The organism is Flavobacterium sp. HJJ, from assembly GCF_015351475.1.
Lineage (GTDB): Bacteria > Bacteroidota > Bacteroidia > Flavobacteriales > Flavobacteriaceae > Flavobacterium > Flavobacterium marginilacus.
Genome location: NZ_JADKPR010000010.1, coordinates 57672 through 115342, shown reverse-complemented (window position 1 = coordinate 115342; position 57671 = coordinate 57672). Strand labels below are relative to the sequence as shown.

General features: G+C 35.4%; 46 protein-coding genes (1 of these 46 only partly in view). 23 read left to right on the top strand and 23 right to left on the bottom strand.

The genetic code is table 11. The features are described 5' to 3' along the window. Positions 1 to 411, top strand: partial view of a S8 family peptidase gene (locus IRZ80_RS09995; RefSeq protein WP_194641423.1) — the 3' end only. The gene continues 1170 nt to the left of window position 1, outside the view; only the last 411 of its 1581 coding nucleotides appear in the window; its start codon lies off the left edge, out of view; the stop codon is at positions 409 to 411. Positions 412 to 475: 64 nt separating this feature from the next. After that, complete coding sequence (locus tag IRZ80_RS09990; RefSeq protein ID WP_194641422.1) at positions 476 to 2350, top strand: M1 family metallopeptidase; 1875 nt, start codon at positions 476 to 478, stop codon at positions 2348 to 2350. Positions 2351 to 2501: 151 nt separating this feature from the next. Here the strand turns inward: IRZ80_RS09990 and IRZ80_RS21130 are convergent, their stop codons facing one another. After that, complete coding sequence (locus tag IRZ80_RS21130; RefSeq protein WP_255549663.1) at positions 2502 to 2636, bottom strand: hypothetical protein; 135 nt, start codon at positions 2634 to 2636, stop codon at positions 2502 to 2504. Positions 2637 to 3429: 793 nt separating this feature from the next. On the opposite strand from IRZ80_RS21130, the gene IRZ80_RS09985 reads away from it, so the two are divergent. Beyond that, positions 3430 to 4800, top strand: coding sequence for a P-loop NTPase fold protein (locus tag IRZ80_RS09985; protein ID WP_194641421.1), 1371 nt, complete (start codon positions 3430 to 3432; stop codon positions 4798 to 4800). 169 nt (positions 4801 to 4969) lie between these two features. Here the strand turns inward: IRZ80_RS09985 and IRZ80_RS09980 are convergent, their stop codons facing one another. Both IRZ80_RS09980 and IRZ80_RS09975 read right to left on the bottom strand, forming a co-directional pair. Then, entirely contained in the window at positions 4970 to 7636 is a 2667-nt protein-coding gene (locus IRZ80_RS09980) for an MGH1-like glycoside hydrolase domain-containing protein (protein WP_194641420.1), read from the bottom strand. Between the two features lie 688 nt (positions 7637 to 8324). After that, positions 8325 to 9284, bottom strand: coding sequence for an L-threonine 3-dehydrogenase (locus IRZ80_RS09975; RefSeq protein ID WP_194641419.1), 960 nt, complete (start codon positions 9282 to 9284; stop codon positions 8325 to 8327). A 284-nt stretch (positions 9285 to 9568) separates the two neighbouring features. Between IRZ80_RS09975 and IRZ80_RS09970 the strand changes: the two genes are divergently transcribed. From IRZ80_RS09970 to IRZ80_RS09945, 6 genes are all read left to right on the top strand, one after another. Then, positions 9569 to 10258: a hypothetical protein gene (locus tag IRZ80_RS09970; RefSeq protein ID WP_194641418.1), complete on the top strand. Its 690-nt coding sequence runs from the start codon at positions 9569 to 9571 to the stop codon at positions 10256 to 10258. Between the two features lie 89 nt (positions 10259 to 10347). Then, positions 10348 to 13626, top strand: a complete 3279-nt coding sequence (mfd, locus tag IRZ80_RS09965) for a transcription-repair coupling factor (protein WP_410504225.1) — start codon at positions 10348 to 10350, stop codon at positions 13624 to 13626. A gap of 144 nt (positions 13627 to 13770) precedes the next feature. Continuing rightward, the gene (locus IRZ80_RS09960; protein ID WP_194641416.1) at positions 13771 to 14112 is read left to right on the top strand and encodes a type II toxin-antitoxin system MqsR family toxin; all 342 of its coding nucleotides are present in this window, start codon (positions 13771 to 13773) and stop codon (positions 14110 to 14112) included. Position 14113: 1 nt separating this feature from the next. Further along, the gene (locus tag IRZ80_RS09955; protein ID WP_194641415.1) at positions 14114 to 15124 is read left to right on the top strand and encodes a type II toxin-antitoxin system antitoxin SocA domain-containing protein; all 1011 of its coding nucleotides are present in this window, start codon (positions 14114 to 14116) and stop codon (positions 15122 to 15124) included. 169 nt (positions 15125 to 15293) lie between these two features. After that, positions 15294 to 16226: a helix-turn-helix domain-containing protein gene (locus tag IRZ80_RS09950; RefSeq protein ID WP_194641414.1), complete on the top strand. Its 933-nt coding sequence runs from the start codon at positions 15294 to 15296 to the stop codon at positions 16224 to 16226. Positions 16227 to 16328: 102 nt separating this feature from the next. After that, the gene (locus tag IRZ80_RS09945; RefSeq protein WP_194641413.1) at positions 16329 to 17087 is read left to right on the top strand and encodes an SDR family NAD(P)-dependent oxidoreductase; all 759 of its coding nucleotides are present in this window, start codon (positions 16329 to 16331) and stop codon (positions 17085 to 17087) included. 164 nt (positions 17088 to 17251) lie between these two features. Here IRZ80_RS09945 and IRZ80_RS09940 read toward each other — a convergent pair whose 3' ends face one another. From IRZ80_RS09940 to IRZ80_RS09885, 12 genes are all read right to left on the bottom strand, one after another. Further along, positions 17252 to 19411, bottom strand: a complete 2160-nt coding sequence (locus IRZ80_RS09940; RefSeq protein ID WP_194641412.1) for a glycoside hydrolase family 97 protein — start codon at positions 19409 to 19411, stop codon at positions 17252 to 17254. 255 nt (positions 19412 to 19666) lie between these two features. Further along, positions 19667 to 21046: an alpha-amylase family glycosyl hydrolase gene (locus IRZ80_RS09935; RefSeq protein ID WP_194641411.1), complete on the bottom strand. Its 1380-nt coding sequence runs from the start codon at positions 21044 to 21046 to the stop codon at positions 19667 to 19669. Between the two features lie 134 nt (positions 21047 to 21180). Next, entirely contained in the window at positions 21181 to 22257 is a 1077-nt protein-coding gene (locus IRZ80_RS09930) for a SusE domain-containing protein (RefSeq protein WP_194641410.1), read from the bottom strand. Positions 22258 to 22269: 12 nt separating this feature from the next. Continuing rightward, on the bottom strand, positions 22270 to 23763 hold the full coding sequence (locus IRZ80_RS09925; RefSeq protein ID WP_194641409.1) for a RagB/SusD family nutrient uptake outer membrane protein: 1494 nt from the start codon (positions 23761 to 23763) through the stop codon (positions 22270 to 22272). An 8-nt stretch (positions 23764 to 23771) separates the two neighbouring features. Beyond that, complete coding sequence (locus IRZ80_RS09920; RefSeq protein ID WP_194641408.1) at positions 23772 to 27059, bottom strand: SusC/RagA family TonB-linked outer membrane protein; 3288 nt, start codon at positions 27057 to 27059, stop codon at positions 23772 to 23774. Between the two features lie 128 nt (positions 27060 to 27187). Then, the gene (locus IRZ80_RS09915; RefSeq protein WP_194641407.1) at positions 27188 to 28351 is read right to left on the bottom strand and encodes a FecR family protein; all 1164 of its coding nucleotides are present in this window, start codon (positions 28349 to 28351) and stop codon (positions 27188 to 27190) included. A 214-nt stretch (positions 28352 to 28565) separates the two neighbouring features. After that, positions 28566 to 29129 (bottom strand): RNA polymerase sigma factor, encoded by a 564-nt coding sequence (locus IRZ80_RS09910; RefSeq protein ID WP_194641406.1) that lies wholly within the window; start codon positions 29127 to 29129, stop codon positions 28566 to 28568. A gap of 401 nt (positions 29130 to 29530) precedes the next feature. Next, positions 29531 to 30247 carry a (Fe-S)-binding protein gene (locus tag IRZ80_RS09905; RefSeq protein WP_194641405.1) on the bottom strand — a complete coding sequence of 239 codons (717 nt, stop codon included), beginning with the start codon at positions 30245 to 30247 and terminating at the stop codon, positions 29531 to 29533. 100 nt (positions 30248 to 30347) lie between these two features. Continuing rightward, the gene (locus IRZ80_RS09900) at positions 30348 to 32453 is read right to left on the bottom strand and encodes an FAD-binding and (Fe-S)-binding domain-containing protein (RefSeq protein WP_194641404.1); all 2106 of its coding nucleotides are present in this window, start codon (positions 32451 to 32453) and stop codon (positions 30348 to 30350) included. A 341-nt stretch (positions 32454 to 32794) separates the two neighbouring features. Continuing rightward, positions 32795 to 33451: an aspartate kinase gene (locus IRZ80_RS09895; RefSeq protein WP_194641403.1), complete on the bottom strand. Its 657-nt coding sequence runs from the start codon at positions 33449 to 33451 to the stop codon at positions 32795 to 32797. 121 nt (positions 33452 to 33572) lie between these two features. Beyond that, positions 33573 to 33932, bottom strand: a complete 360-nt coding sequence (locus IRZ80_RS09890) for a YraN family protein (RefSeq protein ID WP_194641402.1) — start codon at positions 33930 to 33932, stop codon at positions 33573 to 33575. Positions 33933 to 34064: 132 nt separating this feature from the next. Then, positions 34065 to 35066, bottom strand: coding sequence for an LD-carboxypeptidase (locus IRZ80_RS09885; RefSeq protein WP_410504223.1), 1002 nt, complete (start codon positions 35064 to 35066; stop codon positions 34065 to 34067). An 864-nt stretch (positions 35067 to 35930) separates the two neighbouring features. Between IRZ80_RS09885 and IRZ80_RS09880 the strand changes: the two genes are divergently transcribed. Further along, the gene (locus IRZ80_RS09880; protein WP_194641401.1) at positions 35931 to 37040 is read left to right on the top strand and encodes an endonuclease/exonuclease/phosphatase family protein; all 1110 of its coding nucleotides are present in this window, start codon (positions 35931 to 35933) and stop codon (positions 37038 to 37040) included. A gap of 66 nt (positions 37041 to 37106) precedes the next feature. Here the strand turns inward: IRZ80_RS09880 and IRZ80_RS09875 are convergent, their stop codons facing one another. After that, a complete protein-coding gene (locus IRZ80_RS09875; RefSeq protein ID WP_194641400.1) occupies positions 37107 to 38057 on the bottom strand; it encodes an MBL fold metallo-hydrolase in 951 nt (316 codons plus the stop codon). A gap of 261 nt (positions 38058 to 38318) precedes the next feature. On the opposite strand from IRZ80_RS09875, the gene IRZ80_RS09870 reads away from it, so the two are divergent. Next, the gene (locus IRZ80_RS09870; protein WP_194641399.1) at positions 38319 to 39872 is read left to right on the top strand and encodes an aldehyde dehydrogenase family protein; all 1554 of its coding nucleotides are present in this window, start codon (positions 38319 to 38321) and stop codon (positions 39870 to 39872) included. A 72-nt stretch (positions 39873 to 39944) separates the two neighbouring features. Here the strand turns inward: IRZ80_RS09870 and IRZ80_RS09865 are convergent, their stop codons facing one another. The 5 genes from IRZ80_RS09865 to IRZ80_RS09845 all read right to left on the bottom strand — a co-directional run bounded on the left by IRZ80_RS09865 (position 39945) and on the right by IRZ80_RS09845 (position 43799). Continuing rightward, positions 39945 to 40457 carry a DUF6646 family protein gene (locus IRZ80_RS09865; protein WP_194641398.1) on the bottom strand — a complete coding sequence of 171 codons (513 nt, stop codon included), beginning with the start codon at positions 40455 to 40457 and terminating at the stop codon, positions 39945 to 39947. Between the two features lie 45 nt (positions 40458 to 40502). Further along, on the bottom strand, positions 40503 to 41234 hold the full coding sequence (locus IRZ80_RS09860) for a metallophosphoesterase (protein WP_194641397.1): 732 nt from the start codon (positions 41232 to 41234) through the stop codon (positions 40503 to 40505). Positions 41235 to 41554: 320 nt separating this feature from the next. Next, on the bottom strand, positions 41555 to 41713 hold the full coding sequence (locus tag IRZ80_RS09855; RefSeq protein ID WP_194641396.1) for a hypothetical protein: 159 nt from the start codon (positions 41711 to 41713) through the stop codon (positions 41555 to 41557). Continuing rightward, positions 41700 to 42839: an ATP-binding protein gene (locus IRZ80_RS09850; RefSeq protein WP_194641395.1), complete on the bottom strand. Its 1140-nt coding sequence runs from the start codon at positions 42837 to 42839 to the stop codon at positions 41700 to 41702. The genes IRZ80_RS09855 and IRZ80_RS09850 overlap by 14 nt, the downstream gene beginning before the upstream one ends. 87 nt (positions 42840 to 42926) lie before the next feature. Next, positions 42927 to 43799, bottom strand: a complete 873-nt coding sequence (locus IRZ80_RS09845) for an aldo/keto reductase family oxidoreductase (protein ID WP_194641394.1) — start codon at positions 43797 to 43799, stop codon at positions 42927 to 42929. A 223-nt stretch (positions 43800 to 44022) separates the two neighbouring features. On the opposite strand from IRZ80_RS09845, the gene IRZ80_RS09840 reads away from it, so the two are divergent. The 9 genes from IRZ80_RS09840 (at position 44023) to IRZ80_RS09800 (ending at position 53764) form a co-directional block, all read left to right on the top strand. Further along, complete coding sequence (locus IRZ80_RS09840; RefSeq protein ID WP_194641393.1) at positions 44023 to 45027, top strand: AAA family ATPase; 1005 nt, start codon at positions 44023 to 44025, stop codon at positions 45025 to 45027. Between the two features lie 68 nt (positions 45028 to 45095). Continuing rightward, positions 45096 to 45959: a DUF58 domain-containing protein gene (locus tag IRZ80_RS09835; protein ID WP_194641392.1), complete on the top strand. Its 864-nt coding sequence runs from the start codon at positions 45096 to 45098 to the stop codon at positions 45957 to 45959. Between the two features lie 106 nt (positions 45960 to 46065). Continuing rightward, positions 46066 to 46425: a four helix bundle protein gene (locus IRZ80_RS09830; RefSeq protein WP_194641391.1), complete on the top strand. Its 360-nt coding sequence runs from the start codon at positions 46066 to 46068 to the stop codon at positions 46423 to 46425. 95 nt (positions 46426 to 46520) lie between these two features. Next, on the top strand, positions 46521 to 48149 hold the full coding sequence (locus IRZ80_RS09825) for a hypothetical protein (protein ID WP_194641390.1): 1629 nt from the start codon (positions 46521 to 46523) through the stop codon (positions 48147 to 48149). Continuing rightward, positions 48149 to 49150 (top strand): vWA domain-containing protein, encoded by a 1002-nt coding sequence (locus tag IRZ80_RS09820; protein ID WP_194641389.1) that lies wholly within the window; start codon positions 48149 to 48151, stop codon positions 49148 to 49150. Before IRZ80_RS09825 ends, IRZ80_RS09820 begins: the two co-directional genes overlap by 1 nt. A 91-nt stretch (positions 49151 to 49241) precedes the next feature. Next, on the top strand, positions 49242 to 50276 hold the full coding sequence (locus IRZ80_RS09815) for a VWA domain-containing protein (RefSeq protein ID WP_194641388.1): 1035 nt from the start codon (positions 49242 to 49244) through the stop codon (positions 50274 to 50276). A gap of 69 nt (positions 50277 to 50345) precedes the next feature. Continuing rightward, positions 50346 to 51110, top strand: a complete 765-nt coding sequence (locus IRZ80_RS09810) for a tetratricopeptide repeat protein (RefSeq protein ID WP_194641387.1) — start codon at positions 50346 to 50348, stop codon at positions 51108 to 51110. 88 nt (positions 51111 to 51198) lie between these two features. Next, positions 51199 to 52947 (top strand): BatD family protein, encoded by a 1749-nt coding sequence (locus IRZ80_RS09805; RefSeq protein WP_194641386.1) that lies wholly within the window; start codon positions 51199 to 51201, stop codon positions 52945 to 52947. Positions 52948 to 53020: 73 nt separating this feature from the next. Further along, positions 53021 to 53764, top strand: coding sequence for a tetratricopeptide repeat protein (locus IRZ80_RS09800; protein WP_194641385.1), 744 nt, complete (start codon positions 53021 to 53023; stop codon positions 53762 to 53764). A gap of 405 nt (positions 53765 to 54169) precedes the next feature. Here the strand turns inward: IRZ80_RS09800 and IRZ80_RS09795 are convergent, their stop codons facing one another. Both IRZ80_RS09795 and IRZ80_RS09790 read right to left on the bottom strand, forming a co-directional pair. Then, a complete protein-coding gene (locus IRZ80_RS09795; protein ID WP_194641384.1) occupies positions 54170 to 54787 on the bottom strand; it encodes a hypothetical protein in 618 nt (205 codons plus the stop codon). A 158-nt stretch (positions 54788 to 54945) separates the two neighbouring features. Further along, complete coding sequence (locus IRZ80_RS09790; protein ID WP_194641383.1) at positions 54946 to 55446, bottom strand: CvpA family protein; 501 nt, start codon at positions 55444 to 55446, stop codon at positions 54946 to 54948. A 178-nt stretch (positions 55447 to 55624) separates the two neighbouring features. Here IRZ80_RS09790 and IRZ80_RS09785 point away from each other — a divergent pair, with 178 nt between their 5' ends. The 3 genes from IRZ80_RS09785 to IRZ80_RS09775 all read left to right on the top strand — a co-directional run bounded on the left by IRZ80_RS09785 (position 55625) and on the right by IRZ80_RS09775 (position 57589). Next, entirely contained in the window at positions 55625 to 55981 is a 357-nt protein-coding gene (locus tag IRZ80_RS09785; RefSeq protein ID WP_194641382.1) for a hypothetical protein, read from the top strand. 100 nt (positions 55982 to 56081) lie between these two features. After that, positions 56082 to 57101: a phenylalanine--tRNA ligase subunit alpha gene (gene pheS, locus IRZ80_RS09780; RefSeq protein WP_194641381.1), complete on the top strand. Its 1020-nt coding sequence runs from the start codon at positions 56082 to 56084 to the stop codon at positions 57099 to 57101. An 80-nt stretch (positions 57102 to 57181) separates the two neighbouring features. Continuing rightward, entirely contained in the window at positions 57182 to 57589 is a 408-nt protein-coding gene (locus IRZ80_RS09775; protein ID WP_194641380.1) for a hypothetical protein, read from the top strand. Positions 57590 to 57671: the final 82 nt, after the last annotated feature.

Genomic DNA, 57671 nt, shown 5'->3' with positions numbered 1-57671 from the left:
ACAAAAGAGTTTGCATCCAATGTGCTTACTGTAGGTGCTTTGAACAATCAATATGGAGACAGTGTAATTGCACCGTTTTCAAATTACGGAACTTTTAATGTAGATGTTTTTGCGCCAGGTGACGAAATCTACGCTACGATTCCAAACAATAAATACAAATATTTGCAGGGGACTTCAATGGCTTCGCCAAATACTGCCGGAGTTGCTGCCTTAATTCGTTCATATTATCCAAAATTATCTGCCAAACAAGTAAAACAAATCTTGATGGATTCCGGTACACCGCTGCCGGCTGATGTTGTTGTGGGTGAAAAGCAAGATGTAAATGTTAAGTCTGATAGAACATCAAAATCGGCCAAAATGGTCAATGCTTATAACGCACTTTTGATGGCAGAAAAAATGTCAAGAAAATAATTCTTAATTACTATTAATTCAATGGAAGGGCTTTTGGTTCTTCCATTTTTTCATTTTAAATACCATGCGCAAACTCTTTTTATTCATCCTGCTTTCTGTGAGTGTCAGTAATCTGTCCGCTCAGAAACAAGGTTATTGGCAACAGCATGCTGATTACAAAATGGATGTCACTATGGATGTCAAAAGTTATCAGTACAAAGGAAAACAAGAACTGGTTTACACCAATAATTCTTCGGATACCTTAAAGAAAGTGTATTACCATTTGTATAATAATGCTTTCCAGCCGGGAAGTGAAATGGATATCAGAATTCAGACAATCAAAGATCCAGATGCCCGAATGGTCTCCAAAATTAAAGTGGATGATAAGGAAATAAAAGAAAGCCGAATCAAAAACCTGAAACCAAATGAAATTGGATATTTGAAAATTTCCAATTTTAAACAGGACGGCATTGCAGCAACTATTAAGGAAGTAAGCACTATTCTTGAAGTGACTTTGGCGAAACCAATTTTACCCAATTCAAAAACAACTTTTACTCTTGATTTTGATGGTCAGGTGCCGGTGCAGATCCGCCGTTCGGGACGAAATAATTCCGAAGGCATCGAATTGTCAATGGCGCAGTGGTACCCGAAAATTGCCGAATTCGATTTTGAAGGCTGGCATGCCGATCCTTATATTGCCAGAGAATTTCATGGTGTATGGGGAAATTTTGATGTAAATATTACCATTGATAAGGAGTATACATTAGGCGGTTCCGGTTATTTGCAAAACCCGAACGAAATAGGTCATGGTTATCAGGATGCAGGAGTAAATGTGGTTTATCCTAAAAAAGCAAAAACACTGACCTGGCATTTTGTGGCTCCAATGGTACATGATTTTACTTGGGCAGCCGATAAGAATTACCAGCACGATGTTGTAAAAGGGCCAAATAATGTTGATTTGCATTTCCTTTTCAAAAACACGCCCTCAGTAGTCGAGAACTGGCGAAAAGTAGAGCCATTATTGGTAAAAGTGATGGATTATTATAACAAAGAGGTAGGCAGTTATCCTTACAAGCAGTACTCCTTTATTCAGGGAGGTGATGGCGGTATGGAGTATGCTATGTGTACCCTTATGCTGGGCAACGGAACTCCCGACGGAATTCTAGGCACGGCTGCTCACGAACTCGGACACTCCTGGTTTCAGCATATTTTAGCTTCCAATGAGTCCAAGCACCCTTGGATGGACGAGGGATTTACTACGTATATAGAAGATTTGGCGCTGAATGAGCTAAAAGATAAAAAAGAAGAAAACCCATTCAGAGGGAATTATGGGGCTTATTATAAACTGGTTGAATCCGGCAAGGAGCAGCCACAGACTACTCATGGAGACCGTTATGACGAAAACCGTCCATATAGTATTTCTTCTTATGTAAAAGGAAGTATTTTCCTGTCACAGCTCATTTATGTAATCGGACAGGACAATTTGGACAAAACGGTAAAAAAATATTACCAGGATTTCAAATTCAAGCATCCGTCGCCAAATGATATCAAGAGAACAGCCGAGCGCGTTTCGGGAGCAAACCTTGACTGGTATCTGGTGGATTGGACGGAAACTTTAAACACTATTGATTACGGAATCAAAGACGTTAAGGAAAATGCAGATAAAACGTCAGTAACCCTTGAGAGAATCGGCCGTATGCCAATGCCTATAGATCTTCAGGTAGAATATACAGATGGCAGCAGAGAAACGTTCTACATACCACTGCGCATGATGAGTTTCGAAAAACCAAATCCCACACCCGCCATCACCAGAACTGTTCTCAGCGACTGGGCTTGGGCATTTCCAGCATATGAGTTTAGCATTTCAAAACCCAAAAGTGCGATCAAGAAAATCACCATTGACCCAAGCGGTTTAATGGCCGATGTTAAACAAAACAACAACGTTTACGAAGTGAAATAATATTTAAAAAATCATTGGGGCGTGCCTCCGTTAAGAAAAAGGTCTAACTCATCACATAGAAGAGTTAGGCCTTTTTCTTAACGGGGGTCGGACTATCCAAGCTGCGCTGGCAGCTTATTCCTATCCCTCACGCGTCATGTCCATAAGCCATCTAGACCAGCCTTCTTTCAGGGTGAGTCGAACGGCTTATGGCTGGAGTTCCCGGCGCAGACAGCATTGCAGACCAGTTCAAAAAACGCTTTGCCAGCAGTACAGGCAATAGTGCGACAGCACCAGCAGTACCCATACTGCTATAACCGGATTTCTATTTACAAAATCATCCTTTTAGATTCATAAAGGGCGATTTTTTTTGCAGTTTTTTTACGCATTAACAGCAAAAATATGCAGGACGTACCAATAGTATTAGTAGGACAAACCAATGCTATTACTGTGTCGAACCAATAAACCATCTAGGTCGTATTAATAGTATTAGTAGCTCGAACCAATACTATTACTGTGTCGAACCAATAAACCATCTAGGTCGTACTAATACTATTACTAGTACAAGCCAATACTATTAGTAGCTCGAACCAATAAACCATCTAGGTCGTACTAATACTATTACTAGTACAAGCCAATATTATTAGTAGCTCGAACCAATAAATGATCTAGCTCGTACTAATAAAACATGTAGGACATACTAATGCTATTACTACGAGCTACCACTTTTGCACCATCAAACACATAAAAAATAATATGACTATCCTTAAACTAATATCAAACAGATTGAGTTAGTTACAGATTAAAAAAAATAGTAAAGAAATCTGTGAGAATCTTTGTAATCAGTGGCAAGAAAAACACATGGTATTATTTGCGGACATAAAAAATGATACGCAACAGCACTAAAAAGCAGCTTGTCGAGAACGAGGCAATCATCCTTAAACTGGAAGGTCAGCACGAAATCCTGCGGGAATTTACAATAAAATAAAGCGGACGAAATGTGAGACAAATCATTATATTTGAAGAATAAACTACGCTTTGTAGCGCATATGAAGTAGTTACCAGAAATGGCCAAAAAAATCGTAAATTGATAAGCAAAAATGAAACACGAAATAGGAATTGAAAAAGAATCCCCGTTTGAAAATTGTAAACTAAATCGTAAAATTTATGCTGAAGTATTGACCGAAGTTGTTAAAAATAACAACCAAGGTTTTGTAATGTCTTTAAATAATAAATGGGGAACAGGAAAAACTACATTTGTAAAAATGTGGCAGTACCATTTAGAAAATCAAGACTTTCAAACAATAAATTTTAATGCTTGGGAAAATGATTTTGAAGATAACGCATTAACAGCTCTATTAGGTGAATTAAAACCTATTGTAAAACCACATACTGAATCTGTATTTAATAATGTTCTTGAAAAAGGATTAATTATTAGTAAACATATCTTACCTATATTGGTAAAATCCTTAATTGAAAAATACATTGATACTAAAAATTTAAAAGAAAGCTTAATTAATATAACTGATGAAGCAAAGGATATTTTTAAAAATGAAGTTGATGAATATTTACATAGAAAAGAAAGCATCATAGAATTTAAAACTTATTTGTCACAGTTTGTAGCAAATACAGTCAATAATGACAAACCATTAGTTTTTATAATTGATGAACTTGATAGATGTCGTCCAAATTATGCTGTTTCCCTTTTAGAACAAATAAAACATTTTTTCTCTGTTCCAAATATTGTATTTGTTTTGTCAATAGATAAAGAACAATTAGAGTATGCGATAAAAGGTGTTTATGGCAATGATAATATTGATTCGGAAGAATATCTCCGTAGATTTATTGACATTGAATATTCTTTACCTGCGCCAGATGGTAAAACGTTTTCGGAATATTTATATCAATATTATAACTTTGCTGAGTTTTTTGAAGAAAAACACTCACAGATGATTGGAAACGATAAAGACACTTTTTTAAGAATATGCTTTTACCTATTTGATAATGAGTCTGTAACTCTTCGACAACAAGAAAAAATATTTGCACACGTTTCAGCTGTATTGAAAACTTGTCGAGATAATCGGCAATTATTTCCGTTGCTTTTTGTAACGCTTATATATTTAAAAGTTCTACATCAAAAGTTTTATAATTCAATTAAATCTAAATCTTTATCAATTGATAACTTACAAGCAAATCTAACTAAAATTTTCACTTATGATAAAGATAGTTTACGTATAATAGTAGGTATTGAAGCAAATCTTATATTTTTTTACAATAATTTTATTTCCCCAAATAATAATCTTTTTGAATATAATCAAACTAATAATAAAGATGAACTGATTATTAATTTTTGTTATGATGCTAACCTATTATTGCAAAATCTTAATAATTTAGAGAATAGTCACTATGATTTACAAGTTAATTCAATTGAAAAAATAATTGCAAGAATTGATTTAATTAGCAGAGATTAGTGCTAAAGCCACTTCTGGTAACACTTGCTACAAGAGATTTGGACAATTGGCTTAGTTTAAATATGATTTTGTATTGGAATAAAAATGCTTTAAATTCATATACATTCATAAACAAAAACCACCACATAAGATACTTACAGCTTATGTGGTGGTTTTTTTTATAAAGTATTTAAAAGCTATTTTCTTCCTCATTCAGATGCCGGATAATTTCGGCAATAAGTCCAGTCCATCCCGTCTGATGATTAGCTCCTAGGCCTTTGCCGGTGTCTCCGTCAAAGTATTCAAAAAACAAATGATTTTTATTGAAAAGCGGATCTTCCTGAAACTTTATGTATTCGCCGTACATTGGAATTTTTGTATTGGCATTGGGTACAAACAGTTTTAGTAAACGTTCGGCTACACCTTTGGAGGCTTCCTGTAAATTTACTAATTCACCAGATCCGGCAGGGAATTCAACCTTGAAATCTTTTCCGTAATAGCTGTGGAATTTTTCCAATGAGTCCAAAATCAGATAGTTCATCGGGAACCAAATCGGGCCTCTCCAATTAGAATTACCGCCAAACATATCTCCAGTGGCTTCAGCCGGAGTGTAATCTACCTGAATAATACCGCCGTCATACTTGAATTTGTATGGATGCTCTTTATGGTATTTGGACAAGGAACGAACACCATAATCCGATAAAAATTCTTTTTCGTCAAACATGCGCTTGAGGATCATTTTCATACGATGTCCTCGGAGCGTAGAAAGCAGACGGGTTTCGCCCTTTCCGGGATTGTACCAGCTGGAAACCAGACTGGCCAAGTCGGGGCGGTTTTTTAAAATCCATTCAACACGGCGTTTAAATATAGGGAGTTTTTCAAGCAATTCAGGTGTTAAAACCTCGACAGCAAACAGCGGAATCAATCCAACCATCGAACGGATTTTCAGCAGCTGGGCATCACCGTTTTCTTTGTGAAGCATGTCATAATAAAACTGATCCTCTTCGTCCCAAAGGTTTACTTTATTGTCACCCAAAGCCTGCATCGCCCCCGAAATTTGAAGGAAATGTTCAAAAAACTTGGATGCCATGTCTTGATAAACAGGATTTTTTAGGGCTATTTCACAGGCTATCCGCAGCATGTTCAGGCAGTACATCGCCATCCAGCCAGTACCATCGGCTTGTTCCAGATGTCCTCCTGTAGGCAAATCGGCAGAGCGGTCAAACACTCCAATATTATCCATTCCGAGGAATCCGCCTCCAAAAATGTTGTTTCCGTTTTTATCTTTTAAGTTAACCCACCAAGTAAAATTGAGCAGCAGTTTATGAAAAATGCGTTCCAGAAAAACAGTATCTCCTGTGCCTCCATTGGCTTCTTTGTCAATTTTATAAACTTTCCAGGTAGCCCACGCGTGTACCGGCGGATTAACATCTGAGAAGGACCATTCATAAGCAGGAATCTGTCCATTAGGATGCATGTAATATTCCCGAAGAATAACCGATAACTGTCTTTTAGCAAAATCCGGATCCAGTCTGGCTAAAGGTAAGGTATGAAAAGCCAGGTCCCAGGCTGCAAACCATGGATATTCCCATTTGTCCGGCATCGAGAGAATGTTGGACGTATACATGTGTTTCCATGAACTGTTGCGGCCTTCTTTTCGGTTGGCATCAGGTCTTGGAGTAGAAGGATCGCCTTTTAACCATTCAAAAACATTATAGTAATACCATTGTTTGGTCCAGAGCATACCTGCATAAGCTTGTCGCTGAATGGATTTTAATGTTTCGTCTTTTACTCCTTTTTGCAGCGGTGCATAAAATTCATCTGCTTCTTCGATTCTTTTTCTGAAAACGGCATCAAAATCTTCAAAAGGATCATTTGGAGCTGTATTTGTAAAACGAATGCGGTATTCTTTTTTGCCAAGCGGCGGAATAAAATCATCAAAATGTACTGCGGCTTTAGTTCCAACAGCTTCGGGATTTATACCGGATTTTTCTTGGCTGATAATATAATCGTTAATACCGTCTTTGGCATAGGGTGACTGAGCAGGGGATTTGTATAGTTTTTCAAAATTGGTTTTATTGTCGCAAAACAGAAGTTCTTTTGCATTTTCGGCATACAGATTGAAACTTCCCACAAGGCGGTGCTGTACTTCAATATGTGATTTTCCTACTCCGGTCAATGTAGGTTTGTGCTTGTAATTGTCATATCCCCAGCTCCAGGTATTTCTAAACCAAATGGTAGGTAATACCGAAATAGGAGCTGCCAGCTTAGAACGGTTTTCCACCGTTACTTTAATTAAAATATCCTGTTCTTCGGCTTTGGCATATTCTATTGTGATGTCAAAATATTCGTCCTTGTCAAAAACGCCAGTGTCAAGCAGTTCATATTCGGGTTCCTGACGGCTGCGTTTTTTACTTTCTTCAATTAACTTTTCATAAGGGAAAGCTGCATGCGGATATTTATACAGCATTTTTTGATAGGAATGCGTAGGAGTTGCATCAAGGTAATAATAAATTTCTTTTACGTCTTCACCATGATTAGATTCGGCAGGCGTTAATCCAAATAGACGTTCTTTTAGGATGCGGTCTTTGTGATTCCAAAAGGCAAAAGCAATACATATATGCTGTTTATTGTCTGAAATTCCTCCAATGCCTTCTTCTCCCCAGCGGTAGGCTTTGGAGCGGGCCATGTCGTGTGTGGTGCTTCCCCAGGCATAACCGCTTTGCGAATAATCTTCTCTAACAGTTCCCCATTGTCTTTCGGATAAATAGGGACCCCATTTTTTCCAGCCTTTGTTGTCGGTTCTTAGGTGCAAACGCGTTCTTTCGGCGTTGTTTTCCGGATCTTTTTCTGGCATACCAATCTAAATTTGTTTCTAAATGCAATTTAGTCAAAACACGTATAAAAACGGGTAAATAATTGGCAAAAATCTTTGGGAATAATTAATGATAAAAAAAATATAAATTGTTTTTTTATTGTATTTACAGAATTGGAATAAACGTAGAAAATGCAGAAGCAAAAAAGTATGGATTATGTTTCTACAACAGATTTAATAGATCAAGCTAATTAAAAAAATTATAACCTCTATCTTGTTTAAGAGATTCGGCAGGGATTCGCTTTTAAAACTTTTAAATTCAATATACCCAAAGTATAAAAAAACGGTACACAGATGACACGGATTTAACGGATTTTGTAAAGACTCCAACTAAATTCTTAACCAATTTATTGGTCTCAAATAGAGTTTAAAACTATGCACTTTCAGTGCATCTCGCTTTAGTTTCTAAAAAAGTTTTTGCTACAGATTCAGAGATTTTAAAATCATTTTTTATCTGTGAATTTGTGGCAAAATTTCATCAATTTTCGCAATCCAACCTTGCAGATTCAGTCTGTCTAACCCAATCTATGGCATAGTGGTTTAGTAAAAAAATCCGTTCTAATCTGTTTTATTCGTGGCTAATTTAACTGTTTTACAAAAAGGACCAAATCATCAGTACAGTGAGTTTGGTCCCTTTTTTATAGAGATACGCTCAAAATTGTGTGTTTTATTACAAATCAATACTGTATTGCGGAGCAAGGTTTTTCAGCATTTCGGCAGTCATAGTTTCGAGATCAAATTTGTGATTCCAGCCCCAGTCTTCTCTGGCTCGGGAGTCGTCAATGCTTGCAGGCCAGCTGTCGGCAATTTTTTGACGGAAATCGGATACATAAGTGACTTCGAGTTCCGGGATGTGTTTTTTGATCTCTGCAGTAATTTCGGCTGGGGTAAAACTGATAGCAGCGAGATTGTAAGAAGAGCGGATTTTGATTTGCTCAGCCGGTGCTTTCATGATGTTAATCGTTGCGGCAATGGCATCGTCCATATACATCATCGGCATTTTGGTTTCGGAACTCAGAAAGCATTCGTATTTTTTTTCAGAAAGAGCTTTGTGGTAAATATCCACAGCATAATCGGTAGTTCCTCCGCCGGGCAGCGTAGTCCAGCTGATTAGACCCGGATAGCGTATGCTTCGGACATCGACACCAAAAAGATTATGATAATATTCGCACCATCTTTCGCCAGCCTGTTTGCTGATGCCGTATACCGTTGAAGGTTCCATAATGGTGTATTGCGGCGTATTTTCTTTTGGAGTTGTGGGCCCAAAAACAGCAATGCTCGAAGGCCAGAATATCTTTTTTATTTTTTTGGCTTTCGCCAAATTTAAGACATGAAACAGCGAATTCATGTTTAGATCCCAAGCAAAAGCAGGATTTTTTTCAGCTGTTGCCGATAGCAGGGCAGCCATCAGATATACATCGGTAATCTGGTGGATTTCGACTAAATGTTCGATTTGGTTAAAATCCAAAGCATTAATTACTTCAAAAGGACCAGAATTGACCACATCATTATTCAGTTTTCGAATATCGGAAGCAATTACATTATCGGTTCCGTAAATTGCCCGGAGCTGATGCGTTAATTCGGTGCCAATCTGTCCGCAGGCACCTATAATTAATATTTTTGGATTCATATCAAAAAGATTTGTTTTGCAAATATAATAATTTCGCAAATTATAAGATATAAATACTTTGTTTTTTGTGAATTTTTTAAAAAAATAATATAAAAATTTTAATATCGTAATTTTGACTCAATTAAGATACAGCCTGTTTACTGCAGATTTTAATATAAATATAATTATTTCCATTGATTTTGGAATTGGTTTTTATTATTGAAATTGTTATTGATTTTTGTCATTGATATTACTATTGTCATTGCCATTGATATTTGTAACTTTGCGGTTCAAAAATTTTGGAGATGAATAATAAATTAGCGCTGTTTTTTTTGGTGATTTTAATGCAGTTTTCGTGTAATAATAATAACGATAAGCGTCTTGCTGATCAATTAAGAGATGCAAAAAAGAAAGAGCTGATTTTTACCAATATAAAGAAAGGCTGGACTTTTTTTGACACTCCAATTAATGAAACTTCAGAAGCTTCAATTCTAACGTGGCCGCAATGGCGTGAGTTTATGGAGGAATTAGCAAAAAAACCAAGAAAAACAATTACTGATTATCAGAAGAAATCCAAAATATTGTCAACTAAAGTGATGGCTTTGAACAGCAGTATTCCTGCGCAGTTTGACACACCGCAGATACGAAGCAGGATTGCAGCTTTGATTACGCAGGTAAGAATGCTGGATTTGTATATAAATCTTACTGATATCTCCGATAAAAAAGTAGTAAAAATTGTTGCAGAAATTAATATTGAACTGGTTTCCCTGCAGCGACAAATGGATAAAATTGTAGAGAAAAGCAAAATCCCGATGGAAGCAGGAGAATCCGAATTGTTACAGATGATTATCGATACGACTCGGGCAATTCCGTCAGGAAATCCGATGATGCCTGGAAATCCTGGAAATAACGGAGCACCTGAAAAATATCATACAATGCCTGGTAATTCAGGAGGAGTAGCCAGTCCAAAAAATCCAAATCCATCACAGCCTTGAGTAAAGCCACTTTTATATATTCGGTTTATGATTCTTCTCCAAAAACGGCACAGATTGTAGCCGGTTTACAGGAAAATAATCAGGTAAAAATGCATTTGGGCGGTCTGCTGGGATCAGCAGTTTCTTTTGTCATTCAGTCAGTTTTCAAGAAATCGGAACTTCCTTTTTTGGTGGTTTTGAACAATAAGGAGGAAGCTGCTTATTATTTGAATGATTTGGAACAAATGATTGGCGAACAGGATGTGCTGTTTTATCCGGGTTCTTTCCGTCGTCCGTATCAGATTGAGGAAACCGATAATGCGAATGTTTTACTTCGTTCCGAAGTCCTTAACAGAATCAATTCCCGCAAAAAACCTGCAGTAATTGTTACCTATCCCGAGGCACTTTTTGAAAAAGTGGTGACCCGTCAGAATCTGGATAAAAATACTTTGAAAGTTGCGGTTGGTGATAAAATTTCGATTGATTTCCTGAATGAAGTTTTGTTTGAATATGAATTCAAACGAGTTGACTTTATTATCGAACCTGGTGAATTTTCGGTTCGTGGAGGAATTGTCGATGTATTTTCCTTTTCGAATGACAATCCATATCGAATTGAGTTTTTTGGTAACGAAGTCGAAAGCATCCGGACTTTTGACGTTGCAAGCCAATTGTCATTGGAACAAAAGAAAAAAATTACCATTATCCCGAATGTTGAGAATAAGGTTTTTCAGGAAAACAGAGAAAGTTTTTTGGATTATATAGCCGAAAGAACGGTGTTGTTTTTTCAAAATACGGAGAATCTTTTATACGAGTTGGATAAGCAATTTGCCAGAGCCGAAGAAGCTTTTGAGAAATTGTCCAAAGACATAAAACACGCCACGCCGGAACAATTGTTTTTGAATCAAAAGGCATTTGTAAAAAGAGCGTTGGATTTTTCGGTGGTGGAATTTAATTCAAAACCGGTTTTTAAAACGACTAAGAAATTTGAATTTCATATTCAGCCACAGCCGTCGTTCAACAAGCAATTTGATTTACTGCTGAATAATTTGAGCGACAACCATTTTAACGGGTATCAAAATTATCTGTTTTGTTCCAATGAAGCGCAGACAAAGCGTTTTCATGATATTTTCGAATCTTTGGATGAAGCTAATTCCGAGAATATCCGCAAGCAGTACAAGACAATTGTTTTGCCGTTGTACCAAGGTTTTATCGATCAGGAAAATCAGATTTGCTGTTATACCGATCATCAGATTTTTGAGCGTTATCATAAATTCAGCATCAAAAACGGTTATTCTAAAAAGCAGAATCTAACCTTAAAAGAACTGACTACTTTATCCGTTGGCGATTATGTAACGCATATCGACCATGGTATCGGGAAGTTTGGAGGACTGCAAAAAATACAAGTGGAAGGCAAAACGCAGGAAGCGATCAAATTGGTTTACGCCGATAATGATATTGTGTATGTGAGCATTCACTCGCTGCATAAGATTTCGAAATACAACGGAAAAGACGGAACGCCTCCTAAAATTTACAAATTGGGTTCCAGCGCGTGGAAGACTTTAAAACAAAAAACCAAAGCGAGGGTCAAACATATTGCATTCAATTTGATTCAGCTGTATGCGAAACGAAGACTGGAAAAAGGATTCCAATTTGCGCCAGACAGTTATCTTCAAAATGAATTGGAGAGTTCATTTATTTACGAAGATACTCCGGATCAAATTAAATCGACACAGGAAGTCAAAGCCGATATGGAGAGCGAACGCCCTATGGACCGTTTGGTCTGTGGCGATGTAGGATTTGGTAAAACTGAGGTTGCAATCCGTGCGGCTTTCAAAGCTGTTGATAATTCTAAACAAGTAGCAGTTTTGGTTCCTACGACTATTTTGGCATACCAGCATTATAGAACTTTTAGCGAAAGACTGAAAGACATGCCGGTTTCTATTGGTTACTTGAACCGTTTTAGAACTGCCAAACAAAAAGCGCAAACTTTAAAAGATTTAGCTGAAGGGAAATTGGATATTGTCATTGGAACACACCAATTGGTGAATAAAAATGTAGTTTTCAAAGACCTTGGTTTATTGATTGTCGATGAAGAACAGAAATTTGGCGTTAACGTAAAAGACAAACTCAAAACCATTGCGGCTAATGTCGATACGCTTACTTTGACTGCAACCCCAATTCCGAGAACTTTACAGTTTTCGCTGATGGCAGCGAGAGATTTATCGGTGATTACAACGCCTCCGCCCAATCGTTATCCTATAGAAACGAATGTGGTCGGGTTTAATGAAGAGCTGATCCGGGATGCGGTTTCGTATGAAATTCAGCGTAACGGGCAGGTTTTCTTTATCAATAACCGAATTGAAAATATCAAAGAAATTGCAGGAATGATTCAGCGTCTCGTGCCAAATGCGAGAGTTGGAATTGGCCACGGACAAATGGACGGAGCCAAACTCGAAGAATTAATGCTCGCCTTTATGAACGGCGAATTTGATGTTTTGGTAGCCACGACGATTATCGAAAGCGGATTAGACGTTCCGAATGCGAATACCATATTTATCAATAATGCCAATAATTTTGGTCTGTCCGATCTGCATCAGATGAGAGGGCGTGTGGGGCGAAGCAACAAGAAAGCATTTTGTTATTTTATCTGTCCTCCTTATTCGCACATGACCGAAGATGCAAGAAAGAGAATTCAGGCTTTGGAACAATTCAGCGAATTGGGAAGCGGTTTGAACATTGCGATGAAAGACCTTGAAATTCGCGGAGCTGGAGATTTGTTGGGAGGAGAACAAAGCGGTTTTATCAATGATATTGGTTTTGATACGTACCAAAAAATCATGAATGAGGCTATCGAGGAATTGAAGGAAAACGAATTCAAGGATTTGTACCCCGAAGAGAATAATATTGAGACCAAGGAATATGTAAAAGACCTGCAGATCGATACCGATTTTGAGCTGCTTTTTTCAGATGAATATATCAATAATGTCACGGAGCGTTTGAGTTTGTACAACGAATTGGCTGAGGTGAAAAATGAGGAAGAACTGGTTGTTTTCCAAAATAAACTAATTGATCGTTTTGGTCCAATGCCACCAAGAGCGAATGCCTTAATGAACAGTATCCGCATCAAATGGATCGCAACGCGTGTGGGAATCGAAAAACTGGTGATGAAAAAAGGAAAGATGATTGGTTATTTTGTCTCCGACCAACAATCGGATTATTACCACTCTAAACGTTTCCATAAAGTGATTCAGTTTGTACAGAATAACAGCAGTATTTGTGTTATGAAAGAAAAACAGACTCCTGCAGGCTTGCGATTATTGCTGACTTTTGATAATGCCAAAACCACGAGAAGATGTCTGGAATTGATGGAGATGTTGGGTGGGGAGTAAAATGTATATATGTTTTTTATTCTGTATTAAACAACTGTATAGTTTGTTTTTTTATTGATTAAGTCATAATTAACAACTACATGGTTGTTTTTATTGTTTTAATTCTTAACTTTGCCAAATCTTCAACGGTGAATTTTTAGCTATATGGATAAAAATGATGTCAAGAATTTTTTAGCGGAATTCAAAGCAAATATGAGTGCTTTTGGAGTCATTTATGCCAATAGAGATAAAAACACCCAAACATTAGCCGATTTAGAAATAACCGCAAAATTTAGAGATAATGTCTTGTCAAAACTAACAATTGAAGATTATTGTCAAGGACCTTTAACAAATGATCAATTTGGTACTAGCCCAATGTGGGTTTTCGGAGCCACTGTAAAGAAACAAGAGGTTTACATTAAAATTACAATACTGCCAACAAAATCATTTTGTATTTCATTCCATATTTCAGATTATCCCTTAAAATATCCTTTTAAAAACATTTAATATGAAAAGTCCGTTTACAGGTAATGAAATGACTCTAGTAAAAGAGAAGAAAAATTTAATTTTTAGGAAAGAAGAATTTACATATACCCATCATTCCTATTTTTGTGAGGACACTAAAGAAAGTTTTACAGACACACAATTAGATACATTAAATTTAACCCAAGTTTACAATCAGTATCTAGATAAGTATAACTTGCCATTTCCAGAGGAAATCATAAGCATTAGAAAAAAATATAATTTGCCCGCAAACAAAATGGGGCTTTCTTTGGGGTTCGGTGTTAATACCTATAGGAACTATGAAAGTGGTGAAGTTCCTAGCTTGGCAAATGCTAAATTGATACAATTAGCAAAAAATCCAAAATCTTTCAGATTGCTTGTTGAAGAAAGTCAAGGAGTTTTTGGAGATGTGGAGAAAGTAGAATTGTTAAAAAATATTGATGATTTAATTCAAGAAGAAAGAAAAAATCATTTTAAAGTTGGTTTACAAAACTATATTTTAGGAGATAGTAATCCTGATATTTATACAGGTTATAAGTCTCCAAATATAGAAAAGCTAACAGAAATGATTGTGTATTTTACGCAACAATTAAGTCCATTGAAAACAGTGATGAACAAGTTGCTTTTTTATGCTGATTTTTTAAACTTTAAAAAAACTTCATTTTCAATAAGCGGTACAAGATATGTTGCTATTGATTTTGGACCTGTTCCAAACAACTTTCAAACTATTTTTGAAAAACTGCAAAGAGAAAATAACTTTATAATAAACACCATAGACTATGGCAATGGCTATTGTGGTGAAGAGTTTAAACCTATTGAAAACAGAACATTTAACTCAGACTATTTTAGCGAGTCTGAAGTGAATACCTTAGAAGAAATTGTAAAAAGATTTAATAGTGTTTCCAGAAATGAAATTGTAAAATTAAGTCATGAGGAAGAAGCATGGATTAGAAATTATGAGGATGGTAAAAAATTAATCGGATACCATTACAGTTTTGAATTAAAACATGTTTAAAAAAATACACTTTGATCTATTCAACTCAAAAAGTAAGTGTAAATAATATTTAGATTATTCTGAGCTTTTTTTTAAATTAGATTTAAAATCAATTCAATTTTTTAAGACTTCTATTTGAAAATATTTTCTTTGTAAATCACTATATTTGATTTTTACAAATTTAATTCCAATGAAATCAAGATCAATAGAAAACTTTTACGAAGACATTTCTTCAGAATGTTTTATAGAAAAGAACGCATTGCTGCTGCCTAATGGGATTCAAAAAGAAATTGGACACTTTAATGTTTTTAATATCAAGGAACTTTATGAGAGGCTGAATGGGAAATCCTGCATGCCTTATGACAAGAGAGCCTATTATAAAATAAGTCTGATCAGTGGGAAGAATAGAGTGGAGTATGCCGACAAAGTAATCGAGGTTGACCAATATGCTCTTTTATTTGCAACACCCAAAATTCCATATAATTATCTTCCATTGGATATGCAGCAGTCTGGGCATTTTTGTGTTTTTACCAATCAGTTTTTGACCAAGGATAAAACGGGAATGGATCTTGATAAACTGCCTATTTTTCAAACAGATGGTTATCCGGTTTTTCAGCTGACTGAGGAAGAAGTTGCTGAAATCGATTTGATTTTCAAAAAGATACATCAGGAAATCAACTCTGATTATGTGTATAAATACGATTTGATTCGGAATTATGTGGCGGAGCTGATTCATTTTGGACAAAAACTGCAGCCCGTTACCGCTTTGTATTCCAAACATAATTCTGCAGCGAGAGTTTCTTCTTTATTTGTCGAATTACTCGAAAGACAATTTCCTATTGAATCTTCCCGTCAGCGTCTGGAATTGAAATCAGCCAAAGATTTTGCTGCCCGTTTGTCTATTCATGTCAATCATCTTAATAAAGTTTTAAAGGAAAATACAGGAAAGACTACTACTGAATTAATCAGTGAACGATTGATTCAGGAAGCCAAAACTTTGTTGAAAGAAACAGATTGGAACATTTCGGAAATTGCTTATTCGCTCGGTTTCGAAGAACTGGCACATTTCTCTAATTTTTTCAAAAAGCAGACTGCGCTGTCTCCATTGTCTTTTCGCGTTTAAATGGTTTGATTTGAATTTCGCAAATTCTGGATTGATATTTGCAACTAATGAACTTTACATCTGAATTAATTTTGTCTTAGATAATTTAAAACAAAATTTAAGATGGGAAATAAAATTGCTCTGGTTACAGGCGGGAGCCGCGGATTAGGAAAAAATATGGCTTTGAGTCTTGCCAATAAAGGACTGGACATTGTATTGACATATCACAGCAAAAAAACCGAAGCTGAAGAAGTTGTAAGCGAAATCGAAAAATTAGGCCAAAAAGCCGTGGCACTGCAGCTGAATGTCGCTGAGGTAAGCAGTTTTGATTCTTTTTTTCAAAATGCATCATCGGCTTTAAAAAACACTTTTGGTACTGATAAAATTGATTTTTTAATCAATAATGCCGGAGTCGGAACTTATGCAAGTTTTTCCGAAACCACAGAAGCGCAATTTGACGATATGGTTAACATTCATTTTAAAGGGACATTTTTCCTGACTCAAAAAGCTTTAAACATATTGAATGACGACGGTGGAATTGTGAATATTTCGTCTGGATTGGCACGCTTCTCATATCCTGGATATTCTGCTTATGCGAGCATGAAAGGGGCAATTGAAACATTGACTAGCTATCAGGCGCAGGAATTAGGCGCAAGAAAAATCAGGGTGAACATTGTTGCTCCGGGAGCGATTGAAACCGATTTTGGCGGTGGTGCAGTCCGTGATAATGAACAGCTAAATCAGCAGATTGCGTCTCAAACGGCATTGGGCCGGGTGGGGCTTCCTGATGATATTGGAAGTGTGGTTGCTTTTTTATGTACAGACGATTCAAAATGGGTAAACGGACAGCGAATAGAAGTTGCTGGAGGAATTCATTTGTAAAACTTATTAATTGAAAAAAACAAAAAAAGAAGCTTCAAAAGCTTCTTTTTTTTATTCCCAATGAACGATCCTAACCGAATCCTCAAATCTTGCAGCACTTGGGGGTATGTGGCAAGGATTTATTCATCGGAATTTGTCATTACAATTTAGCGGGACAAATGTTTTTATAATTTTTTCAATCCTTTCATATCGGCATCGTTTGCTTCTTTGATGCTGATGGCAACTCCTCCTCCCGGAGCTAAAAATTGTTTCAATACTGTTTTAGAATTTACAATTGCTTTAGTTACCGTGTATTTTTGAGGATTTTCATTCCAGTTTGCCTCTTTTGCATCGGCATACACTGTAGCAATGAATTTTTTTCCAGCAGGCAAATAGCCGAAAGTAATGTTAGCAGTTCTAGCATTTTCATCGGTAATTCCGCCAACAAACCATTCATTTTTCCCTTTTGCTTTACGGGCAATCGTGATATAATCTCCAGGTTCGGCTTCCAGTACATAACTGTTGTCCCAATCTACAGCAACATCTTTGATGAATTGAAAAGCATCTGGAAAACGCTCATAATTCCCAGGAATATCTGCAGCCATCTGTAACGGACTGTACATTGTTACATAATAAGCTAATTGTTTTACCAGAGTGGTATTGACACGCTGTTTGCTTCCCGTTCCATAATAAGAAAGGTCGGTTTGGAAAATCCCTGGTGTAAAATCCATAGGGCCTCCCATTAATCTTGTAAAAGGCAAAATAGTAGTGTGATCTGGATTTAATCCTCCCATAGATTCAAACTCAGTTCCACGGGCAGATTCCTGTGCAACCCAGTTCGGAAATGTACGGTTTAAACCTGTTGGGCGAACGGCTTCGTGGCTGTCAATCATGATTTTATAATCGGCGGCACGTTTGGCTACATTGATATAATGATTTACCATCCATTGCCCATCATGATGTTCTCCGCGCGGAATAATTTTGCCCACATAACCTGTTTTTACAGCATCGTAACCATTGTCGTTCATGAATTGAAAAGCACGATCCAATCGGCGTTCGTAGTTGGTTGCCGATCCTGAAGTTTCATGGTGCATGATAATCTTTACACCTTTTGCAGCAGCGTATTCATGTACAGCTTTGACATCAAAATCTGGGTAAGGCGTTACATAATCAAAAACTTCTTCTTTCCAATTTCCAATCCAGTCTTCCCAGCCTATATTCCAGCCTTCGATAAGGATAGCATCAAAACCGTTTTTGGCAGCGAAATCAATGTATTCTTTCGCTCTTTCTGTTGTAGCTCCGTGTTTTCCGTTTGGTGTTAATTTCGAAAAATCATCGGTCAGTTTTACGTTATTTTCTTTTCCGAATGCCCAAGTGCTTTTCCCAGCAACAAAATATTCCCACCAGATTCCGATGTATTTTACTGGTTTTATCCAAGAAACATCCTTGTAGCTCGTTGGTTCGTTAAGGTTCAATATTAATTTTGAAGCCAAAATATCAGTCGCTTTATCACTTACAATAATAGTTCTCCAAGGTGATTGTGCATCAGTCTGCATATAACCTTTATTACCAACAGCATCGGGTGCTAAATGGCTGCGCATTTTATAAGTCGCAGCATCAAGTTCCAGATACATTGCAGGATAATTGATTAGAGCCGCTTCGTGAATGTTTATATATAGACCATCAGTGGATTTCATCATTGAAGGTGTTTGTACCGCTAGTTCTTTGATTGGCCACTGGGAATTGATTTCGATAGTGGCTTTTTTCATCAACAAAGGAACTTCAGAAATTTTTGAAGTAGTGTAGGCATATTCATTGGTATCATAATCTCCTGGAATCCAGAAAATTTTATGATCACCGGCTAATTGAAATTCGGTACGTTCTTCTTTAATTACAAAATAATTCAAGTCATTCTGTTTCGGAAATTCATATCGGAACCCTAATCCATCATTAAATAATCTAAAACGGATGCGGATGTATCTGTTATTATTTTTGGCCTGAGCCAAAGTAACCAGCAGTTCGTTGTAGTTATTACGAATCGTTTTTTCCTCTCCCATAACTGGATTCCAGGATTCATCTACCGATTTTTGTTCCGTATTTGTAATAGAAAAACCATCCATAAACGAAGGAGCATCTTTGATCTCTAATCCCAATGAACTAGGCTTAATTACTGCTTTACCTTTGTATGTAAGCTGGTAGGAGGGAACTCCATTTTCTTTTAATTCAAATTTTAATGCAAGATTCTTATTAGGCGAATTTATTTCCTGTGCCTGTATTAAAAAAGGAGCAAGACAAATCAATAAAAACAATGCATTAAGCTGTATTTTTCTTAGGTTATAAATCATTTTTTATTTTTTTGGAGTAAAAAGAATAATGCAAAGGCACACAAAGACAAATAGTTTCGAAGTATTAAAAATTTAAACAAACCATACAATTAATTTAAACAAAAAGTTATATGAATTAAATTTTAGGAGTCTTTGTGGCTTTGCAATAATATGCTGTGTGTTACAAACAGTCTTAGTAACCAATAATCATCTTCTGTTACAAAGATAAGAAACAAGATTAGATATGACTATTTGAAAATTAGCTAGTTTATAATATTAATTTTTTAACACCATATACTGAAATGGCTGTAAAGTGATTTCAGATGTAAGAGTAACTGATGCACCTTCAAAAGCATTTTTCCAAGCTATTTTTGATAGTGAAGCCGGAACAATATATTTTGCTGAACCACTTGTCAAATTAGAAAGTACTAACACTTTTTCGGTATCTGTTTCCATAGTAAAGGCACTTATAGCGTCATTGCTGTATCCTTTGTAAGTTCCTCTTTTTATGGCATTACTCGTGTTTCTAAAAGCGATTATTTTTTTGTATTCGGTTAGCATACCAGCATCGGCAGTGCTCCAATCTATAGGAGTGTGTGTGAAATAATCAATTTTTTTAGCATACCCAATTTCTTGAGCATTATAAATCATAGGCACTGATTTCATATAAGCAGCAACAACAAAAGCAGCAACAGAACCTTGTTTTCCTCCAAATAATGTTACCGGCGAACCATCAGACCAGTTAACATCATGATTTGAAGTGTATCTTACAATACGCTGTGAGTTATCATAATTCGTAGCATATTCAGCAGCATTAGCATCTTGGATTGTAGTTACTGATTTTCCTTCGTTGAATACTTTTTTCAAAGAATCAAAAAAGCCGAAGCCAAAAGTATAATCAAAACCAGCTGCGAAATGATTCACTTTTGAACCTTCGGCAAGCATTAATATATTTTGATTTTTAATTTTTCTTAAAGCAGTTGTGGCTTGTGTCCAAAAATTCTGAGGCACAAAATCAGCATAATCGCAACGGAAACCATCTATGTTTGCATTGTAAACCCAATAGGACATAGCATCTACCATAGCTGCTCGCATATCCTGATTGTTAAAATCTAATTGTGCTACATCATTATAATTTGTTCCCGGAGGGATAATGATATTGCCTGAAGCATCTTTTTGGTACCAATTAGGATGAGCAGTAATCCATGCATTATCCCATGAAGTATGATTGGCAACCCAGTCTAAGATAACTGCCATGTTTTTTTTGTGAGCTTCATCAACCAGCTTACGAAGATCGTTTAGTGTTCCAAATTCGGTACTTACAGCTTTGTAATCTTTAACAGAATAAGGAGAACCTAGTCCACCAGCAGAGCGCACAATTCCAACAGGATAAATTGGCATTAAATAAATAACATTTACTCCAAGATCATGAATAGCGTCCAGTTTTTCGGTTACACCATTTAGTGTTCCCGCATTACTGAAAGCACGAATATTAACTTGATAAATAATAGCATCTTCTTTGGCCGGCATTTTATCAAATGGAGTGCCATATTGATCGTACGGAGACGGTATATTTGGAGTATCATCAGATGAGCTGCATGCGGCTATTACCAAAGTGAAGCAAACTGCAAAAACGATTTTGATGTATTTTTTCATTTGTTTTATTTTTTAATAAATAATCATTATTTTTTTGGTAATGGGTGCACCCCTCTTATTTTTTCAGCAAAGAGGGAATGCAGTTTAACTAACCAAAACCCATCGTATTGAATATAGATTATCTCTCTTTTTAGTTATATTTTTTTTACGGTGTAAGTACCTGTTGCAGGATAACCATTAAGAGCTGGATTGACATCATTTATTGTAAAAGTGATTTCATATTTCCCTGCTTCTCCCACATAATGTGCTCCTGAATTGTCTAGGTACATGATACCTTCATCATTATTTTTGGCACCGTAGTTGATTGTCCATGAATTGTTAAGTCTGAATTTTACATTTCCTGGTTTTAAATCGGCTGTAACTTTCCAAGTTTTACTTACATGATCATAATTCATTGGAGTGCTGGTATCCCAGCTTCCAGCGGTTGCATCACCAACAATTCCCCAAGAATAAGGAACAGCATTCCATTTTAGAGTTTTAAGGTTTACCGTCATTTGATAAGAACCTGCACCTGGCATTTGAAAATCGGTATCGCTCATGTTTTTTAAATCTTGATTAGAAGCTCCAGCACCATAAAATTGTGCCCAGTTTCTTTCTTGATTTAATTTAAAACCTAATCCAGCTCCAACTGGGATGGACACATACCCTTGATATATCCCTACAGATATTGGAGCAAATAATGCTGCCGTATCTACATTCCAGCCTTGGTAACTTCCTGGCATTATTATTTGGCCAGAAGGTTTAGCTTCGTAAGGAGTAACAGTCAAAATTATAGGCTCAGAATAGGCTGTATGATCCATATAAGATTCTACACGAACAGCAATTTTTCCGGCTGCATCTACTGGTAATCCAAGCAGTATTGCTATTTTATTAAGTTCTACCCCTAGTAAAGACTTACTTAAAACATCTTCACCTACTACTATACGGGTTGCTTTACTCCATGCTTTTTCGCCAGTAATGTCTGCTGGGATGTCAAATTGTAAAGCATAAGTAACAGGAGCTTCAATTGGATAAGCTACGGCTGGCCAAGAAAGAGCAACTACAGGTTCTGATGAATTGTCATCTGATATAACGATCGTTTTTGTTGAAGCTTCAACAGTCGATGTAAAACTAACCTCTTGCAAGGTGGTTAATTCGGCTGTTTCTTCACAAGATACAGCAAGCAGCGCTACAGCGCAAAGTACGAGTAACTTATATATATATGTTTTCATATGAGTTCTTTTTTAGTAACCTGGATTTTGTTTTAAACCTGGATTTGCATTAAGTGCAGGAGTAGGAATTGGGAACAATTTTCTAAAGGGTTGTGAAGCACCTCTAAATTCATTTGGCAATAAAAAAGTATCAAAACGGATCATGTCTTGTCTTCTGTGTCCTTCCCAGTTTAATTCAAATCCTCTTTCGTTATAAATATCAGTAAGAGTTGGATTAGCTGCCAATGCATTTAGTCCAGCGCGTTGTCTTACGGCATCGATAAATGGTTTTGCTGTTGCAGCATTTCCTAGTCTAACATGACATTCAGCGGTCATCAGCAAGACATCGGCATATCTAAAAATTGGAAAATCATTCGAAGCTCCTCCTCCAGTAGTTACTCCTGCTGGATAAAATTTAGTATTACGAACTCCTGATTGTGCTGGTGCACCAGGATTATCTAATGAACCTATTTCAATAGTATAATTAACACCTCCAGGCTGTTCTCCTACTAAAAATTGTTTTTTACGGATATCTGCATTATCATATTTTAAATAAAAGTCTTTTGGAATAACAGTTCCATTCCAGCCATTGTATCCAAATAAGGTAAAAGCATTGGATCCAGCCATACTGCGTACTGTAAAAATATTACGCGAAACAACATCAACAGTCGTGTAAATAGCTAATATTGTTTCGTCTTCTGGAAGTACGTCTCCAAACAATTCAAAATATTTATTTCCTAATGGGCTTGATGCATTTGCACTTCCTGAGTGAAGAGAAAATCCACCTTCATTTAATTTGTTACAAACTGCAAGACATTCATTCCATTTTGGAGTTCCTGTATAAACTCCCGCATTCAAATATACTTTAGCTAATAACATATAACCAGCCCATTTGTTGAAACGGCCATAGTATTCACCACCTTTGGTTCCCGAAAGTAATTCTACATTATCATTTAATTCTTTTACAATAAAATCATAAACAACTTTGCGATCAGCTTGAGGAATTTTATCTACAGTGATATTATTTGATGTATAAAAAGGTACATTGCCATAATCATCAATTAATAGATAATAGAAAAAAGCTCTTAATACTTTAGCTTCAGCAATTTTTGAAGGATCAGCCTTTGCTTTTTCTAATTGTTCTACAGCTAAGTTGGCACTAAATACAGATTTGTATAACCATTTCCAAGTATTGTTTACCATTAAGCTTGATGGCAGCCATTCGTGTTTGTACTGCTGAGCAAAATCCAATTGCCAGTCTCCTGTATTTCTATGAGGGATTACCTGTTCGTCACTCGACATTGCATTTAGGTCATACCAGCCATTATCGGCACCTGCATATCCAACACCATCCCAGTTTCCTCCTACTTGTGCATAAACAGCAGCTAGGGCTATATTTGCACCTTCTGGAGAATTATAAAAAGTATCAGTTTGGTATTTATCATAGACATTTTCATCTAAATCGGTGCAGCTTGCGAATGATAAAAGACTTAAACCTCCTATCAATACTATATTTTTGATTTTCATTTTCTTTACTATTTAAATTTAACACTTAAACCTAGACCAAATGTTCTAGTACGAGGATATATCCCGATGTCATCACCAAAGTGGGAATTAGAATCACCACCATTACCTTTTAAATTAATTTCAGGATCCATTCCAGTATAATCAGTAAATAGTAATAAGTTACTACCATTTAAAGTAAGGCGAAGTGATTCAAGGTATTTAACCTCTTTGAAAGTAAAATTATAGCCAAGAGTTATATTGTCTAATCGTATGAAATCACCTTTTTCAAGCCATAAATCAGATACATATGGAGTAGTAAACATATCTAAGGCAACTGAGCTTGTTAGAACATTGGATTTACCAATGCTTTCTTGATAGCTTAAACTTTTGTTCAAGGTATTATAGATTTTATTACCTCCGGAACCTCTCCAAAGCATTGAAATATCCAGTTTTTTATATCTAAAAGTAGGATTGAATGCAAAAGTATAAGTTGGCATTGCAGCACCATTGTAAGCTCTGTCAGGACTTGTTGATCCTTGATCTATAATGCCATTTCCATCACGGTCTAATACCGTTTCCGAGTTAGCATTGTCTTTCCCTGTACTATGCAAAGTGTAAAATGAACCTACTGGTTTTCCTTTAACCAAATAAGAATTTGGAGCACCCCATCCAACATAATCTGTATTCAATGGTACTCCATCGATAGATCCGCTCAGGTTCAATACTTCATTTCTCATGAAAGAGACATTTCCTGCTAAAGTAAGCGTAGTGTTCTCATTACTTATTAAATCATAGCTCAATGAAGCTTCTAGTCCTTCGTTCAAAAGGCTGCCCACATTGGCATATACTCTATCATATGGATAAGGAGGCTGTGGTACAGTGTAATTGAATAAAAGGTTTTCGGTAGTTGCGGTATAAGCATCAATTGTACCCCTAAGCCTATTCTCAAAAAGAGCAAAATCAATACCAATATTGGTTTGTTTTTTTGTTTCCCATTTCAAATCAGGATTAGCATTTTGAATCTGAATGTAATTAGTGATTTGTGAACCTCCAAAATAGGTAAGACTTGGACTTCCTTGCCCTACTAATGAAAGAGATTGTTGAGGATATAATCCTTGCTGGTTACCCGTTTCTCCATATCCTCCACGTAATTTTAATTGAGAAAAGAGAGTCTGATTGGCCATAAAAGGTTCTTTATCAATTGCCCAGCCTAAAGATACAGATGGGAAGTTACCCCATTTATTATTATCTCCAAATACAGAAGAACCATCTTTTCTAATACTTCCGGTAAGTAAATAACGGCCTAAATAACTATAATTAAAACGCGTTAAAAATGATATTAAGGTTCTGTCATTTTTATAAGAAGTTATATCACCTGGTTTTGCATTAGAAAAATCTCCTAACTGTAAAGCATTGAAAGTAGCAATATCATTTATAAAACCACGTGCTTGAGCAAAATTACCTTGGTAGATTTGATTCTGCCACTCATAAAGAGCTAATACATCCAGACTATGGTTGCCTAATACTTTTTTGTAATTAATGCTCACGTTCATAAGCCTTTCATTTACCTTATCGTTGTGGATATTGGCAACACCTTTTTGATCTACAGCATCAGCATCAGTTGATTCTGATGGAAGATAATAACCGTGAACAGTATTAGTATTTCTCCAGCTTCCAAATCCAGCTAAAGTCACACCGTCAATGATTTCTAATTCTGCTTTTAAACTTCCAAATAAATTGTTGTTTTCGTCATGATTAGTTACCGTTTCTGCAGCAGCATATGGATTTAAGTAATGAAATACGTTAGGATCACTAAAATAAGTACCATCAGTATTATAAACAGGATTAGTAGGACTTACAAAATAAGAGTTTGTAATTAAGTTTGACTTAAAGGATGCTCTACCAATTTCTGCAATACTATTATCAGTTTCAATAATACCGCTGTTAAGGTTAAAAGTCAATTTTAACTTATCATCCATAGCTAACTGAGTGGCTTGAATGCGTCCAATATATTTATTGCTTTTTGAGTTTATCACTACACCTTCTTGTAAAATAGCACTAATAGAAGCTCTATAATTAAATTTATCAGCTCCACCACCAAAGGCCAAAGCATGAGTTTGTGTAAAACCTGTTTGTGTCAAAATATTAAACCAATCGGTACTGGCACCATGATTTGCAGAGGCAGGTACACCTACTGACTGTGCTTGTTGCCACCATTGATCGGCATTAAGAACTTCTAACGGATTTGGAATTTGATCCACAGACATTGTTCCTGTATATTCTACGGATGTTTTACCAGCCTTGCTTTTTTTGGTTGTTACAAGAACAACTCCAGCAGCACCTCTGGCGCCATAAACAGCAGCAGCCGATGCATCTTTCAAAATATCGATAGAAGCAATTTCACTTGGGGGAATTTGGTTTAATAAATCCAGATTTCCCTGCACTCCGTCAATAACTACTAATGGATCACTTCCTCCAACTAATGAAGTTAATCCTCGAATTCTGATATTTGGCGCAGATCCTGGCTCACTTCCAACTTGATTGATGTTTACCCCTGCCATTTTACCAGAAATCAATTGCAAAGGATTTACTATAGTCCCTTGATTCATATCTTTTTGAGCTATGGAAGATACTGCACCTGTTACATCTCTTTTGGACATAGAACTATAACCTACTAATACAACTTCTTTCAGTGATGTTGTTTCAGGTGATAATTGTATGATAGGATTGGATTGACTGGCCGGAAATATTTTTGAGTCATAGCCCACATATGTAACTTTAAGCATAGCCGTATTACTTTGAACAGAGATTTCAAAGGCTCCGTCATAGCCTGTCAGTACACTATTTTTTGTGTTTTGCTCCGTAACGGTTGCACCGGACAAAGGCATTCGGTTTTCGTCTATTACTTTACCTCTTACGGTTTGGATGAGAAAAGGCAGAGCTTCAGAGACTACTGCTTTTGGTTTTTTGAGCATAATCTGTGTGTCTCTAATAATAATCTCAGTTGGAACATCTTTAAAGAGATAATCCAAAACAACATTTATGTTCTGGTTTTTTACATGGATGGATACCACGCGGTCTAAATCGATATCGTTTAATTTATAAATAAATTTAAAATCGGTTTTTTGTTCAATAGTTTCAATAACTTTCTCCACAGTAGAATTTTTTAATTCCAAGCTTACTTTTGTCTTTTGGGCATAAGTATCGGCTCGGGAATTAAAAATGGCAACTAAAAGCAGTAGTGTAGTTAGTTTCAATTTCAGGTCAATTTTGAACAATGAAAATTGCATTCCATCATTCTTTGGTTTTTTTTTCATAATTTTGTTAATTGATTGTATTTAATCTGTTAGGTCAATCACTTATTCAATCGGAAATTGTTCGCAGCTCTTTCCGATTTTTTTATTCCATAATGTTCAATTCATCTTTTTTTCATTGGTTTTAAAGGTTATTTAATAGTTATTACTTTGTCTTTGGTGGTATAATCAAAGCCATAGACATCTTTGAAGTAAGTCAGTACTTTATCTAAAGGTTTGTCTATAAAGCTGGCATTGAATTTTTCATTGGCCAATTTGCTGTTTTTTATGATAATAGTAACGTCATAACGTCTTTCCAGTTTTTTGCAGATATTGCTAAAACTTATATTTCGAAATATTAGTCCGCCATTTATCCAAGCAGTGTATAACTCAGTATTGACTTCTTTAGTACTAATGCGGTTATTGTCTTTATTAAAACTTCCTTTTAAACCTGGCTTCAGAATAGTGTTTTTATTGGCGTCAAAATTTTCATTTACCGAATACATTCCTACTGAGCCTTCAACCAAAACAACATCAGTCAAATCATCTTCGGGAAAACTGGAGACATTAAAGTGAGTTCCCAAAACCCGAATATTTAATTTATCTGCATTTACTATAAAAGGATGTGTTTTATCTTTTGCAACATCAAAAAAAGCTTCACCTTCTAGAAAAACCTGTCTGTTTTCACCAGCTATAAATTTTACAGGATATTTTAAAGTGGTACCGGAATTTAAGTGCACTATAGTTCCATCAGATAATTCCAATTCAAAACGTTTTCCATTTGGGATTTTCAAAGTGTTATATACTAGTTTTTCTAATGATGTTTCAGTGTCGTATGCAATTTTATTTCCATTTTGATTTCCTACAACCTGTCCATGAGCATCGGTAACTTTACTTTTTTTGCCTTCCGATATAACCTGTATTTCACCATTTTCTAATTGTAAGGTAATATCATTACTATTAATTACTGGCTTGTTTTTTGGAGCATTAAGATTATTTCTATATGAAAATCCAATAGAAAGTAAAACAACAATTGAAGCAGCAATAGCCATATATCTCTTGAAAGGGAATTTTCTAGTTTCCTGTTCTTCCATTTCTTGAGCTTGAACTAAAATTTTGGAAAAAATCTGGTCTGCTGTTGTTTTGTCCATTTTTGGAGTTTCAGTCAATAAAGCTTGAACCTCTTCAACAGTTGGAAAGCCGGCAGTGAGTTTATTTTTTTTACAATAGTCTACCACTTCATTAATTTCCTCAGTGGTACATTGGTTTAAAATAAACTTGTGAAGTAATGTTTGTATTTCCGGATTTTCATTCATCGTGAATAAGTTTTTATTTGCTGTTTTATATAATACAGATGAAAGACAGTTGTGTACTACTCAAACGTTATATTTTTTTTCGATTTTATCAAAATAAAACAAAAAATAAAATCAAATAATTGATTTTCAATTAATTAAAACTATAAATATTTTTAGTTTTAGACCAAAAAAAATCACTCATTTTTTGAGTGATTAGATTTATAAGCGCTTTTTTCTACGTAAAGCCATCATGCGCTTTTAAAAAAAGCCGTATTGATTCCAGAGCTTTACTCATTTGATTTTTAACAGTACTAATAGAAATTCCTAGCTCTTGACTTATTTCCTCATATGTTTTGCCCTGTTTTCTGGACATTTTAAAAATGCGTTTTCGTTTTGGAGGTAATTGTTTTATGGCTTGTTTTTTTAGTTTCTTACAATCGGCTTCGCGAATGGAATAATCTCCTTCTACATGTGATTTTTCACTGGTGTAAAAAACTTCTTCTTTCAAAAGTGCGTCGTTTGCAGCTTTATTCAAAAGATTAAAAGCCTGGTTTCTGGCAATTGTAAATAAAAACGATTTGAACGATTGTTCCAGATTCAAATTTTCCCGATGCAGCCAGATCTTCAAAAAAACATCCTGAACATTTTCCTCAGCAAGTTCTTTTGATTTTAAAAGACTGATACTGTAACCATAGATATCCTGATAATAGAAATCATATAGTTTACGAAAAGCTTTTTCGTTACCATTTTTGAGTTCGCTTACCAACAATTGTTCACTAAAGTCCTTTACTGCTGACATTGATTTGTTAAACCTTTAAATTTTTGGGATTAAAATAAGGGTATTCTTGTTTTTTTGCTGATTTAAGCTTAAATAATGGACAAATATATAAAAATATTATTCGCAATAGTATTTAAGAAAGAAGATGTCTTGTCTTTTTAAGAGTAAAAAAGGCAGTTAAAAAAAATTGTACTAAATATTTTATAAATGTATTATAAATACACAATAACATCTTTTAAAAAAATTGTTATATTTTGAAAATCAATGATTTATTTTTTGATTTGTATTAAAGACTATTTTATCAAAAAAAATTATTTATGTTACTTGCAGTAAAGAATTTTAGAAGATTAAATTCAATAGTTTTTTATTTAATAGAATAAATATAGCCACATAAAGTCTATTAAAGATAAATTGAAAAAATGCTATCTTGTGACTTCCTCAATCAGATAAAAAATAGATTTAAAATCGATACCGCTCATTTTTTCGAGTCCTATTTCGCAGGTTCTGCTGGTTGAAAAACCGTCTTTACAGCTGGCTGGAATCTGTGCTTTTAAATCTCGTAGTCCGTGTTCGTTTAGTTCAGGAATTAAGAAACCTCTGTCTCCGGCAAAACCGCAGCAATTGCTGTCAATAAGGGTTACGCTGTCTGCACAAAGTTTAGACAAGGCTGTTAATTGTTCTGTCATTCCAATTTTTTTAACGGAACAAACAGGAAAAACGGCCACACTGCCTTTTTTCTTTTTTACTGTCAACTGAGGCATTACATAATCCAGCATAAATTCAATCGGATCGACAATTTTTAGGCTTTTGGAAAACTCTTCTTTCGAATGATAAAAACACGGGCTCATATCATACAAAACAGGATATTTACCATTTTCTGAAGCTTTTAGCAGTTCTTTTTCCAATGTTTCGGATTGTGTGTGATTAGCTTCTGCATAGCCCTTGCTTGAAAAAGGCATACCACAGCAATGACTGTCTATCGATTCGGGATAAATTATTGTGAATCCGGCACGAACCAATAAGCGGTGCGTAAGTTCGGTCAATTGCAGATCGTCTGAGTCCTGAAAATGGGTTTTTCCCATGCTTCTGTTTATGCAGGAAGGAAAGTAAACGACTTTTAAATCGGTAGCTGTATTCATTGTTTTTTATTAAAAGGTTGACCGCGAATACTCAAATTTTTAATTTAGAACCCTTTAAAAATTAGTCATAAATTGAAAAAAGAAATTCACGGAATTGCGATTAATTTTTAGTGTTAATTTTGTTGGCACCTTTTGGCATTTCTGGAATCCATTTCGGCACTTTTCCAAAGCTGACAAAATGTGACACATTAGATAAGGCTGTCATAATGGTGGTTCCAAAAATAGAATGGAAAAAAGAAACCATTTTTAATCCGGTTCTCATAACCGATGTAGTTCCCGCCATGTGTGAACCAATGTAAGCGGCAGTTTTTTTATTGCCGGCACTTAGTTTATTGGCACGCCAGGTTTTTACAAATTTTCCGGTATCAATATGAACGGGGCAGGCCAAGGCACAAAGTCCGTCGGTAGCACAGGTTTCATCCAGCTGGTAAGTAACGTCTTTCCGAATATCGGCTAATCGCTGTGGGTCATCATTCGCTTCTTCCAATCGGTTGATTTCTCTTGCAATCACAATGCGCTGTCTTGGTGATAAAGTTAAACCTTCGGATACACAGTGCGGTTCACAAAATCCGCATTCCATACATTTATCAACGATGGCATGGGATTCCGGCATTGGTTTCAGATTTTTGAGATGTGCTTTTGGATCCGGATTGATTAATACGTCAGGATTTATTTTATTATTTGGATCAAAAATAGTTTTGATTCGTTTCATGATTTCATAAGCGGCAGAACCCCATTCTTTTTCTACAAAAGGAGCCATATTCCGGCCGGTTCCGTGTTCGGCTTTCAAAGAACCGTTGAAACGATCCACAACCAAAACAGATAATTCGGACATTAGTTTTTCGTAACGGTCTATTTCAGTCTGATTTGAAAAGTCCTGTGAAAACACAAAATGAAGGTTTCCTTCCAGTGCGTGTCCAAATAAAACGGCATCGTGGTATTCATATTTTTTAAATAAATTTTTCAATTCCAAACAGGCATCTGCTAGTTGCGGGAGGGGAAAAGCGACGTCTTCTATGATTACCGTTGTTCCGTTTTTTCGCAGTCCGCCAACTGTTGGCAGCAAGCCTTTTCGTGCTTTCCAATTAAAATAATACTGTTTAGGATTCGATGTAAATTCATATTCTGCATAGGTCGGAATAGATTCAATTTCTAAACGGACTTTAAGCTGTTTCAATAGCATATTGTCCAAATCATTATCCCGGCATTCAACTAATAAAGCGCTGGCGGATTCTGGTAATGTTTTGAAATAATCGGGAGCATCAGGATCATTTTCTACAGAACGGATGGATTCTCTATCCAGTAATTCTACTGCAGCAACAGGAGCCGATTTCAATAAAATAGTGGCATTGCAGGCATCCTGAATCGTTTTGAAAATTAATAAAGAACAGGATTTATGTTTTTCGTCTATAACCGTTTTGAAAGTCACATTCGAAATAAAAGCCAGAGTTCCCTCAGAACCGACCATCAGATGTTTGATGATGTCAATAGGATCTTCATAATCGACTAAAGCATTAATACTATAGCCGGTTGTGTTTTTTATTTTGAATTTGTTTTTAATCTGATGATAAAGCGTTTCGTCATTTTTGATCTGATCTCTTAGGCTTTCAATTTCTTGAATCAAGGCAGGCTGATCTTTCTTGAAGGCAGTAACACTTTGTGCATCGGCGGTATCAAGAATGGTTCCGTCATGGAGTACAATTCGAATGTCGGCTATGGTCTGATAGGAGTTTTGTGCCGTTCCGCAGCACATCCCGCTGGCATTATTGGCTACAATTCCGCCTATCATGCAGGCGCCGATTGAAGCTGGATCCGGACCGATTTTCAATCCGTGCGGAGCCAAAAAAATATTGGCACGAGCTCCCACAATTCCGGGTTCTAGTTTTACTTTTTCCTTGCTGTCAAAAAGTTCAAAGTTTTTCCAGCCGTGCGTGGCAACTACTAAAACCGAATCGGTAATTGCCTGTCCTGATAAACTGGTTCCTGCTGCACGAAAAGTCAATGCGATATCGAGTTTTTTGGCTTGTTTTATAATTTCGACAACCTCCGCTTCGTTGTGCGCGAGAATGACGATTTTTGGAATCAGCCGGTAAAAACTTGCATCTGTTCCGTATGCAAGTGTCTGCAGCGGATTGGTCAAAATACGTTTAGGATCAATAGTGACGGATAAAATGTCTTTTAACTTTTGATAGGAATGTGCTAGCATTGCGATTGCATTTTATAAAGAGGGCTCAGGTTTTTGTAATGAAAGTGTAAATTTAGGGATAAGTGTATGTTCTGCAATTTGAATTCTATTGAATCTTCATAATTCTTATTGAGAAAAAATAAGCAATCAGATTTACTTAGATTTTTTAAGGTTACTTGCAAAAAAATACAAATGTTTCTCTTTAGCCCCGATCGAAGTGAAAATCCTTGTTGACCGGGGTTCGGTCAACAAGATTGCAACGAAGAGCGGGAACCATTATTCCTAAAATGCCTAATCTTTCTGCTCCAAAAAAAAAACGAAGCCAATCAGCCTCGTTTTTTGAATATAAAAGATTCCTTTATCTAGTTTTTCAAATCTTTAATCACTTTGAAAGCTACATCCACTTCGTTTTCGCTTACCATGATTGTAAATTCATTTGATGTAGAAATTACCTCATTGATAATAATTCCTTCCCAGGCCAAACGCTGGAAAATGAAATAATAAATCCCTGGAACTACAATATTCTCTTTTGGTAATTTTACTGTGATCGAAGCCAGATTTTCCAGTTTTTGAATCAGTTTTTCGGATGAAAAATGCTTTTCTACCAAATGGTTAACGCTGTTGCTTACAACGATGTTTGTTTCGTTCACACCTTTGGATGAGGTATAAAAAATATCTGGTAACGAATTGATGTCTGTAATTAAGTCGGCCTGTTTGTTCAAAACCGTATCGGAAACAGCAAACGTATAATCTGTCAAAGCAGATCGTACCGTGATTTCTCCTATGTTTTTTATTACTTTATTGATTTTATGGTTCAATCGAAAGTCTAATTCTTCAGTCAGTCTTTTCAGAGCCATTACTACGGCACCTTGTTTTACTTCTTTACCAAATTCGCTTTCCAATTCGGTCATAATATTTCTTGACAAAGAAGTCAAGTTGATAATGCCCAGCGATAAAGCATTCAATAAAAAAGGTTTTGTTTTAATGTAGTTTTCTACAATAGACGATACAGTTTTCATAATTTCAAGTTGGTTATTTTTTTTTGTAGTTATACAGATATCGAAAAGGTTCAGTTTCTAATATCGGTGCAAATATATATAAAAAAACAATTTGTTACAAATATAACATTGTTAAATTTCTTTAAAAATGAAAAAAAGCATCTATAAGATGTTCAATAGCAAAGGATTTGCCTTCTTTATGAATGGCAATAATGTCAAAACGGACATCAATATCTAAGTTTTTTTGATTTACGTAGGAATCAACTGCTTTTACCAAAAGCTGAATTTTTTTTGGTTTCACAAAATCCTGTGGCAGGCCAAAATCGATTGACGAACGCGTTTTTACTTCTACAATGGCCAGCGTGTTTTCAATTCTAGCAATAATGTCAATTTCGGCTTTTTGGAATGTCCAGTTGGTATCAAGAATGGTGTAGCCGTTTTTTCGAAGATAATCTACTGCTAGGTCTTCTCCCAGTTTTCCTAGTTCATTGTGTTCAGCCATTTTTAGAAGTTAGATTTTAGAATACAGATTTCTGATTTGAGAGAATAGAAAATAGAACATAGAAAATAGATTTAAAAAGGAGTCTAAAACATTTTTTTTCTATATTCTATGTTCTTTACTTTATACTTCTTTTTACTCAAAAACCACCGTATTGCAGTTTTCGTTCACATCCATGGTAATGATATTTCCCATAATCAAGGCTCTGTTGTCATGAACGTGCCCTGCCGGAAAATTATAGAGTATTGGAATATTGTATTTTTGTGTCACGTCCTGAACAATTTCGTTGGCATTTTTCCCCCACGGAATATCATTGTCTTTCATTTTGGTCATGCCGCCCACGATAATCCCTTTGATGCTTTCCAGACAGCCGTTGCGTTTCAGGTTCATCATCATTCGGTCAATATGATATAGGTATTCATCAAGATCTTCTATGAACAAAATTTTGTCAGTGCAGTCAATAGCCGATTTCGACCCAAATAAACTATATAAAATAGACAAATTTCCGCCCACTAATTCTCCGGTGGCTTTCCCAAAACGGTTCATTGGGAACGGATCGATCTGATAGGATAATTTTTCGCCAAACAAAGCCGTTTTCAAAGTCGCTATCGATTCAGGCGCTGTTCTTTCTACACTCACGGGCATCGTTCCGTGTATCGATTTGTAACCCATTGTGTTGAGGTGGTTGTGCAGCACCGTCACATCGCTAAAACCCACAATCCATTTTGGGTGTTGTTTAAACTTGGTAAAATCCAACAAATCAATCATACGCACCGTACCGTAACCGCCTCGGGCACACCAAATCGCCTTAATATTCGGATTGTCCATCTGTTGCTGAAAATCGGCCGCACGCTGTTCGTCAGTACCCGCTAATTGATTCAAATCCAGTCCGATGGTACTCCCAATAACGACTTCCAAACCCCATGAATGCAATAAATCAATCGTAGGTTTTAGGTTATCATCAACATTTTTTCGGGCAGTCGCCACAATGGCAACGGTATCTCCTTTTTGCAAATAAGGCGGTGTAATCATAGTAGTTTGCGCTTGACTGTTCATAGATTGTAAAGTAAAAATAAGCAATAACATCGGATACAAAACACTTTGTTTTTGAATAAAAGAAAATGGATTTGTATACATACTGTTCTTTTTGAAAAATTTATAAATTAAGGACAATTTTTTTTTTTGGAGCAGAAATATTGTGCATTTTCAGGAAGTATCCTCCCGCTTTCCGTTACAATCTTGCGTTCCGAACCCCGGCACACAAGGATTTCCACTCTAATCCTACCGTGTGGGCACAAATATTTTATGTTAAAATAGCACGCAGATTGGGCAGATTATCGCTGATTTTTTGGTTGTATACTAAAAATATTATGTATAAAACTTATGTTTTTTTCAATACATTTTTAAAAAAAAACAACAAATTTATCGATTTAAATCCGTTCAATCCGTGTCATCTGTGGCCTATTAAAAGATGTGTCCACACGGTAGACTCTAATCGGGGCTAAATGACAGCATTTGCTTCGCCTGTTCGCTATTGCTCGGGTGTGCTTTTAGCCATTATCCGAAAAAGTAAAATCCGCCCCAAAGTAATATTGACCAAAGCAAATATAGGCATTTCTGAAATTAGGCCACAAATTTCACAAATTAACACAAATTATAGTTTGATATGTTTGGACTGCTTTTTTTAAAACATTGTTGAATTTGTTAATTCATCAAAATAAAAACAGGAATTCAAATTTTAACGAATAAGCAATTTGTGCTAATTTGTGTAATTTGTGGCAAAAATTTTCCACTCAAGCAATAAGAGAATAGACATTTTAGGGATTTTTCACTAGAGTTTGTCGCAATGATACAAAGAAATCCGATTTAATCTTTGCGTCTTCGTGTCTATTTGTGTGTGAAATATGGCTTAACTTAAAGACCTTTCGAGAACAAATAGTAAAAATAGATCCATTGTTTTTATTTGTAATCAAATTACTATATTTACAAAAATCTATAGCAATGCAAAAAAACTTTTTTTGTCTCATTTTGTTTCTTCTTTTTTCAAAAAACAGCGCACAAACCAAAGCTTTTGTGATACATACCGTGGCATTTTATAATTTTGAAAACTGTTATGATACCATCAACGATCCAATCATCAATGACGAGGATTGGACGCCTGCAGGAACCCAGCATTGGGACACCAAAAAATACCGTCAAAAACTTGAAAACTTAGCCAGAGTTTTATCCGAAATAGGAACTTCTGAAAACCCAAATTCTCCCACATTCATTGGCGGAGCCGAAATCGAAAATCAAACCGTCCTTGAAGATTTGATCAAACAGCCCAAACTCATTGACAAAGACTACGGAATCATCCATTTTGATTCCCCCGACAAAAGAGGAATAGACGTTGCTTTACTCTACCAAAAGAAACAGTTTCAGCCAACGAGTTATGTCAATATTCCGCTGTATATGTACAAAAATGAACAGCCACATAAAGAGGCTCAAAAAGAAGAAACTCCAGAAGATTTTGAAACCGAAGATGTAATTCAGGTCAGTGCCAAGAATCACCGAATTTACACCAGAGACCAATTATTAGTAACCGGTTTTCTGAACGGAGAGGAGATTCATATTATTGTCAATCATTGGCCGTCTCGCTCAGGAGGCGAGAAAAAATCAAGCCCCTATCGGGAAATGGCCGGAGCTTTGAATCGAAAAATTATAGATTCGCTACAACAGATTAATCCCGATGCAAAAGTGATAACCATGGGCGATTTAAATGACAGCCCGTTTAATAACAGCGTTAAAAAAGGACTTGGAGCCAAAGGAAAAATAAGGGAAGTCCAGCCATTTGACATTTACAATCCTTTTGAAGAAATGGCGAACAAAGGATTAGGAACAATTGCTTTTCGGGATGCCTGGGATATTTTTGACCAAGTGATGGTTTCCCAATCGCTGCTTCAAAAAGATTATAAAACTTTCCAATATTGGAAAGCCGGAATTTACAATAAACCTTTTTTAATCCAAAAAAACGGCAAATACAAAGGTTATCCGTTACGGCATTCCCTCACCGAAATTGGTTTTAGTGATCATTTTCCGGTTTATATTTATTTGATACGGGAGAAAAAGTAAAGCTTTAACCGCAAAGAGACCTAACAGATTTTTAAAACCTGTTAGGTCTAATGCATAAATTCAAATCTACAATTCAAATTTTCTCCCCTGTTCCGGAAAAACCAAATCAACGCCTAGAGCGTTTTCTTTCTTCAATTGTTCCTTAATCTTCTGAATATTTTTTGTGGGCGGTTTTCTATGCGTGATGATGATTTTTAAATCCTGCAGACTTCCTTTTCCGGCAAATTCCTCCAATTTGCTAAGTTCTTTCATTAAATGGTTGGGAGTTAAATGACCAAACAATGCAGTGTCTGGCTGTTCATTAGGAAACGAAACTTCAATAAAAATTCCTTTTAACTGTTTTTCTTTAATCAAAGGAGCAACGGCCTGCCATAATATCCGTAAATCATTGCTTTTTTCAATTTCATCTGGACCAGTGTCGCCTAAATACAGAACATAATTTTCTTGATATTTGATTAAAAAAGCACTGCTCTCAAAGGGATTTACATGACTTAAAGGAAATGTTTTTACAGTCATTTCAGTATTGGTTAATTGTATTTCTTCTCCAAGAGGAAGCGTTTGGAAATGATATTTTTTTATCTGAAAACCCACACCGTCATCACCAAAATTAGCCCAGGTTTCTCCATTAAAATAATGGTCTTTCATCATTTCCATGCATTTTTTGGCTGCATAAACGGTCTTGGAAGAATCAGCTGGGGAGTTGATAATCAAACCTGAAACATGGTCAAGATGTGCATGAGAAATTAAATAACCTTTGATATATTTTCGTAAAACTTCATCAGCCGAAACCGTGAATGCATTGTTTGAAATTGCTTTTTCAATCCCAGCGTTTATAGTTCCTGCATCGAGGCAGATAAAAGCATTGGTGTTTTTAGGGGCAACTAAATAGGCCGAAAGATTGGTTTCATCAAGACCGCCTTTAACCCCTAAGGGAACAATGTTAAATGCTGATTTTTGGGCAAATAGCTGTGTCGCTATCAAAAAGAAAAAAATACTGTATTTATTTATTGAAGCCATTGTCAAAAGTTTTATGTAACAAAATTAGTTTCTTCTTTTTTAATGAATGTGTTTTTTTGGATAAATCGGCAAGGAGCCCTAAAAAATGCCTTAATTTTGTTTTTAGACAATGACTAAGCAGGTTTTTAAAATACAAGTATAAGATCTAAATTATAGGAATAGTTTTTTTGAATAATTGTTTAATAATTCAGAAGTTTTGAAATTCATTGTAAAAGAATATCTTTACATAAAAATACAACAATTTTAACCAAAAAAGTTACAATGACAACAATGGCAGATCAGTTTGGGATGAAAGAGGCATTAGCGAAATTGGGTGTTAAAGCCATAAATGAAGGAACTTCAACGGGAAATAGTCATTTTTCAAGCGGAGAAATTCTAGAAAGTTTTTCTCCTGTGGATGGAAAATTAATTGCTTCCGTAAAAATGACATCTCCGTCTGATTACGAAAAAGTAATGCAGACTGCTACCGAAGCTTTCAAAACATTTCGATTAATGCCAGCACCGCAGCGCGGAGAAATTGTGCGTCAGTTTGGAGAGAAACTGCGTCAGAATAAAGAAGCTCTCGGTAAATTAGTTTCCTATGAAATGGGTAAATCTTTGCAGGAAGGTTACGGAGAAGTTCAGGAAATGATAGACATTTGTGATTTTGCTGTTGGACTTTCGCGCCAGCTGCACGGATTGACAATGCACTCGGAACGTCCTGGACACCGAATGTATGAGCAGTATCATCCGCTGGGAATTGTCGGAATCATTTCGGCTTTCAATTTTCCGGTTGCTGTTTGGTCTTGGAATACGGCTTTGGCGTGGATCTGCGGGGATGTCTGCGTTTGGAAACCATCCGAAAAAACACCTCTTTGCGGGATTGCCTGCCAGAATATTATTGCTGAGGTAATCCGGGAAAATAATCTTCCCGAGGGAATTTCATGTTTGATTAATGGAGATTATACAATAGGACAATTATTGACTGCAGATAAACGTGTGCCTTTGGTTTCGGCGACAGGTTCTACCCGAATGGGGAAAATCGTGGCACAAACTGTTGCGGGGCGTCTAGGGAAATCATTATTGGAGTTAGGAGGAAATAATGCCATTATCGTTACGCCGGATGCCGATATTAAGATGACCGTTATCGGAGCTGTTTTTGGGGCTGTGGGAACGGCTGGACAGCGCTGTACTTCAACCCGTCGTTTAATCATTCATGAAAGTATTTATGAAAAAGTAAAAGATGCTGTGGTTTCTGCTTACGGGCAGCTGCGTATCGGAAATCCATTGGATGAAAAAAATCATGTTGGACCGTTAATTGATGCACAAGCAGTTGAAATGTATAATAATGCATTGATTAAAGTTGTTGCCGAAGGAGGAAAAATTCTGGTTGAAGGAGGTGTACTTTCTGGCGAAGGTTATGAAAGCGGCTGTTATGTAAAACCAGCAATTGCCGAAGCACAAAATTCATTTGAAATTGTACAGCACGAAACTTTTGCACCTGTTTTATATCTGATTAAATATTCGGGAACTGTCGAAAATGCAATCGATATTCAAAACGGAGTGGCTCAAGGATTATCATCGGCAATTATGACAAACAATCTGCGTGAAGCGGAACAATTTCTGTCGGCTGTTGGATCAGACTGCGGAATTGCCAATGTGAACATAGGAACTTCGGGAGCTGAAATCGGCGGTGCTTTTGGCGGGGAAAAAGAAACCGGCGGCGGAAGAGAATCTGGTTCGGATGCATGGAAAATCTATATGCGCCGTCAGACCAATACAATCAATTATACTACGAACCTGCCATTGGCACAGGGAATAAAATTTGATTTGTAGTTAATTTTACCACATAAAAAAAGTGGCTTGTTTATCAAAAAACAAGCCACTTTTTTATTGGTATGTGAAAATTTAATCTAAATTAAACGAAGCACCTATGCTAAAGGCTGCCTGATTGTTTAAATGATCAAATACATCTTTATTGTCATTGTATTTTGCAATAGGGAAACTAAATTCAGTAAAAACACCAAAACCATCAGTAAAAAAGTAACGGCCTCCAATGTGGCCTCCAAAATTGCGTAATCCTAAGTTCAGACCAGGATAAATATCCAATTGTTCTGTTCCAATTACGCTGCTTAAATTGGCGTTGAATCGGAATTTTGCATCAAAACGATCTTGAAATTCTGGTTTTATGTTTTCACCATTGATACCGGAGAACTCATCTACTCCTAATAAATAAGAAGCCACAAATCCATAAGAGAAATTTTCGCCAAGACCAAAATCTGCAGACCCCTGAATTCCTGTGCCGCCATCCTGTATATTGGCTCCAATATTAATTTTTGCATCTCCTTTTCCCTTAAAAGCCTGTTGTGCATTGACTAAACCAAAAGATGCTGCGAATAACAGTGTAATAATTTTTTTCATTTGTTGAAAATATAAGTAGATAATTATTTTTTACAAATATAAGATTTAGATTCTATTTCGCCCTTTTTCTGTAGGATATAAAGCAGGTAAAAGTTCGCTTTGCCAAAACTCTTTTGTATCGACATCCAGAATTGTCAGCGGTCCTTTGAAAGCAGCACTGGTATCGATATTCCAGATATTTGCTTTTTGCACAGGAATTGTTTCTCCAATGCGGGAAACAGGTGTATGACCGATGTAGATTTCGCTGTATAATGTGAATCGTTTGGGATAATAAGGATTGTCGGGTTTCATTTTAGGATCTAATGCCAAAGCTGTTTCCCAAAGCGTTCTGTCCCAATAAAACAGCTTTGGAAAATATTCGTAATTTACACCATTCATGTTCGTAAAGCCTGCGTGTATGAACATTCGGTTTTGTTCATCTAAGTAATAATCTTTTAGCGATTCTAAAAAAAGGACATGCTTTTTTTTGGTTTCTTCATCTACATTTTCATAAGCCATAACGGTAGCTTCTCCGCCATGCTGATACCATTGTTCGTTGTCTTTATTATCCTTAAGCCATTCCCTTAAGAGCTCATCATGATTGCCGCGGATACAGATAACATCATGAGTTTTTTGTAATTCAATCAAAAAATTGATTACTTGCGGTGACTGGCTCCATCCGTCTACATAATCACCCAAAAAAATGAGTTTGTCTTCTGTGCTTACATTTGCTCTTTCCAGAATTTGATGCAGGGCTCTCAAACCTCCATGTATATCTCCTATTACTAATGTTCTCATATTCTCAATTTGTTCTTTTACAAAAATAGCAGAAAAGTAGAATCGATGGTTTTTTTTAAGGAGATAAAGCAGTTTATCAGTAAAAATGAAAATAGAATGTAAAGAGCTTGATTTTCAGACACAAAGTGATTTTAAAAACAATGTAAGAAATAAGCAGTAAATAAATTTAAGTTTTTATTAAGAATAAATCGGTCGAAAGGGCATTTATAACCGTTGAATTTCAATATGATAATGAACTAGGTATAGTAATTTTCAGTATTTTTGAAATCCAAAATATCATTATTTTTAGGGATTGTTTTGTATTAGGAATCATTGTAATTTTACTTAAAATTTTTCAAAATGAATGCACTTCTCACTTTCTTGCTTTTGATGACTAATTTTATCTGCCAAGTCATTGTTGATTTAGTTACTTGGGCAGCGGGGCTGTTCAGCTGATTAAAACTATCCGATGATGCAGTAATACAGTTATTGGACATCATACTTCATTTTTCTTAAAATTCGTAAAGCCTCTTTAAACGAAAGATATACTTGTGTAAAAGGTTTCAGCAATTCTTTGGAATCTATAAGCTTTTGTTTAGCATCTTCAAAATCATTGAGATAGCAGATCATAAAGGTGGAAGGCAGATGATTTAAATCCTTTTTTTCCCGCTCTGTCAGTTTAATATTTTTTTCGAGTTTATTTAGTAAAGCAATGTTCGAATTATAAACATGGAATAACATTTTTTTATCATATTGCGGCGGTTCAAAAAGTATTTTTCGGTCAATTTTATAATATCCGTTATCCTGAAAATGAATTGTCTGCTCTTCGAGAGGATAATAACTTGTCTTGTCATTCAAATCCAAAGGAACGTATTCAATAATCGTAAAACTGTCCTCATCATAAGTAATTTCAACTACATCCTGAGCTGAATAAAATAATTTAATCTGTTCGTTAATCAGCTCGATATCAACTCGGGACAAGTACGTTTTATTTTTGGATTTTTTGATAATTCCTGCCCAGCAGATAACGAATAATTCTTTGAAAACATAGTATTTTGGAGCCATGTCCTTATGGCGGTAATTCATAAAATCAATCACGCCGTCGAGTGTATATTTGATGCTGTTTCTAGAATTGTTTTCAATACCGATAACGGTTTCGGTATTCTGGAAGTTTTTTTCTACTTCACCCTCAACGGGCATTGTATTGCTTCCCTTTCGGATAAAAACAGTGTTGGCTGTAATTGTATGTATGCCTTTTTTGAAAAAAGAAGTTTTACTATTGGGTTTTATGGTAACCAAACCAATTACTTTGTCTTTTGGCAAATTAGGGAAAGGCACATTTTCATATTGAATTCTGGGCGGATTTTCAAGAAAAGCATTTACTAGATTCTGAATCCGGCTGTCGTCAAAAAAATCATCTCCTACAATCTGATTATTTTCATCTTCGACACCAACCACTATATATGAATTGTTTGTAGGATTAGAATTAGATAAAGCACAGATGTGTTTCAAGAATTTTGCTTTGCCTTCCCTGGTGTGTAAATTTAACTGTCTCTTTTTATCATAAAAACTGCTTTCATCATTGTGAGCAAGAAGATTTTTGATAAGAAGCCTTTTGTTAATCATTTGATTTATAATTACCGATTAGTTGCTAATGGTTTGATATATAGCAAAGTATTTTGAATTTGTAATCCTAATTTAAACCTAAAAACTTTAATTTACATCTTTTCCGGTACTCGCTTTCCAAAGAGAGAACCAGTCTTCCAGTTCCATTTCAATAGAGGCGGCCTGCATTAAATTGGTTAGCCTGTTTTTGTCGGAAGTGCCACAGACAGGCAAAATTCCGGCAGGATGTTTCAATATCCAGGACAATAAAATAATATCATTGGCGACCTCAAATTTCGAAGCTAATTCATCTGCAGTTTTTTGAATACGCTGTGACTGCTCATCGTCTTTTCTAAAAACAGTTCCTAAAGGCGACCAGCACATGGGAGTAATCCGATTGGTCTGCATGTGATCAAGACTTCCGTCGAGCATTGGTTCTAAATTGGTGATTGAAAATTCAATCTGATTGTAATTTATTTTGGTTTTTGTTTCAATCAAATTGCATTGGCTTGGCGTAAAATTAGATACGCCGAAATCGAGAATCTTTCCGGTTGTTTTTAACTTTTCGACAGCTTCGGCAATTTCGTCAGCCTGCATTAACGGACTTGGTCTATGTAACAGAAGCAGGTCTAAATAATCAGTCTGCAGATTTTTAAGCGACTGCTCTGCCGAGGCGATGATATAGTCTTTAGAATAGGAATAATGCTTAATTGTGTTATTTCTGTTTTCAGAAATCATCTGAATACCGCACTTCGAAATTAACTGAATGTCTTTACGGTTTATCCTGCTTTCGCTGAAAGCTTTTCCAAAATCTTTTTCGGTTGTATATCCTCCATAAATATCAGCATGATCGAAGGTCGAAATACCATTTTCGAGGCATGAGTTCATAAGACCTATCATTTGTTCCGTGCTGCAGTTTCTGCCCCAGATTCCCCATGTCATGGTACCGGCAATAATTTTTGAAAATGGAATTTTACTCATGGCTTACTTTTAATATCCCCTAATGATTATGGGGCTGGTTCTATGAAATTGAGTTTTATTTTTTATTGTTCTTAAAAATAGATAAAAGCAATCATAATTCGTCCTTAAAATTAGGGGATTCGCCGAAGTTTTAACCATTTTTTAACATCTTACTTCTAAAAAAAAATTCAATTTGCACCATCAAATAAAAGATGCCAAAAACAAGAGGCTTAAATATAATAATATGGAACAAAATTCAGCGACTTTAGACATTAGAGCAATCAATGAAAAAATCGAAAGAGAAAGTGCTTTTATAGACCTTCTCACAATGGAAATGAACAAAGTTATTGTGGGCCAGAAACATATGGTCGAAAGATTATTAATCGGACTTTTGGGACAAGGGCATATTTTATTGGAAGGGGTTCCTGGATTGGCGAAAACATTAGCCATAAATACACTTTCACAAGCTATTCAAGGTTCTTTCAGCAGAATCCAGTTTACGCCGGATTTATTACCTGCCGATGTTATAGGAACCATGATTTACAATATTAAAGCTAATGAGTTTTCTATAAAAAAAGGACCAATTTTTGCAAATTTCGTTCTTGCTGATGAGATTAACCGTGCTCCTGCCAAAGTACAGTCTGCTTTACTGGAGGCGATGCAGGAAAAACAGGTTACTATTGGCGATACTACTTTCAAATTAGATAAGCCGTTTTTAGTTTTGGCAACTCAAAACCCTATTGAGCAGGAAGGAACATACCAATTGCCTGAAGCGCAGGTGGATCGTTTTATGCTGAAAACTGTTATTGATTATCCAAAAATGGAAGATGAGCGTTTGGTAATCCGCCAGAATCTTAAAGGAAGTTATGAAAAAGTAAATCCTGTAGTTTCTGTTGAACAGATTTTAAGAGCTCAGGAAGCTGTCCGTGAGGTTTATATGGACGAAAAAATAGAGAAGTACATTCTGGATATTATTTTTGCTACTCGTTATCCGGAGAAATATAAATTAGCTGATTTAAAACCTTTAATCAGTTTTGGAGCATCGCCTCGTGGAAGTATTAATCTTGCTACAGCGGCAAAATGTTATGCTTTTATCAAACGACGCGGGTATGTAATTCCTGAAGATGTTCGTGCTGTTGTACATGATATTTTACGCCACAGAATTGGAGTTACTTATGAAGCTGAAGCCGAAAATATTACATCGGTTGACATCATCAATAAAATCATAAACGAAATTGAAGTTCCTTAGTAGCATTAAGCTATAAGCGTTAAGCTGTACGCCTAATGCCTAATGCCTAATGCCTAATGCCCAAAAAAATGGATACAAAAGAGCTTTTAAAAAAAGTACGTAAAATAGAAATCAAAACCAGAAGACTGAGCGATCATATCTTTTCGGGCGAGTACCATACATCGTTTAAGGGCCGGGGAATGACATTTAGTGAAGTTCGACAATATCAGTTTGGCGACGACATCCGTGCTATCGATTGGAATGTAACTGCCCGTTACAATGAAGCTCACGTTAAAGTTTTTGAAGAAGAAAGAGAATTGACCATGATGTTAATGGTTGATATTTCTGGTTCTGAAAGTTTTGGCTCTAAAAATCAGTTTAAAAAAGAAATTGTTACCGAGATTGCTGCTACAATGGCATTTTCGGCTACTCAGAACAATGATAAAATTGGATTGATTTTATTTTCAGATCAGATCGAATTGTACATTCCGCCAAAAAAAGGAAGATCGCACGTGCTGCGTATCATTCGTGAGCTGATAGAATTTGAGCCAAAAAGTTATAAAACAGATATTGCCCAGGCTTTGAAGTTTTTATCGGGTACCCAAAAAAAGAAAGCCATCGTGTTTGTCATTTCCGATTTCATGTCGGGTGAATATGAACATACTTTGAAAATAGCTTCAAAGAAACACGATATTACGGGTATTAGAGTGTATGACATCCGAGAAGAAAAAATACCAAATTTAGGTATTGTTCCTATGCTGGACGCAGAAACAGGCGAGACAAGACTGATTGATACAGGTTCGAAATCGGTGAGGATGAATTATGAGAAACATTACCATGATAATGTGAATTATTTCAAGGAGACTTTTAGCAAATCAGGTTCGGGTGTTGTAAATACTAGAGTTGATGAAAGCTATGTTACCAAATTATTAGGCTATTTTAAATCGAGGTAGGGATTTCAGATTGAAGATTAACGATTTTTGATTGCTGATTTTCTGAAATGAGATAAAGATTTTTGAATCATGAAAAATGATATATTAGGTAAACTAAATATATGTAATGAATAAACAAGAACTTGAAAACAGATTAATAGATTTTGCAGCTGCTATAATAATTTCGGCAAGTACTTTTAAAACAAGTTACGCAGGAAATCATTTAGGGGGACAAATAATTAGATCTGGGACTTCACCGGCATTAAATTATGGTGAAGCCCAAAGTGCAGAAAGTACTAAGGATTTTATTCATAAAATGGGTATTTGCTTAAAAGAATTAAGAGAAACGTTTGTGTGTTTAAAAATAGTTGAAAAAGCAAAGTTAAGTTCAGATTTAAATAATTTAATGATGGCAAAGACAGAAGTAAATGAATTGATTTCTATTTTCGTATCAAGTATAAAAACCGCAAAAACAAATTTGAAATAATATATTTTTTTGATTGAATAACAATTTTAGTTCAGAGAATAAATCTTAAATCAAGAATCGTTAATCTTTAATCAAAAATCAAATTTCCAAAATCAATGTTTAAAAAACTATTATTATTCTTACTCATTTCAACTTCTATTTTTGCCCAACAAAAAAAAGTAGAAACAAGTATCGATACCACAAAAAATAAAATTGGAGCAGAGTTTAAATTGACTTTAAAAACTTCTGTGGACACTTTGTCTAAAGTTGTTTTTCCAAAACTGAAAAACATTGGAGCGCTGGAAGTAATTCAGTCTTATCCAATTGATACTATCAAAAAAGACGACCGTTATGAACTAATTAAAAAATACGGTCTGACTCAATTTGATTCGGGGCGCTACACCATTCCGAGCATTAAAATCTTAATTAATAATAAAGAATTTTTGAGCGACTCCCTCAAAGTTGAGGTTGCCAATGTGCAGGTCGATACATTAAGACAAAAAATGTATGACATTAAGGAGATTGTAAAAGCCGAAGATTCGATAGGTGACTGGTGGAAATATCTTTTGGGAATTATATTAATCTTAGGAATTGGAGCTTTTGTTTATTGGTACACCAAAATCCGCCAGAAGAAGAAAATTGAAGAAGAAGTTTATAAAACGCCGATTGAAAAAGCAACAAGTTTACTTAATATATTAGAGAAGAAAGAACTTTGGCAGCATGGTGAAGTCAAAGAATACTATAGTGAACTGACTGATATTGCCAGAAATTATATTGAAGAAGCTATAGAAATTCCGGCAATGGAAAGCACTACTTCTGAGTTGATTGAAGGATTGAAAAAAGCTTCTTTAAAAAAGAAAATGAAGCTTTCGCAGGAAACTATAGAAAATTTATTTGCTGTTTTAAAACAAGCCGATTTAGTAAAATTTGCTAAGTCAATGCCTTTGGAATTTGAAATTACGGATGATAGAAATAAAATTCAAAAAGCGATTTTGACACTGGATGAAGCGATTCCGGTTGAGGTACCAATTGAGGAAGATACTATTTTGAATGAAGCTCAAAAGCAGAAACAGATTCAAATTTTGCTTAGAAAAAAGAGAAATCAGCGTATTGCAATATCAATTGGATCGGTTGTTTTCTTGCTTTTTGCAACTACAGCTTACTTTATTGCCACCAAGGGATTTGATTATGTAAAAGACAATATACTGGGACATCCAACCAAAGAACTGCTGGAAGGTGAATGGGTTAAAAGTGAGTATGGAAATCCAGGAGTTATTGTAGAAACTCCAAAAGTTTTGAAACGAATAGATTTGACAAAATCATTGCCAAAAGACGGTATGGCACTCATTAAAGAAATGCAGTCATTTGGATATGGCAGTCTGTCAGATAATTTTTATATTATGGTATCTACTATGAAATATAAAAAAGAAGGAGCATTGGATTTGTCAAAAGCTATTGAAAGTTCATTGAAAGTATTGGAAACTCAAGGAGCGCAAAATATGATTGTTAAAGAAGAAGATTTTCAGACAAATAAAGGAATAACAGGGAAAAAAGGATACGGAACTTTTTCTAGAATCGACGGCGAAAATCAATCAAGTTCCAAAATATATTATGAAATAGTGCTTTTTGGACAAGAAGGAGGATTACAGCAGCTGCTTATTCTTCATGAAGAAGGAGATAAATATGCAACGGAATTGACAGATCGTATAATGAATTCGGTTGAACTTAAATCAGCAGGTAACTAATGGAAAAAATAACCTTTTTAAATCCAGAATTTTTTTGGTTGTTTCTTCTAATGCCAGTTGCAATTGCCTGGCTATTTTGGAAAAGAAACCAGCAGACAGCGACCTTGAAAATGAGTTCGCTTCAAGGATTCAATGGATCAGAATCTTTATTAGCGAAATTAAAACCAGGGCTGGATATTTTAAGAATATTGGCATTGTCATTATTAATTGTTGCACTGGCCAGACCAAGAACGGTTGACATTAGTAATAGGACCAAAACCACAAAAGGAATTGATATTGTTGTGGCTGTTGACGTATCAGGAAGTATGCTTGCCAAAGATTTTAAGCCAAACAGAATGGAAGCGCTGAAAAGAGTTGCTTCGGTTTTTGTTGATGAAAGACCTAATGACAGAATCGGATTGGTAGTTTATGCTTCTGAAGCCTATACAAAATCGCCGGTAACAAGTGATAAAGCGGTTATTCAGCAGGCAATTCAAAGTATTAAATATGATAATGTCCTTCAGGACGGTACAGGTATCGGGATGGGATTGGCTACAGCCGTAAATCGTCTTAAAGACAGCAAAGCCAAAAGTAAAGTGGTTATTTTATTGACAGACGGAGTTAACAATGCGGGATTTATTGAACCCGAAACAGCTTCGGATATTGCACAGCAGTACGGTATAAAAGTATATACTATTGGTATTGGTACCAATGGAATGGCTGAATCACCTTATGCAATCGGTCCAAACGGACAGCTTCTTTTCCAAATGATGAAAGTAGAAATCGATGAGCAGTTAATGAAAAATATTGCTAAGAAAACAGGCGGTAAATATTTTAGAGCAACCAGCAATGATAAGTTAGCTGAAATATATAACGAAATCAATAAGCTTGAAACTACTGAAATCGAAGAATTGAAATTCTATGATTATGATGAAAAATTCAGACTTTTTGCTTTACTGTCAGGGCTTTTATTATTGATAGAAATAGGTTTGCGAAATACAGTTTATAGGAGTTTTATATAAAAAAGATTGATGAGTGAAGATTAACGATTTGTGATTTCTGATTTATTGCTGTCTGCAATCAAAAATCGTTAATCCAAAATCAAAAATTATTATGGAATTAGACGAACAAAAATATTTATACTTACTTTTTCTACTGCCAATTGCAGCGGTACTTTTTCTGATTAATTTGTATTGGAAAAGAAAAAAACAGCGTGAATTTGGTGACTTGGAGATAATTAAAAGACTAAGCCCGGAGCGTTCTGTTTTCAAACCATTTTTAAAATTAGGAGTAATACTTTTGGGATTAGCTTCTTTGATTATTGGTTTGGTTAATCCAAAAATCGGAACAAAAGTAGAAACAGTAAAGAGAGAAGGAATAGATATTGTTTTTGCAATGGACGTTTCCAAAAGTATGCTTTGTGAGGATGTAGCACCAAGCCGTTTGGAAAAAAGCAAACAGATTGTGTCGCAGATTATCAATCAATTGGGAAGCGATAGAATCGGGATTGTTGCTTACGCAGGAAGTGCTTTTCCAGTACTGCCTATAACTACTGATTACAGTGTTGCCAAAATGTTCTTGCAGAGTATGGGACCTGGAATGGTTTCTTCACAAGGAACATCGCTTGATGAGGCAATAAAATTGGCAGGGACTTATTTTGATGATAAAAGCAAAACCAGCAAATTGCTAATCATGATTTCTGATGGAGAAGATCATTCAGAAGGAGCTGAAGCTGCAGCTGAAGAAGCTAAAAAATTAGGAATGAAAATTGTAACTATTGGTGTTGGTACCGAGAAAGGCGGAACTATTCCATTAAAAAGAAATGGAGTCGTAGAAAGTTATCAAAGAGATAATAACGGCGAAGTGGTCATTACCAAATTAAATCCAAACAGTTTAGCCACCATTGCAAAAATTACCGATGGCGGATATGTAAATGGAAACAATACTCATGAGGTACTGGATTACATAAAAGCAAGATTGGATAAAATTCAAAAAACCGAATTTGAAGCGACACAAATGGCCGATTTTCAATCGCAGTTCCAATGGTTTTTAGGAATTAGTTTTGTGCTTTTATTTATGGATGTTTTCTTATTAGAAAGAAAAACCAGCTGGGTAAACAAATTGAATTTATTTAACGAAAATAAATAGAGTATTAGAATCAGGACGAATTAATGCGTTAATCGTTATTCAATACTTTGTAAGGAACATTTAATGATAATGAAAAATAGAATTATATATGTACTGCTAATGCTTCTGACTTTTGTGGCCAATGCCCAAGAGAAAGACAAAGTTATGCCTGAAGCAAATGAGGAATATGCAGCCAAAAATTTTGTTGATGCCGAAGCTAATTATAGGATATCACACTCTAAATTTCCAAACAGAACGGTAGCATCTTATAATTTAGGAAATGCAATTTATAGGCAGAATCAGTTTTCTGAATCCAAATATGCTTATACGAATGCGTTGAAAAATCTAAAATCTAGATCGCAAAAACACAAAGCTTTCCATAATATAGGGAATGTTTTCATGAAAGAGAAAAATTATACTCAAGCGGTTGAAGCGTATAAAAATGCTTTGAGAAACAATCCTGAAGACGAAGAAACCCGTTATAATTATGCCTTGGCCAAGAAAATGCTAAAAGATAATCCTCCTCCAAAAGACGATAAAAATAAAGATAAAGACAAGAATAAAGATAAGGACAAAGAGAAGGATAAAAACAAAGATAAGAAGGACGATAAAAAAGATCAGGACAAGAAAGATCAGGATAAAAAGGACGATAAGAAAGACGGAGATAAAGATAAAAAGGATAACGGCAAGCCTAAAGATGACCAAGGGCAGCCAAAACCAAAACCTGGCGGGATTCCAAAACAGCGGATGGAAAATCTTTTGGATGCCGTAAACAACGAAGAAAAGAAAATTCAGGATAAAGTAAATGCTAATAAGGTAAAAGGAGCACCTGTAAAAACAGAGAAAGACTGGTAAAATTTAAGTTGATTCGTTTAATCGTTTATTTGTTTATTGGGGCATTTAAACGATTAAACCGTTAAATAGTTAAACGATTAAAAAAGTAATGAAAAGATATTTAATTTTATTCCTATTATGTTTTCAAGGACTTTTGGCTCAGGTTCAATTTGAGGCAAGAGTAAGCAAAACGACGCTGGGGCTCAACGAGAGGCTTCGTATCGATTTTGTAATGAATATTGATGGCGATAATTTTGTGCAGCCTTCATTCGAAGGTTTTAGAATTATTGCCGGACCAAGCCAGCAGGTGAGCCAGTCTTGGATCAATGGAAAAACATCTTTCGAGAAAAGTTACTCATATTATTTGTTACCTGCTCAAAAAGGTATTTTGACAATCAGGCCGGCAGTGATCGAATTTAACGGTCAGATTTACAAAACGCAGCCAATAAAAATAAATGTAACTGCAGCGACAGAACAGCCAAGAGATCCAAATGATTCTCAAATTTCTGCAGACAATAATCTTTATTTAGTTGCTGATATTACCAATACAAATCCATACATCAATCAGCCGATTACTGTAGTGTATAAATTGTATTTCAGTTATAACATTGGGATTGATAATTGGAAAGAACTTAGCAAACCCAAATACAATGATTTTTGGAGCCAAAACATTGAAATTAAACAACTGGTTGCCGAAGAAGGAATGTTTAAGGGAGAGAAGTATCGTTACGTTGTATTAAAGAAAGTAATCCTGTATCCGCAAAAATCTGGAAAGTTAACAATTGAACCTCTGGCAATGGATGTCGATGTTAAACTGCCTACCAATCGCAGAAATATGTTTGGCCAAGTTGAAGTCATCGATGGAAATAAACGAGTATCGGCTGGAGCCAAAACTATCAATGTAAGAGCATTGCCAGAAGCAGGAAAACCAGTTGATTTTACTGGTGCTGTAGGTAAATTTGATTTCAAAGCCATTCCTTCTAAAACTACTTTAAAAAATGGAGAAAGCTTAGATCTTGTTTTGAGTGTTACTGGTACAGGGAATTTAAAATTATTTACTTTGCCAAAACCAGAAGTTCCAAATGCATTAGAAATGTATGATGCAGTTCACACTGAAAAAGTAAATACGCCATTATCAGGAATGAATGGTCAAATATCCGATTCTTACACTATAGTGCCACAATACAAAGGGGATTATGTTATTAAACCAATGCATTTTTCGTATTTCGATTTAGGTACTGGTACTTACAAAACAATCAGTTCTTCTGAGATAAAGATTAGTGTTTTGGACGGGCCTTCGCAAACGGCAGAAACACATAACACTGCAAGTGCAGGCAAAAATAAAATTGAACCAGCTGAGCAATTTAGATATATTGATTTAAGAACAACGCTTACATCTAGTAAAGAAGCAATTTTTTTCCAATCTAATAAATTCTATGCTTTATTATTTTTGCCATTCTTACTGCTTCCGATAATTGTATTGTTCAAAAAGAAAAAAGAGGCAATCGACAGCGATGTTTTTGGTAACAGAATTAAAATGAACAATAGATTGGCTAAAAAATATTTATCAGAAGCCAAAAAACAAATTAATAACAAAGAGCTTTTTTATATTGCTCTGGAAAAAGCAATGCATAATTTCCTGAAAGCGAAATTACATATCGAAACCTCTGAAATGAGTAAAGATAATATTCAGGAATTATTATTGTCCAGAAAAGCAAATCCTCAGGCGGTAAGCGATTTTATCTCCCTGACTGAGAATTGCGAGATTGCAAGATATGCACCGTCATCAAGTGCTGCAATACAGCACGATTTTGATAAAGCAATAGCTATCATTTCTGAATTAGAAAAACAAATATAAGTTACTAAATAAAGAGGCTAAGAATTTAAGATTCTAAGAAACTAAGCTTCTTAGAAACTAAAAATAAAATAAAATGAAAAATATTTTTTACTTATTATTATTTGTTTCGCAGATTTTCTTTGCTCAAACTGGCTTTGAAAGGGGGAACGATTTATACAATAAAGGGAAATACGATCTTGCTGCCAAAGAGTATGAATCGGTTGTGGCGGCAAATAAAGAATCAGTTGAGCTGTATTTTAATTTAGGAAACTGCTATTATAAACTGCACCAGACAGCACCGGCAATTTATAATTATGAAAAAGCTTTGGTTTTGAATCCGTCTGATAAAAATGTTTTAAACAATATAAAATTTGCTCAAAAACAGATTATAGATGAAATAAAAGTGGTGCCAAAAGTAGGTTTCGCTAAACTGCTTCGTGATTTTACGGGAATTTATCCTTTTGATACCTGGGCTTGGATAACGATCTCTTTTGCATTCTTGTTTTTGTCTTTTTTTATTGGATATTATTTTTCTCAAACAGTACTGCTGAAAAGGATTTTTTTCCTGGGAATGTTTATAATATTACTGTTGCTTTTAATGAGTCTTTCTGCAGCTTTTTTTGAAAAAAGCCATTTCGACAATGAAAAACCAGCCATTGTTTTTGCTGAATCTACTGAACTAAGGAGTGAACCGCAAAAATCAAGTTCAGTTACATTTGTCCTGCATGAAGGCACCAAAGTATATGTTGAAGAAACACTGGGAAATTGGAAAAAAATTCAGTTGACTGATGGGACTGAAGGCTGGATTGAAGCTAAATCGATTAAAGAAGTAAAGTAATAGTTCTCAGATGGTAGATTTCATTTCAGTTTGCAGTCACGTGTGTTGACAGTTTAATAAAAAAAAACAGCCTGTAGTATAAAACTATAGGCTGTTTTTTTTAGGTTTAATTGTCTTTCTATTTCACCTTCAATATTGTAAAAGACGATCCAATGTGTTAAAATGAACCAGTCTTTATTGTCGTAACTATAATGTAATTCCACCACCAAAAGTGACAAAATTGTATTTTGGTGTGCCAATTTTTAAGTTTTCATAACCGAAAGAAAAGAAATATTTTTCTTTATGATATTTCAGCCCCAATTCTAAGTTGTTTAAAGATTGTGAATTTACAGAACTCCATTTTGCACCGCTGTATAAATTAATGTTTCTGGCAAAAAAGATATCTGTGTTTAATCCAAAAGTAATTCAAGCTTTATTAATGTTATTAGAAATATAATTTACTCCAATTCCCCAACCCAGATTAAAGTTTTTGGTTCGGATTCTATCGTACCAAAAACTAGCATTAAATACCGAAAGACTAGTTGTGTTTTTTGTATTGGGTTCTACTTCTAGAAATTGATGATAATCTGCTGTAATATTAAAATAGGCTGAAGGATATAATTTGGCTCGAAAATGATTAGCATAAATACTATTGTTTTCTATCATTAGACAATCTTCGACATCCAGCAGCACCAAGTTTTTATTCACGTGTACTGTGTCTGGATTATAGTAATTACCGGTATTTGCTCTAAAAAAGGGATAAGGTGAAACCTCATTACTTAAATGAGATTCTCCACGATAGTTTCCTATCATGACAAAACCAACGGTGTAATAAGCGATGCCTACCACTATATCTCCAATAAACCCCAGACCATCATCATTAGTGTTATTGTAAGACGATGATTTTTTTGAACTGGAAGCTGTAGTGGAATTCCCTGTTGCCCCATTGTTCAATTGCATCTTGGAGCGTTGTAATTTGGTTTGAGAAAAACATATCGTAAAAGATAATAAAAAAACTATAAGCGAGAAGGTAATTTTAGTCATAAGATGTTTTTAAAATTATTTTCAAGATTGATCAAAGAAAATATAAAATAATCCAATCTTTGCCCCTCTCATTCCAAGAGTGCTGAGGTGAGGATAAAAGTAACAAATTATTTTACATTTGTGTTTGGTATAAAATCTTCCGGCTGTAAACTGTCATCTTACTTCCTCGCCTTATCGTACCATTTCTCGATAGAAGGGAAAACAAATCCAGCAATTTTTTGAACAGGGTTAAAGAAAATTGATTTGTCCAAAGTTTCTTTTTTGGCTAAAAAATTATGGTAATTTATTTTTTCGAAAACAGTAAAAAATATACTCATGATTAAAATGGTTTTCAGCACTCTGAAAAAACCGCCGCCAACACTGTTTATCCAGCCCAAAAAAGCGAAATCAGCAATATTAGTAAGGAATTTGCCAATCAGATAAATACCGGCAACCACAATAATAAAAGTCAGAATAAAAGCAAAGATTTGAATAGTGTAAGGATTCCAATGCAGCCAGCCTGATAGGATATTCCTCAATATATCCGAAAATTTGATGGCAATGTAAATGCCAAGAATAAGCGAAAAGAACGAAGCCATTTCTACAAATAGTCCGTTTCGGATTCCTTTATACAGCGAATAGCACAAGAGTCCGCCTACAATAATATCAAAAAAACTCATTTTTTTATTTTAAAAATTAAAGCCACAAAGATAAAAGAATTGGTGTGAATGAGGAGGGGAGAATAGAAAATAGAGAATAGAAAATAGAGAAGTCAGGATACAGTTGCTATCTTTGCAGAAATCTAATTTTTAAAAATCCAAGAATAAGGTCTTTATTCTATTTTCTATTTTCTAAAAAATGTCAAGAGATACACAACTAAAAGAACGCTGGGAACGGCTTGTCGATATACTTTCCAATCGGTTTTCACAAGGTGAAGATTTGGATTTGGATGCCATAATTTATTTAATAGGAGTACAGGAATTAGGAAAGCTACATCGTGAATTCAAAAAAGACGAGAAACTCAATCTGATGCATATTGCCATATGCCGATTACTGGAGCCTTATGGATTCTACGAATTTGATTATTTTGACGAAGACGGCTGGCCACATTATATCGTAAAAGAACAATTACCCGCTCTAAAGGCTGGGGAACAATCTGTTTTGATGAAAGAAGCAATCGTCAATTATTTTTTGGAAAAGGAACTTATCGATTAACGATTTAAGATTTTGGAACAGATGATTAGAAAAACTTCTAATTTCTAACTTCTAACTTCTAACTTTTCCTTAAATTCGCACTCTCAATTACGGAATGACAATGATAGACAAGATAAAAGAATATATTGGTGAAGCTCAGGCTTTCTCTACTCAAAATCCAGCAGAACTAGAGGCATTTAGAATAAAATTTTTGGGAACCAAAGGTTTGCTGAAAGATCTTTTTGCTGAATTTAAAAACGTACCAAACGACCAAAAAAAGGAATTCGGACAGGTAATTAATTTACTTAAAACTTCTGCCGAAGACAAGGTAAAAACAATTCAGGAAGTCTTAGCAGGCAAGGAAGAAATTAAAGGATTTTATGGTGATTTGACCCGCACGGCCGAGCCTTCAATAATTGGTTCCCGTCATCCTATTTCATTGGTAAAAAACCAAATTATCGATGTTTTTTCAAACATTGGATTCAATGTTTCCGAAGGTCCGGAAATCGAAGATGACTGGCACAATTTCACCGCATTGAACCTTCCGGAATACCATCCGGCGCGTGATATGCAGGATACTTTTTTCATACAGACCAATCCTGATATTTTGCTGCGTACGCACACATCATCGGTGCAGGTGCGTTATATGGAAAACAATAAACCGCCAATTAGAACTATTTCTCCAGGTAGAGTTTTTCGAAATGAGGCAGTTTCTTCACGTTCACACTGTATTTTTCACCAAGTGGAAGGTTTGTATATAGACAAAGACGTTTCTTTTGCCGACTTGAAACAGACACTTTTGTATTTCACAAAAGAAATGTTCGGTAAATCGAAAATCCGTTTGAGACCATCCTATTTTCCATTTACTGAGCCAAGTGCCGAGGTAGATATTTATTGGGGACTTAAAACAGAAACTGATTACCGTATCACAAAAGGAACTGGCTGGCTGGAAATTATGGGCTGCGGAATGGTAGATCCTAACGTTCTTACCAATTGCGGTATCAATCCAGCCGAATACAACGGATTTGCTTTTGGAATGGGAATTGAGCGTATCGCGATGCTGTTGTATCAAATTGGCGATATCCGCATGTTTTATGAAAACGACGTGCGTTTCTTAGAGCAGTTCAAAGCAAGTATATAAAAAGAAAATAGATAATAGACGGATAGATGAAAGAACGTTATCCATCTATTATCTTTCAGTCTATCATCTATCATCTCAAAATGAAATCAGACATTACCATCCCAGAAGTAGAAAACGTATTCCTAGCCGCCGTTCAGGAATGGAGCGACGATTTTATGGAAAAAGTATGGTATGCTTACTTAATAAATGACAGCGACTTTCAGCTTGACAGCGTTATGGTTGTTTCCAAAGCCTTTGGAACTATTGATGGTGAAATGAAGAAAACATCTCTTTTACGTCATGCATTTATGGAAGTTCCGGCGGTTTCGGTGGTGAAAATCGAAATGGTCGAAAAAAGCGTATTGGCACTTAACAATGAATTTATGGTAACCTACTTCATTGGAAATACTTTATACGACAAAAAATTTATTTTCAAAGCCAACAGCATCAATGAAACTGATGTGGAAGAAGTACCGCTCTTGTTTGTTGACGGAGTGATAGTGAAATAAAAGTTTATTATCAGACCTAACAGGTTTTTAAATATGAATAAAAAAGGCATTTTCTAATTTAAGAAAATGCCTTTTTTTATGA

Bases quoted from the DNA above. Each gene is read 5' to 3' on its own strand.
- IRZ80_RS09955 (WP_194641415.1), top strand. From the start codon at position 14,114: ATGAAAAGTCCGTTTACAGGTAATGAAATGACTCTAGTAAAAGAGAAG.
- IRZ80_RS09845 (WP_194641394.1), bottom strand. From the start codon at position 43,799: ATGAGTAAAATTCCATTTTCAAAAATTATTGCCGGTACCATGACATGG.
- IRZ80_RS09805 (WP_194641386.1), top strand. From the start codon at position 51,199: ATGAAAAGATATTTAATTTTATTCCTATTATGTTTTCAAGGACTTTTG.
- IRZ80_RS09815 (WP_194641388.1), top strand. From the start codon at position 49,242: ATGGAATTAGACGAACAAAAATATTTATACTTACTTTTTCTACTGCCA.
- IRZ80_RS09960 (WP_194641416.1), top strand. From the start codon at position 13,771: ATGGATAAAAATGATGTCAAGAATTTTTTAGCGGAATTCAAAGCAAAT.
- IRZ80_RS09880 (WP_194641401.1), top strand. From the start codon at position 35,931: ATGCAAAAAAACTTTTTTTGTCTCATTTTGTTTCTTCTTTTTTCAAAA.
- IRZ80_RS09810 (WP_194641387.1), top strand. From the start codon at position 50,346: ATGAAAAATAGAATTATATATGTACTGCTAATGCTTCTGACTTTTGTG.
- IRZ80_RS21130 (WP_255549663.1), bottom strand. From the start codon at position 2,636: ATGGGTACTGCTGGTGCTGTCGCACTATTGCCTGTACTGCTGGCAAAG.
- IRZ80_RS09890 (WP_194641402.1), bottom strand. From the start codon at position 33,932: ATGGCTGAACACAATGAACTAGGAAAACTGGGAGAAGACCTAGCAGTA.
- IRZ80_RS09850 (WP_194641395.1), bottom strand. From the start codon at position 42,839: ATGATTAACAAAAGGCTTCTTATCAAAAATCTTCTTGCTCACAATGAT.
- IRZ80_RS09990 (WP_194641422.1), top strand. From the start codon at position 476: ATGCGCAAACTCTTTTTATTCATCCTGCTTTCTGTGAGTGTCAGTAAT.
- IRZ80_RS09825 (WP_194641390.1), top strand. From the start codon at position 46,521: ATGTTTAAAAAACTATTATTATTCTTACTCATTTCAACTTCTATTTTT.
- IRZ80_RS09930 (WP_194641410.1), bottom strand. From the start codon at position 22,257: ATGAAAACATATATATATAAGTTACTCGTACTTTGCGCTGTAGCGCTG.
- IRZ80_RS09795 (WP_194641384.1), bottom strand. From the start codon at position 54,787: ATGACTAAAATTACCTTCTCGCTTATAGTTTTTTTATTATCTTTTACG.
- mfd (WP_410504225.1), top strand. From the start codon at position 10,348: ATGCATTTGGGCGGTCTGCTGGGATCAGCAGTTTCTTTTGTCATTCAG.
- pheS (WP_194641381.1), top strand. From the start codon at position 56,082: ATGATAGACAAGATAAAAGAATATATTGGTGAAGCTCAGGCTTTCTCT.
- IRZ80_RS09835 (WP_194641392.1), top strand. From the start codon at position 45,096: ATGGATACAAAAGAGCTTTTAAAAAAAGTACGTAAAATAGAAATCAAA.
- IRZ80_RS09785 (WP_194641382.1), top strand. From the start codon at position 55,625: ATGTCAAGAGATACACAACTAAAAGAACGCTGGGAACGGCTTGTCGAT.
- IRZ80_RS09920 (WP_194641408.1), bottom strand. From the start codon at position 27,059: ATGAAAAAAAAACCAAAGAATGATGGAATGCAATTTTCATTGTTCAAA.
- IRZ80_RS09915 (WP_194641407.1), bottom strand. From the start codon at position 28,351: ATGAATGAAAATCCGGAAATACAAACATTACTTCACAAGTTTATTTTA.
- IRZ80_RS09925 (WP_194641409.1), bottom strand. From the start codon at position 23,763: ATGAAAATCAAAAATATAGTATTGATAGGAGGTTTAAGTCTTTTATCA.
- IRZ80_RS09940 (WP_194641412.1), bottom strand. From the start codon at position 19,411: ATGATTTATAACCTAAGAAAAATACAGCTTAATGCATTGTTTTTATTG.
- IRZ80_RS09910 (WP_194641406.1), bottom strand. From the start codon at position 29,129: ATGTCAGCAGTAAAGGACTTTAGTGAACAATTGTTGGTAAGCGAACTC.
- IRZ80_RS09935 (WP_194641411.1), bottom strand. From the start codon at position 21,046: ATGAAAAAATACATCAAAATCGTTTTTGCAGTTTGCTTCACTTTGGTA.
- IRZ80_RS09870 (WP_194641399.1), top strand. From the start codon at position 38,319: ATGACAACAATGGCAGATCAGTTTGGGATGAAAGAGGCATTAGCGAAA.
- IRZ80_RS09945 (WP_194641413.1), top strand. From the start codon at position 16,329: ATGGGAAATAAAATTGCTCTGGTTACAGGCGGGAGCCGCGGATTAGGA.
- IRZ80_RS09980 (WP_194641420.1), bottom strand. From the start codon at position 7,636: ATGCCAGAAAAAGATCCGGAAAACAACGCCGAAAGAACGCGTTTGCAC.
- IRZ80_RS09855 (WP_194641396.1), bottom strand. From the start codon at position 41,713: ATGATGTCCAATAACTGTATTACTGCATCATCGGATAGTTTTAATCAG.
- IRZ80_RS09900 (WP_194641404.1), bottom strand. From the start codon at position 32,453: ATGCTAGCACATTCCTATCAAAAGTTAAAAGACATTTTATCCGTCACT.
- IRZ80_RS09950 (WP_194641414.1), top strand. From the start codon at position 15,294: ATGAAATCAAGATCAATAGAAAACTTTTACGAAGACATTTCTTCAGAA.
- IRZ80_RS09885 (WP_410504223.1), bottom strand. From the start codon at position 35,066: ATGTATACAAATCCATTTTCTTTTATTCAAAAACAAAGTGTTTTGTAT.
- IRZ80_RS09830 (WP_194641391.1), top strand. From the start codon at position 46,066: ATGAATAAACAAGAACTTGAAAACAGATTAATAGATTTTGCAGCTGCT.
- IRZ80_RS09840 (WP_194641393.1), top strand. From the start codon at position 44,023: ATGGAACAAAATTCAGCGACTTTAGACATTAGAGCAATCAATGAAAAA.
- IRZ80_RS09860 (WP_194641397.1), bottom strand. From the start codon at position 41,234: ATGAGAACATTAGTAATAGGAGATATACATGGAGGTTTGAGAGCCCTG.
- IRZ80_RS09875 (WP_194641400.1), bottom strand. From the start codon at position 38,057: ATGGCTTCAATAAATAAATACAGTATTTTTTTCTTTTTGATAGCGACA.
- IRZ80_RS09865 (WP_194641398.1), bottom strand. From the start codon at position 40,457: ATGAAAAAAATTATTACACTGTTATTCGCAGCATCTTTTGGTTTAGTC.
- IRZ80_RS09905 (WP_194641405.1), bottom strand. From the start codon at position 30,247: ATGAATACAGCTACCGATTTAAAAGTCGTTTACTTTCCTTCCTGCATA.
- IRZ80_RS09970 (WP_194641418.1), top strand. From the start codon at position 9,569: ATGAATAATAAATTAGCGCTGTTTTTTTTGGTGATTTTAATGCAGTTT.
- IRZ80_RS09790 (WP_194641383.1), bottom strand. From the start codon at position 55,446: ATGAGTTTTTTTGATATTATTGTAGGCGGACTCTTGTGCTATTCGCTG.
- IRZ80_RS09975 (WP_194641419.1), bottom strand. From the start codon at position 9,284: ATGAATCCAAAAATATTAATTATAGGTGCCTGCGGACAGATTGGCACC.
- IRZ80_RS09985 (WP_194641421.1), top strand. From the start codon at position 3,430: ATGAAACACGAAATAGGAATTGAAAAAGAATCCCCGTTTGAAAATTGT.
- IRZ80_RS09800 (WP_194641385.1), top strand. From the start codon at position 53,021: ATGAAAAATATTTTTTACTTATTATTATTTGTTTCGCAGATTTTCTTT.
- IRZ80_RS09775 (WP_194641380.1), top strand. From the start codon at position 57,182: ATGAAATCAGACATTACCATCCCAGAAGTAGAAAACGTATTCCTAGCC.
- IRZ80_RS09895 (WP_194641403.1), bottom strand. From the start codon at position 33,451: ATGAAAACTGTATCGTCTATTGTAGAAAACTACATTAAAACAAAACCT.
- IRZ80_RS09820 (WP_194641389.1), top strand. From the start codon at position 48,149: ATGGAAAAAATAACCTTTTTAAATCCAGAATTTTTTTGGTTGTTTCTT.